The organism is Bradyrhizobium sp. NBAIM03, from assembly GCF_020194055.1.
Taxonomy (GTDB): Bacteria; Pseudomonadota; Alphaproteobacteria; order Rhizobiales; family Xanthobacteraceae; genus Bradyrhizobium; species Bradyrhizobium yuanmingense.
Genome location: NZ_JADYVS010000022.1, coordinates 1 through 57,671, shown reverse-complemented (window position 1 = coordinate 57,671; position 57,671 = coordinate 1). Strand labels below are relative to the sequence as shown.

Sequence of the window (57,671 nt, the reverse complement as noted above, 5' to 3'; positions counted from 1 at the left end):
CGTCGCGGAAGAGATCGAGGTTTGAACAAGGAACGTGTAAAGTTCGATGGAAGAGCTTAGATCGATCATTGGCAAAGTTGCCAGCGGCGCCACTCTGACGCGCGAGGAAACTGCGTCAGCCTTCGACAGCGTGATGTCGGGTTACGCGACTCCCTCGCAAATCGGTGGCTTGTTGATGGGGATGCGGGTCCGGGGCGAGACGGTCGAAGAAGTCACCGGGGCCGCCTCCGCGATGCGGAATAGAATGCTGCGCGTGGAGGCGGCTTGCGACCCCGTCGGTATCGCTGGCACGAACGACACCCCTATATATTCGGTCAACGTGTCGACGTGTGCTTCCTTCATCGTCGCCGGGGTCGGCATTCCTGTCGCCAAGCATGCCAACCGCGCTGCGTCTTCGGGTTCAAGCACCGCAGACGTGTTGGCGCGCCTCGGCGTGAAGGTCGATCTCAAGCCTGAAGCTATTGCACGTTGTGTACAGGAAGCCAACATCGGCTTCATGTTTGCCTCGGCCCATTATCCGGCGATGCAGCGCGTCGGCCAGATCCGGACAGCACTTGGAATCCACACGATCTTCAATCTAATCGAGCCTCTGTCCAATCCGGCCAGGGTCAAGCGGCAGATCGTTGGGGTATTATCTCCCGAATGGGTCCAGCCTCTGGCGTACGTCTTGAAGAACCTCGGTGCCGAGTCGGTATGGGTTGTTCATGGCTCGGACGGGCTCGACGAAATAACCCTTACCGGTCCAACCTTTGTTGCTGCGCTTGAGGCGGGTATAGTCCGCACCTTCGAAGTGACGCCGGAAGAAGCCGGGCTCCCCCGCTGCCGCGACGCGCTGGAGAGCGGCGATGCAGAGGCTAATGCCGTTGCGCTGCAAAATGTGCTTGATGGCGTACCAGGTCGATTTCGCGACGCTGCGCTTTTGAACGCGGCAGCGGCATTGGTTGTGGCCGGGCGGGCCTCGACCCTGCGGGAAGGCGTAGCACTTGGACAAGAATCACTTGATGGCGGCGCCGCAGCCGCTCGACTGAAGCGCCTGATCGCGGTTTCGAACGCGTGACAGCCGAGCTGGCCGATGTTCCAGTATTCCGACCAAGACTGTTGCTCACGAGCGCGAAAGTATTGCAGGCGTGAATGCGCGTCACTTCTGCGGGATTTCAAGGAGCGTGCGCCGCCTGCGCTCGCCCTCATCAAAGCAAGTCGCGCTGAGCACGCGGCCCGAGCGCCAACTTTTTTTCGACGAGAGTCTGTTGCAACCAGAGTTGCCGAGGTGAGGACCCACGAGGAAGCGCGCTGCGCGCCAAAGGAGAGAATCGATGATGTCCTGGCTGAAGGTTGAAGCACAAGGATCTATTGCAGTGTTAGAACATATCATTCGGAAGTTCCGAGAATTGATCGATACAGATGGCTCGATCCCGCCGGAGTTGCGGGGAGCGCTGCACGCGACGCTGGATAAGCATCTTCTCGAGGCAAAAAAACGTATTCTCCTAAAGGCGCTTTAGGTACGCCGATGCCGTCTACATGCGGAGAAACTCTGGTAGGCGCGCGCCGGTACCGAAATCGGCATCATCCCCTCCGCCCGGCGGCCCAGCGAGGTTCCAGCCCAGCTGGTCGGATCGCGACCACAACTCTGCGTGCACTGGCGCGTCGGCGGCCGCTCAGCGCGGTTCTGCTTGAGAAGGGTCCTATTGAAACTCCTGGCGGCGGCAATTCTCAGTTCTGCCGCTGCAATCGCCGATCCCGATAACAAGGTGAGATACTGCACGTCCGTCTGGTCATGACTTCAGCTAATCCAGAGGACATCGAAGTCATAGCCGAGCTCGACCTGAGCTTGCTCGTCACGTAATTCCGACACCGGATACCTTATTAGGGGCCGCCCAATACGGATAAAAGTCGGAATCGGGTACAAGTCCAGAGGCAGATCATGAGCCACCAGTTTGAAATGCCGTCTATCCGACCGACAGAGTTCCGTCAGACCATGCGCAATCTGGCCAGCGGGTGTCGCCATCGTGACGAGCGGAACGGCAGCCGGACGACGTGGACTGGCGGTGAGTTCTTTGACGTCCATCTGCATGGAGCCGCCGTGCCGTTGGCGGTCGGGAGGGGCCCAAGGGTGTTCACCGCTTCGATACAGCGCCCACCGCTATTGCCGAACGCATTTTGCGCGCTCGAATGCGTTTTGTATGACCACAAGGTGCTTGGCACACATACCATCTTTATCGGATGAATTTATCGCGACCCGACAAGGCCGTGGCAATCCATTGATCAACTTCCGGGGCGCGGAACCCTACTGCTTGACTGAGCGCGGTGGCATCGATCCCTGGCCGCTTCCAGCGACAGTCGTCGAACAATCGACCGGGCTGCAACTGTTTCACTGATTAGAGCTCGTATTGAGAGGTCCGTCCCCTCAGCTCCGGCGATTTCGGCGCTTCGCCGCTCGTACGATGCTGCCGCTGGCCGGCGACCTTCCGCGTTGAGAGGCGTGGGGGTCACCTGGTCAGGACAATGCGATTTGCGCGGATCTCGCAGGAAGGTCCTGATCAGAATAATTACAGCTCACCAGAACGACCAACTCCAGAAGGGCCTTCTTCTTAGGTCCGCATAATCCCGTCGAAAACTACCAGCTTTGGTAGCTCAAGTTAAGATCGACAGGCGCGTACATCGTTGCCGCAGCAAGATCGGATCCAGAGGCACGCCTGGGTCACAACGGCTGGCGACCCTTTAGATGTTCGGCCTCGATTCTGATGTGAGTACATGGTTGATGTCATGATCTTGCAGAACGATAACAATCGAATTCAAAGGCGTCAGACAACTATGTCCAGCAACGCGTTCGAAATCGCCCCGATTCTCGAGGGCATTCGCCGCTGGGTCATGATCGAATCTCCGACGGAGCGGCCGGATCAGATCAACAAACTGGCTGATGTCGTCGCAGCAGGCTATCGCGACCTGCCCGCCAGCGTCGAGCGCGTTGCGGGGCATGACGGCTGCGGCGATCATTTGGTTATCCGCTCTTCTTGGGGGCAGGGCGTACCGGGCCTTCTAATCTTGAGCCATCTCGACACCGTCCATCCGATGGGATCCATCGAACGGCTACCCTTCAAGATCGACGGCGACAGTGCGTTCGGCCCCGGCATCTACGACATGAAGGGCGGCGCCTACCTCGCCTATCACGCATTCCGGCAGATCTGCGCCGATGACGCACGCCCGCCGCTCGGCATCACCCAGCTCTACGTCTCGGACGAAGAGATTGGCAGCCCAACCTCGCGCGCGCTGATCGAGGCCGAGGGCCGCAAGGCCAAATACGTGCTCGTGACCGAGCCGGCGCGCGACGGCGGCAAGGTCATCACCGGGCGCAAGGGCGTTGCGCGCTTCGAGGTATTCATAAAGGGTGCGGCCGCGCATGCCGGCACGCGCCCCGAGGACGGCCGCAGCGCGATTCGGGAACTCGGCCATGTGATCCAGACGCTGGAGGCGATGAACGATCTCACGCGCGGTATCACCGTCAATGTCGGCGTCGTCCGCGGCGGCACCAGGCCAAACGTGATCGCGGAACTGGCCTACGCGCAAGTCGACATGCGCGTCCCGACCATGGCCCATGCCGACGAGCTGGTGCCAAAGATTCTGGGCATCAGCTCGCGCACCGAGGGCGTCAAGGTGAAGGTATCAGGCGAATTGAACCGTCCGCCATATGAGAAGACCAGCGCCGGCGCCGCGCTTTACGCACACGCCAAACAGCTTGCTGCCGAGCTTGGATTCGAGCTGCTCGACGCGTTCAGCGGCGGCGGCTCCGATAGCAATTTCACCGCGCCGCATACCGCGACCCTTGACGGCCTTGGCGTCGATGGCAAGGGCGCGCATACGCATTATGAGCAACTCTACATCTCGTCGATTGAACCTCGCGCGCGGCTGCTGTACCGCCTCTATCAGACACTGCGATAATCGCGAAGTCAGTGACCACGAGGTACGTTGGATGACGCCCGCCGGCACATTCGCGGGATCGTTTCTCCAACGCCGCAAGGGCTATAGGCTGGTGCCCCTATCAGGCCGACCTCATCGAAAACTATCGGTCGGCCGCATTTGGCATCGCACGGTCGGCGCCAGATAGACGTGACTGAGCTATTCAATGACGGCGCAGCGGACTTCACGCGCGCAATCGGCTGCAAGGGCAGCGAGCGCCTGGTCGAAGGGCAAGCGTTTCCGGCAATGGGCTCATCGGCAGGCGACCCTGATCTCGACGGGAGACGAACTTTCTTGGCTCACATCGCAGCGCTGAATGCTTGCGACAGCACACCGGCCGGCGGCCCTTTTCCGGCAGCCTGAGAGCTTGGCCATGTTGTCACAGGCTCCCAAAAAGGGCTTGAATCTCACGTAACGTTAAGTTGTACGGTCTTGAGGTTAGCACCTATCTCGGTCTGTCGCCGGGATTGTGAAGGATTGAGAATGTCTCAGCTGGTCAGATCCAAGCCCCCATGGTCGGTCGTGATCCTCATCCCCGATGCTGGGTCGGTCGGAAGGGCTATGCAGCGAGTGCCGGTTGCGGAGCTACTGCTCGCACGTAGCTTTGAATGGTTCGGCATTCCGGAACCGAGACTATGTGACTGTGCTGGGCCGGGCCACGAGACAGGCGTTGAGGTCAGGATTGATGGACGTAGACCTCCATCCGAAGCCCCTGCGGAGGGTCGCTGCTTCCTGAATCTGAACCAAACCCCTCCTCTGGCGCGACACCGCGCCAAAATCAGTTGGCCGAACCGGCTTTCCGCTCTGTTCAAACTGCTTTCCCATGGCTGGCAAGGCAGACGGCGGGCCTGCGCAGGTTTTCAAAGAGCCTGAGCTGCAAGTGCCGCTCCGCGCAACCACCCGGCATCGCAGATATTTGCATTCTGGAGCAGCAAGTTGAAAGCGCCCGACGACGTCAAGAAGGTCCTGTTAATCGACCATATTGAAGGCCAATGCCGTTGCATCATCGGCTTCAAAGATGGAGATGCCAGAGCGGCCTATATGTGCGGCGAGCCTGTATATCAAAGACGCGGCAAGAAACTATCTTCGTGGTGTGCCTATCACTACCGACAGATGCACACGACCGCCGCCGAGCAGAGAGTGAGTGATCAATCGCCCGAGATCCCTCAAGCAATATCCATTGTTCGCAACCCATGACATCCATCAAGAAGGCCTAGGCCGTGTGATCATAGCCTGTACAAAGGCAAACCGAAGCATGTGATCGGAGCCTCGCCAAGCAATTCCGGGTTGCGGCTGAAGCGCATCGGGACAAACGTAATTTGCGAGCCTAAGGCGCATGGATAACAAGTTGGATCTCTGCACACTGATCGAGCGAAACGCTGCGTATACTCCCGGCAAAACCGCGATCCATTTCGAAGGGCAGAGTCTCAGCTACGCCAGCCTCAATCGACGGATCAAGCGGATCGCTCGCGCCTTCAAGAGCCAGCTCGGCGTCCAAAGGGGAGACCGGATCGCGATCCTCAGCCTCAACAGGCCTGATTATCTGGCGCTGCTCTATGCGTGCGCGAGGCTCGGCGCAATCCTCGTACCATTGAATTGGCGTCTTGCGGCCGCCGAGCACGCTTTCATTTTGTCGGACTCCGGGGCAAAAGTGCTCGTTCTTGAGCAGTGCTTCGGCGCAGCTTTGCCTGTCCTGACGAAGCAAGTGCGCCATGCCTCTCTTGTCGGGTTGGACTTTACGCCTCTCGGCGGCTGCAAGTTGGACGATCTCCTGGAGGGAGACTGTGGCGACGGACGCAATCCTCGCGCGGACCCGTCTTGCCCGCTTCTGATCGTCTATACTTCGGGCACCACAGGGCGACCGAAAGGCGCCGTGCTGCGTCAGGAAGCGTTGCTGTGGAACGGCATCATGAGTCAGCACATGCATGACCTCACCTCGGCCGATCACACGCTGGCTGTTTTGCCGTTCTTCCACGTTGGTGGCTTGAACATCCAGACGACGCCGACTTTGCATCACGGCGCGACGGTGAGTATCCACACCCGCTTTGGGGCGGAGACCATGCTTGATGCGTTCGAGCGTGACCGGCCGAGCCTGGCAGCCCTGGTGCCAGCCATGATGCAAGCCCTGGCCAGCAATGGTCGATGGGAAAGCACCGACCTATCCTCGCTCAGAGCAATCTGTACCGGATCGACGATGGTGCCTCAGCACCTTGTCGAGCGCTTTGTCGCGCGCGGCGTTCCAGTCCTGCAGGTTTACGGTTCAACGGAGACCTGCCCGATCGCTGTGTATACGAAGCTCGGCGGAAATCTCGTGCCTGAGGGCTCAAGCGGCTTGGCAGGTCTCTGCTGCGAAGCGGCGATCCTGGATGATTCGGGCCGCAAGTTGCCGCCCGGTAACCCAGGCGAAATCGCAGTCCGTGGACCCAACGTTTTCTGCGGATATTGGGGCAATCAACAGGCAACGCGTGAGGCTCTGAGCAATGGTTGGTATCGCACTGGGGACATTGGCCGCTGCGACGCAGATGGATATATTTGGGTCCACGACCGCAAGAAAAACCTGATCATTTCGGGCGGAGAGAATATCTATCCGGCAGAAGTAGAGCGTGTGCTTGCGGACCATCCGGATGTCGCGGAATGCGCCGTGGTCGGTCGACCCGATGCGCGCTGGGAAGAAGTACCGGTCGCTTATGTGATCAAGCGACCGGGCGCCCGGGTCGAGGCGGAAGCGCTGACGGCACATGTCCAGTCACAGCTCGCCCGTTTTAAGGTGCCGCGCGAAATCATTTTCACACAAGAACTACCGAAAACCGCGTTGGGCAAGATCCAGCATTTTTTGCTGAAGGATCGCCACGTGATCAGCCCGAAAGGAGCTATCAATTGAGATCGGCAGATTGGAGGCGCGCCGTACTCTCCCGCTACATCGCAGGTGATATCGAGACGGCGCAAAATCAACCTTCGCTCAGTGCCTCACCACGGCGCAGCAAGTTCAACATTGTGGCCTGACGATCCCTGTCTGATCGCGTCCAGATGCCCGGAGGTCGCGGATGCCGCGGATCTTGATCATGAATGCCGGTACGGCTCAAATGTCGGGCGCCGATCTGACACCAGCTCAACTTTCGCTGGCCGCCAACTCGGCATACCGTTCAGCGTGGTTTGCCCAGCACGGCGACCTAATAGTCTCCCCGGTAGTCATCCCGGCGGATCTGCTATCCTTCATTGGCGCGACGCTCGATTTCGACGCATCGAGTCTTTTTCTCCTTGTACCTGAAGGCGGCCGCCAATCGCCGGTCCTTGATGACTGCACATTGCTGTCCAAGACTGTCGTTGAGCGGATCAACCGACATATTCGTCAGAAATCAAACTGGCGATTGCATCCCTGCTACTCTACTGAAGGCGTCGCACGCCTGGCGACCATGCTGGGCATACCGCAGACCGGCGACGACTTCGCTCTGCAGCGAGGGCCTGATCTGTTGAACCGCAAGAGCCACTTCCGTCAATTGGCGACAAGCGTCGCACTTCCGCTGCCCAATGGATCTGTCACGACGGACTCAAACGAACTATTCAGAGCGGTCACTTCCCTCAGATCCGAGACCGGCAGAGTCATTGTAAAGCTGGACAATGGAGCCGGTGGGGTCGGAAATGTCATCCTGACCGGCAAAGAAAGCGATCCACTACCTGGGGCAAGAGATACCCGGCGAATTTCATGGCCGTCGTTTGATCCTGACGCGCTTTGGTCTGAGATGACAACAGCGTCGTGTAGGACGCTGGTCGTGGAGTCGTACCACCTGGCCCGGTCTTTGTTCTATCTCGAGTATGAAATCGACGATGATGGTTCAATCGTTTTCATCAACAGTGGAAACATACGTCTGCGTAAAAGCACAGATCGATCCGAAAGAGCTCTGATCTGGACAGGACTTGAGCTTCCAAGTGACCTGACGAACGAGCAATGGTTGACCGCCCAGGCACACGCCTACCGATTTGTGGCACTTGCGCGAGACCTGGGATATCGCGGAATGATCAACATTGACGCCATTTTCGCGAATCACGGTCGGTTGCTGTTTAATGAAGCGAACGGCCGCTGGGGTGGCGGCTCGGTGTTACACAGTATTGCGGTCCGGCTGCTGGGCTTCGACTATTCCGGTTGCAAGGTTATTTTATCCGTGAGAAATGTTCGATCACGATCCCTCCAAACAGCGCATGATCGTTTCGGCAAGGAAGGATTTCTATTCGACCGCACACGCAAGGAGGGCGTGATCCCGCTTGCTGCCGACGAAGAGGCTGGCACGGTGGAGTGCCTTGTGATCGCGCGCGACAGGCCCGCGGCCCGCGATCTGCAGCACCGCCTACTGAGAATTGCTTGATTGAGACCATCGACCATATCTTGGACCGTTCAATTGATCCGAACTTGCCCCTGCTTTCGATCGCGCCTTGAAACCCGTACCTGAGGATGTGACGTGAATGTCTGCTCCGTCTCGCTCTGGCTCTGTCAGCCCTAATCGCGGCTACCCTTAAGTCGCTCGTGAAGTGCGTGCCGATCGGCGGTAAGCCTCCGAGAAGAGACGCCTTGCAGCGGACTGGCCTGATAGCTGAGAAGATCAGTGCGCTGAATCGACTTGAGGTGGTGGAAACAGGCCGGCGGCGGCGCTGGTCTGAGAGGATAAGGCTCGGATTGCTTTGGAAAGCATGTCCGAGCCACGCCTGGTTGCGGCGACAGCGCGGCGATATGGCTTGTCGCGTTCTCTGCTGGTGACTTGGCGAAGGGCCGCCGCGGCAGACCGGACCAAATCCGAGGCTGGCTTTGTCAGGGCAGTTGTGGCCGAGGGTGGGGCATCGCCCCGGTGGCGGCCTCATCGGAGAGCGCGACAGCACATTGGACGGAGCATCGGATTGAGATAGAGCTGGCTGGCGAGCGGCGCGTCATTGTCGATGCGGGGCTCGACGTTGAGGCGCTTCGTCGGACTATCGAGGCTCCGGATCCGGGATGATTCCAATCCCTACGGGAGTTCGGGTGTGGCTGGCGACGGGCCACACCGACATGCGCAAAGGCTTCGTCTCAATTTCGTTGCAGGTCCAAGAGGTGCTGCGCCGTGATCCCCTGAGCGGTCGTTTGTTCTGCTTCCGCGGGCGCCGGGGCGATCTATTGAAGGTGATCTGGCATAATGGCCAGGGAGCATGCCTGTTTACAAAGAAGTTGGAGAGAGGTCGTCTTATATGGCCGTCGCTGGCGGACGGCGTGGTGTCGATCTCGCAGGCACAGATGAGCTATCTTTTGTCCGGCATCGATTGGCGCAATCCCCAGGAGTCCTTGTGTCCAACCAGCGTGGGCTGAGAGTTTGTCGTTTGAATCTGGCGGCGAACATGATTCCATTTGGTCATGGACTCCGCCGGCGACGGACTGCCGCCCGATCTCCTGCCGCGCATGCAATGATCCTGGCCGAGCGTGCGGCCAGGCTTGCGGCGGGGGGCCAAACTTGCTGAAGCGGCCAATGCCCAAGCAAAGCAATCGAGCAGCAAGCGCTGATCTCCCACCTCAAGCTCGAGATTGAGAAGCTGCGGCGGACATTTTATGGGACGCGCTCGGAGCGGTCGGCGCGACTGCTCGATCAATTGGAGCTGGAACTTGAGGAGCTCAGGCGGCCGCAACTGAAGATCTACAAAGGAAGCGCCAATCAGATCATGGCCTTCAAGATGGACGTTTCGGTGCTGTCCAGGCCAACGAAACCGCTGACCCGCTCTACTCTCCGAACTACCTGAACCTTAAGCTTGCGGAGTGATCCGCTCAAAACGCGCGGCCCTGAGAGCGGGCCGCGAGTTAGACCACCGCACCCGTATAGCTTTCGAGCAGTCCGCACCCGTTTGTTCGGGCGGCATTCGCACACAATCAACATCCACAACAGCACGACCGCTAGGGGGTCCGTCAGGCCAATCCAAGTGGGACCGCACAGAAGTTCAACGAGAAGGGGCGGCATGGTAGCAAACGCTTTTCTCCATCGGCCTCATTCATCAATGATACTCAGCCACCCCGGGCTCCAAGCGCCCACAGGCAAGCGACCGTGATTGCGGTGAAAACGAACACAGCGCCAATTGCTAGCGCAATTTCCATCGTCGGCTTCCTTCTATTGCGCGGACCACCCACCAGACGGTGTATGTGAAGGAATTCCTCCGCCAATCGACTATCTGGGCACCATTGTCCGTCACTCTCACGGAGAAGTGGGTTGAGGTGCAATAATCAAGGCCGCTGTAGAGTCGTGGGCACTTGGGCGCCGGTAGCCAATGCGGCTCCGCACCGAAGTGATATATAGTCGGTAGCGCACCGGCCATGGGACATTCACTTTCGAAGTCGTAACCGTTTGTTATGCTCCCGGTTACGCGGACTCTGATTCTGTTGTACCTGCGGCCTTCATGTTCGTACACGCTGAGGACTTCACGACCGAACGCATGAGCGAACGCGATAGCCGCTGAAGCCGCTCGAATACGCTGCTCCATGTTGCCTCGCGAGCAATAGCGGGGCGGACCCGAAATGGCACTGAAACATGTCAGGCCCGCCCCAGCATCACAGCCCCTGCAAGACCGGTGACGCTCACTGCACCCAAGCAAGCAACGTGCCTTTTTTCAAAAGGCTGCTTTACCTCGCCTGGCTGTGTGTACTTGTCGAGTTTGTCCTATTTTGTTCTGTCCCATAGTCCATTAGGACGCAAAATGTTTGCAACCCGACATTCGCGTGTCAACATTGAACTCAAGCGCAGGTAAGCTCGCAATCGCACAGAAGGGCGATCGCATCGCTCCGGAAGTAGCGCTGACGCTTGCAATCTACACCCTGCCGATCCCAAGCAGCGATGGGAATTACTCAAGAGTCCAGGTTTTATTCTGAGTATCGCCGACAATAAGCTGTGCATCGACAACAAAATCGCGTCACGAAAGATGGCAATCCTACTTGGCTCTACCAATTCAACGGGGCAGTTGCTCAGCAGTGGAATTTTGTACCCTAATGGAGCTTAGGGTTCCAGAGTGACTGCCTCAAGGGGCGCGACGATTCGCGGCGCGCACAAACCGAATTCCGCTGATTACTCGCAAAGTGCGTCTGGTACGATCATCCTGCAGGCGCAAATCCGAGTCGTAAGGCAAGCACGAAAATGAGTTCATGGGACGGACTTAGCCCTGGCCAGTTCTTGGCGCGAGTAGCGTTTTCACTCGCTGTAACGTCCGCCGTCGTCGCCGTGACTTTCTTCGTAATCCGCTACATGGCGGGCTTTCATCGATGATCACAGCAGGCGCAGTGATCAAACATCGCGCTCTGCCGGACAAACCGATAATACGCGCAGCAAAACCGCGAAAGAAGGCGATGGAATGCCGAATTTAGGCGCCCATGCGGGATTTGTTGCATTAGTCGGTTTTCATTGAGCATTGAGCGCTACGATTTCATCGCTGAACGAGTGGCCTCACGAGGCAATCTAGGCGGCCTGGAAGGAACACAACGGGAGTCTTTTGGCTATTTGCTGCACAGGAGCAGAACATCGGTAACCATTTGTACCGTATGGGCAGGTTCGGCGGATGAGGTGCTCGATGTGCAGCGGCTTCGTCTGGCCGCTCGCCCCTCGCGACAATCGTCTAATCAGCGCTCGCTTCGCGTCTACCACAAAGTACTCCGCAATTAGGCCGTTCTGCTGCCGGGCCATGCCGGCCGCTTGCAGACGGGAGCCGAGACGTGCTGCGAGCTGCTCTGCGACGGTGTTGTTGTGAGACCCAGCGGAGTCATAGTGATAGGCAACAGGGGCGGCGGGCACGCGGCGATCAACCAGCAGCAGCGACCAGTCGGCGCCGCCGCCAGTAACACCACCATCGTTCACAGTCACGAACAGGAAGTTGGCGGTACCTTTGTCATCCTGATCATTGACAATCTGCCGGAAGGTTTGTGCGTCGTCGCTCCGGCTCCGGATTAAGCGCACCAGCTGGGCTTGCTCGGGTTGAACGAATCGGGTCTGGGCGATGAGATCCGGATCGTTCCTGTGCAACTCGTCCACGAGGGCGTGGTCGGCCGGGCGTCTGCCGACGGGGAGACCGACAAGTTCTCTTTGCTGGCCCGCGCTGCCCGACTCATGGAGCTTCCCTCGAGTTGAGGTAAAGTCCATCCGTTCTCTCTTTCGAAATGAATACTCAGGACTCGGCTAATGCAGGACGATCGAGCAAAATACCGCGCGCGATTAGGGGCTTCAGACGAGACTTCTCTTCTGATGGACCCTGCAAAGGCCCAGTCCCCGCACATCCGTCGCAAATTAGCCCGAGCATTCGGCTGTTTGCTAGGTGTGTAGCTGTCGAGAACCTGACGACAACAGGGCCTTCCCGCGCGCGGCGCGATTACACCATCACGCGCCGACACGCCTCTCGGTTCGAGGCAGCGACGATGACTTACCACAACTACCCTGAGCAAACCTTTGCTCGGATTACGCGTGGTGGCCTTTATACAGGCAGCAAAGCTAGCTGTGGCTTCTGACCTGCATTGTGGCAGCCTTTGCGAGCGACAGTCTGACCACAAGATGGCCAAGCTACCAATCTCTCCTGAGAGCTCACCCGTTACCCAACTCATTCGAAGCCATTTCAGCCACCTCATTCAAGGGCCCTTGGTAGAGCTTTCGATGATCCGGCGGTTCGCGCCGCTGCGCTTTGAACAGAAGTAGACCAGCGATCGGCGCTCGCCGGTCAGCACAGGCATCACCTCATGCCGGAGCTTACATGTGGTGACAAGTACCGTACCAAATGGCGGTTGGAACACCTGCTGTTCGTACCCGCTTGGATATACCACGAACTCACCCCCCTCAAAGTCTCTCGCCAGCTGCACAATCACCGAGTACTCGAAATCCGGGTCGCTCGCAGCATCCAGATGAATGCCAACAAAGGAGCCAGGGGGCATCCGATGCATTTGGCATCGGCGAATCACGTAATCTGACGTGGCTCCCAAAATCTTTCTTAGCGCGAAGGTGCGGTCTTTCCTTTCAAGTAGTTCCATGATCTCCCTTGGAGCTGCACCACTCGCGTCGCTAGGAGCGCGGCCGGGCGGGTCTATCCTCACGCGTTTGACGAAAACATTGTGCGAGTCGCCGGCATCTCCCTCCCTCACTTCTTCTTCGGGAATCTCAGCCTGCAGCTGATCGATCTTGGCCAAGTCATCTTGGGTGAACAATACCTGGGGGCCAATCACGACCGTACCCTTCACCAACAGCTCTATGCGGTATTTTGTCAAAGCCTCTTCTGAAAGCAGACGGGATTTATGATTCATTGCGCGCGCCATTCGAGTTCACTCCAGGGTTTTATCTTCGACGCAGGGCTCCAGGTCCTGGTGCATCGAGCGGAATGCTTGGTCCCAATGCTCGCCATCGAAGTCGCTTATTGTTATGCGTTCGATGGTCCTGTTATCCAGACATCGAATATTTACGCTGAATCCGGACGGGTTCGACCGCGGCCTATAGAATGGCTTTACGCCACAAACCCGGCAAAACGTGTGCCGAGCGATGTTCTTGTTGAACTGGTACGCCGTGAGGAATTCTTCGCCGCACTCAATGCCAAGCTTTTTGCCAGGTACGAGCAAGTGCAGAAATCCAGACATTTGACAGATTGAGCAATTGCATCGAACTGCAGAGAGCTCTCGCGGCGCTTGGACGTAGAACTTGACAGAACCACAATGACAACGGCCATGGTGTTCGATCTCCGACCGATCATCATGAAGTGAGACAATTCGGAGCAGATCGCGGCACCACTGTAAGCTGAGCCGATAGGCTCGATCGAATTCATCCAAAAAGCGATCGTTACGGTCAGCCGGGACAAGTTCGCCAATCAGCCGGCTTGTCATTTCTCCGTGATACCTCTCCGCGGGATCTTCTCCGCCGACATGGCTGCGGAAGTACTCAAGATCGTCAGGCCGCGCCTTAAAGGTTTTGACCAGAGTGGTCCATAGCGACTGGATCATATCTGCAGCGTGTAGCTCAAAAGCGACCATGTAGGCGCAACGCACCAAAGGATCTTTGGATGACAATCCGGCATAGAGAGAATGCAGGTACCGCTTCGTCGTGGCGCTGTAGTTGGGCCGTATTGCTCTGCCGAGTAGTTGCGACGCATCCTTTCTAAACAGGTTCGAGTGGAAGTTTTCAGTCACCAGAATATCGGGTAGCGCCGCCTTTCCGCCCTGGAGAATTTGGCCATAACCACCCGTCTCATCCCAACAGATGAAATTTGCGACCACGCTGGTCAGTTCAACGTCCCTCGCAAGATCTCGATTGTGATTCATTGCATCGAATATGAGATCCTTTTGCGACCCCGCCTGCAGGTACGGGAACGCCTGTGACATCGCCAGATATTCAGGCAGCAGGCTAGTGACCTGGTCCTGGGACATCTCCGCAGCGAACGGGTGCGGGCCGAACAGGGCTCGCGCTTGCTCAGTCAAATACTCGCAGCATATCCGTGGCGGAGGCTGATCGGGTGAAAATCGAGACGCTTGAGATGTCATTTGACCCCACGCGATGAGAAGAGAAAGGTCCTTGACGGAGCAACTTGGTATCGCGGCCAACCATTGGCCATCGCGATTTCCTTGGTTTCGATGGGCTTGTGATCGCGTTTACCATCCATGCGAAATTCTCGGTGGCCACCTTCGCGGTAGCAGACATCGGCATGCTCAGTCCTGCTCACGCGCTTCGAAGGGAACGCGTTCATCAACTGAGCGGCGGGGATCGAGACGGATTCCGGTCCGCGAAAAATCCGATGCCGCGAATTCCCGGCACGGCCAGCATTCGCTTGCAGAGCCAAGATGAGATTTGCGCCGCGCAGGCCCTCTCGGTTTCTGCTCCTGCCATGGTCGAACCGCTATGATCTTCGTTCAGCATTACAAGGACTATCGCATCTACCTGGCTCTTGGGGCCTTCGGCCGCAAGCTGCGCGAATGCCGGCTGCTGGCCGGCACGAGCTTCTCAAAGAGACCGCCGCTAGGTTTCACGTTTCGCGAGCACCACCCCGCCGTTTTCTTGCGTGTTTACAGCAATCACCGTGCCAACTCGTTCACTCGCCCACAGATTCTGAATACATTGACAAAACGCTAGCGACCGATTCCTCATTACAAGTGCATTGAACCTCACAGCGCTTTGCACGGCCTTCAAAACCCAAACGGGGAAGAGCCAGCCGCCACTCACAATGGGTATAGGGCTGTTGAATCGCGGAGATTGGTCCAAAGGTGCCACATAGGTGGGCTTCGCGCCCTCAACAGCGCGACAGTGCTTTGGGCGCTCGGGCGTTAGTATGGTGATCCCGGTCGCGGACGTAATCCGTCTTTGCCCGTGACAACTACGCGCGAAATAGTCGCCTCAACGCCGTCGAACGCGACCATGCAGTGGGATCTGAACGCCTGCCTGACAATCGCGTCCAACTCCGGACATCGATCGAGCCCATAACGTGCTCTACGGAACATGCGGTCCCAGGTGATCGCGAGCAATCGAGAAAGTCATGCACCGAATGCGCTGGTCGCGGGCTGAGGTGCCTAGCTATGTCTTCCGCGCTCACTTGAGCGCGGTGCCTCTTGGCGTTGGTACATCCTTGGACCGTTTCAATCTGTCGTTTGCTAGAACTCTCCAGATCACGCGTCACGGACGAGTGCCGTAAGCTCAGCTTCGAGCTTCGGTCGACGCTTGAAAATGGCGTCTATCAGCGCTTGCGCCGGTTGCTCGGCGGCCTCAACCAGCGCCGCCTTCTCGGCCCGCGCAGAGGGAGCGAACACTCGCTTGACAACGGTCGGCGATCCCTTGAGGCCACATTTGGACACGTCTTCGATACCGGCATCGTGCGCGCTCCATTTGACGATTTGGGCCCGCGCGGCGCGCAAGGCATCCGCCATCGCGCCACGCCGAATCTGATTCGTTGCCTCCAGCATGGTGATGAGACAGGGCAGCCTCGTGTGCAGCACCTGGACACCGCCTTCGGAGCGACGTTCCGCTTCGATTGTATGGTTGGCGAGATCTAAGGATCTGACCTTCGCAACGTAAGTTAGCTGCAGTACGCCCAGCCGCCTTGCGATGCCGGGCCCAACCTGCGCCGTATCGCCGTCGATGGTCTGCTTTCCCGTGAAGATGACGTTTGTCGGGCCATATTCCTTATCAATTTTTCGGATGGCTGTTGCAAGTGCATACGTTGTTGCCAGGGTATCGGAGCCCGCAAAGCAGCGATCGGTGAGTAGGACGGCGCGATCGGCACCATAAGTCAGCGCCTTTCGCAAGGAATCTTCGGCCGATGGCGGTCCCATTGTAAGCACGGTAATTTCACCGCCGAACCGATCGCGCAGCTCCAGGGCGGCCTCGAGCGCGAAGAGGTCATACGGGTTGATGATGGTCGGCACTCCCTGACGCATGATTGTGTTGGTCACGGGATGCACGCGGATCTGCGCCGAGTCCGGAACTTGTTTGATGCAGACGACATTGTGCACGGTGTTGCTCCAACAATTGCGACAGCTGCGAAGAGCAGAGCAAGTGTTGTACCATCACCCGCCTCTTTGGCATCGGCTTGCTATCACATAGGCTTGGATCGGGTGATGCGCCCCTCTAGCTCGCTCTTCCCAACGAACAATGCCAACATAAGTCAGGGCTGCGACAGCGCTGTTCCGCACGGCGCGCCAGCTGAGTGAGGCCAGCCTTTTGACAGATTACCGTCGCTAATCACCAGCGGGCGGCGGACCGATTGACGTTTATTGAGCATTGCCGCTCACTAAAGCGCGATGAGATTAAGATGAATCGTCATCGCGCTTTAGATCTTTGTTTGAGCATGATCTTTTCGGAAAACGCTTCACACTTTTCCGGGGATCGGCGGATAGGCATCATAGCTTGTTAGAGGTGAGCAACCGACGATTCGCGATTGCATGGCCCACAGGTGACGCTCGGTATGTCATGGCGCGCGAGTCCATCTCTCACCGAACCAGGTAAACCCGCCTTTCGACAGCAGTCCCGCAAGCGGGCGGGTGGTTTCGCTCGGGGCCAAGTTGCCGCCCAGGGCGGACCATTCCGTTCAGATTGCGATGAGATTGCCTATCGGAGATCGTCCTCATATAGCTATTTGGGAGTAGCAGTTCCGGCCGATGTCGTCGTTCAGAACCGCTTTATCTCGATCCCATATTTCCTCAGCGCGTAGCCAATCTGGCGCGGCGTTAGTCCGAGCAGGCGCGCTGCTTTTGCCTGCACCCAGCCAGATTTTTCCATGGCCGCAACGACCCGTTCGCGATCGGCCATCTTCGCGCCACTAACGAGAACTGTGCCGGGAGGCCCCAGTGAGGCCAGTTCGTCGCCGACAGACTGGACCGGCTGGCTCGCTTCAGCTAGCGGAATGATGGGCTTTGCCGGCACCGCTGGCATGGGCACGGGCTGCTCTTTCCTCTCGTCCGACGTGCTTTTCCACAGCATCGCGGAAAGGCACTGGCCGTGGCAGCATGCAAAGTCACTTCTCACGATCGATGATCCGGCGCACAGCGTCGCTGTTCGCTCGATGCAGTTTTCGAGTTCGCGGACATTTCCCGGAAAGCCGCAGTTCATCAGTACATCGATCGCACTCGGCTCCAAAGTCAGAGTACGGCCATTCTCGTTATTGAAATTTCTGAGGAACTCCCTGGCAAGCGGAGGAATATCACTGCGTCTTTCGCGTAGCGGTGGCAACAGTAAGGGAACTACGCTGATGCGATAGTAAAGGTCCGCCCGGAACTCGCTCTTTGCGACAGCCTCTTCGAGGTTCTTGTTGGTCGCAGCTATCACTCGAACATCGACCTTAATAGTCTGGTTGCTCCCGACGCGCTCGAACTCCTGCTCTTGCAAAACGCGCAGCAACTTCGCCTGGAACGGAGCTGAGATCTCGCCGATCTCGTCAAGAAAAAGCGTTCCCTTGTCAGCAAGTTCGAAGCGTCCCTTGCGCGAGCTAAACGCACCGGTAAAGGCGCCTTTCTCATGACCAAATAATTCGGATTCCAGGACGGTCTCAGGAAGCGCCGCGCAATTCAGCTTAACGAACGGGCGCTTGGCGCGGGACGATGATTCGTGAATGGCCTTGGCTACGAGTTCCTTTCCGGTGCCGGATTCACCACGCAGCAGAACCGTGCTGTTCGATCTGGCTACAACGGCAATCTTCTCGAGCAGCCCGCGCAGCGCCGGACTGTCGCCAATGATCCCATGGGCGTGTAGCTTCTTGCGCTCCCGAGAGGGTTGCCTGAGCTCTAATACCTCCTTTTGTAGCCGGTCTTTCTCCGCCATCAGTCGTTCGCGATCGCAGGCGAACAAGCGGTGTAACTTCACTGTTTGACCCACCAGGTTGGCGATCATGGCGAGCAGTCGCGCATCGTACTCGAGCCGGAGACTCGACCTATCGTCCCGGATGCGGTCGACCGTCAGCGTGCCCACGACCTTACGGTCAATGCGAATGGGAACCCCGATGAACGACACTGGCATACTATCGGAGGCGCCGAGCACTTCCCGGTCGGCAGCGCTGAATACCAGCTCGGCGGCCACGTTCTCGGCGACAAGAGGCCTGTCCGTCGCGATGATCTGGTCGATTGCGTTCCGCGGCAGTCGCATCCGGTAACTTTCGTCGCTGCCTTCGTTCCAGCCGGCGCCCACCGTAATATCCGGCATGCCGTCCTCGTCGAACAGTGAGACGATGCCGTGTCGCATCTGCACAAACGATTGCAAAAGACCAACAACGTTGGCCAACGTGACTTCGAGCCGACAAGGAGCGGCAAGAATTTTCGATATTTCGAAGATGCCGGTGAGCGCGCTCTCACGCAACGGCTCCCCCGGGGGCTTACCCTCCGGCTCAGGTTGCGAGGCAGATCTTTCGTGTGAGAAAGGGATATCCAGCATGAGGCGGCCTCCGTTGTCTTGATCGTCCTCCCTGGTACCTTGTCCTGGTTGGCGAGCTTCGTTTTGCATGTCACTCTCGATCTAACGCCAAGTGTTGACGAGATGACATAGAACCGTGACACCTTTTCATGGCACGACGATAAACTTACAGTGTGCCTTCATTCATTTTTGCGGATTGCGTGCGCATCGTCAGCGGAGACCATAAGCGCCGCTGCTGCAGCTCAAGTTAGCTGTGTCGCCAAGGCCGGCCGATTCACAGATGTTGCCCACCATTGACCGGCACCTCGGCCCCCGTGACATAGCTCGCCGCATCCGAGCACAGGAAGAAGATGACCTTGGCCACTTCATCCGGGGTTCCCACTCTGCGCAGCGGGATGCTTGGCACGAGACGCGCTTCTGTGTCGGGCGATAACATGTCCGTCCTGATTTCGCCGGGCGCAATTGCATTCACACGAATGCCATGCGGCGCATAATCGTGCGCCATTTCGCGTGTGAGGCTCGCAAGCGCAGCTTTCGACGTCGCATAGGCACTGCCGGCAAACGGGTGCACCCGCGAGCCCGCGATCGAAGTCACGTTCACGATCGATCCTGACGCGGCTCTTAGCTCGTCAAACAAACCCTGCGCCAGCAGGATCGGGGCCACCAAATTGAGATGGAACACCCTCATCCAGGTCTCGGTTGACGTCGTCAACGACGTCATCCGATCGCCAGCGGGCGTTTTCGGCGAGACACCAGCATTGTTCACTAGTGCGTGCAAAGGTGCACCGGCCAAGCGCTTCTTGACCTCAGTGATCGCGCGCGGCAGCATTCGATGATTACTGAGGTCGATCTGGACATGATCCTCGTCCCCTGCGTGCCAGGGACATCGCTCGCCGTCGAACGGTTGACGCGCGCAAGAAATGATGCGCCAGCCCGCCTCCGAGAACAGCTTGGCAGTGGCATGACCAATTCCGCGCGATGCTCCGGTGAGCAGCATCGCCTTCTGTTCTCCGCCATGAACGCGGGCTTTATCGGCGTGAAAGGGGCAACCCAAATGTGTTTCGGGCAGCGAGCCTGTGATCAGATCGTCATTTGGCAGATCGAGATCCACGCCCGCCTCCCCTCCTGTTGCGCGCCGCACGCGTAGCAGGATTTGGGCCACCGCGATGCAGGTAAATCCGCTTCCGTTTTGCGTCCTAATGTCGCGCACGCGGAATGCTTGGCGTATTCAAGACACGGTGCGTTTGCTTTGTGACAGCGATGGTGCATCGGCTACGTAACGTCACGAGCACACTCGCCTGCGCCAAGACCCGGCGGCAAGACGCACGTTATCTCCTGACTGCACAGGAGGAAGAGCCAGCGGAGGCCAGTGCTCTCGTCGAAGCAACGATCGATCAGGATCGCGGCCACGGCCAGTAGCCGCGTCAACTCGAAAACTGACGTCACCAGCTTCGTACGTTAGATTCTGTGGCAGCTGATGCTGACTTCATCGCGCCCTTGTTCTGCTGTGTCCAGCACCGGCACATCGCCGGGCGGATTGATTCCAGACCACGACCTGGCGTGATTGTTTCGCCAAAATAGTGGATCTCGAGAGCGCCCGACCGCCACGACGGAACTCGCCGGCTGAACGGCGAACCTTTCGATATGTTCATCCGCGATCGACCGCCGATCAGCTTCGACTTGCGGGTCCGCCCGAGGAAGACGAAGACGTGTTCCACTTGTTTAACGCGGCTGCAGCGCATTGCCGCCATTGTTGTCGACGTCGAGCTTCTGCGGAAGGCATTCGCCCGCCGCATCGTTCTGTTCTCCGCTGGAAGTTCGCGGCAGCGCATCCCTTTGGACAGACAATTGCCGCCCCGAAAAGAACTGCCAGTACTGCTGGATGCAAAGAGCGGCTATCAGATCGATCAATCGAGCTACGACTTTCATGAAGCTACGAGATCTTTCGATTCTTCTTCAATCAAGATCAATCGGCTCGGATCATTCAAATCGAATTCTATAACGCGTGGGGCAAAGAGACGCGCATAGCGCGTGAAGGCGCTCGTCGGGGGAAAACGGATCACGGTGTCGCAGCACGCAAGGAGATACATTTCGATGAGAGCGGAAAAGCCGCCCTCGGCTCCGAGCGCCGAGTTGTGCAATGGGCCAGCCTGAGGCGCCTGGAATCGTTTTGGGATCGTGAAAACATCAGGGAATATAGTCGAAACCTTCTCAAGGACGAGCGCGCTGTCCGTGCACAGGAAAGCCCTCACGGGTTTTGCGTGGGGTAACCCCATGGCCTTATCAATGGCGTTACAGACCTGTCGCAAGGCGCGCTCCGGGTCAGCCCAGTAGGGAGCATGCCCCATGATATCCTCGCCGTTGCCATGCCGGACATGGATGCCGATTACGCTGTACGATTCAAAGTTCTCGCGGTAGATAGCATCAATCCGAGCCTGAATTTCAGGTCGTGGCTTGATGCTTCGAAAGATTTCTCGTTCGGCCTCCTGATCACAGCGCCACATCAGGCAGGCGTCACACACAACCGTGTTAGCCTCACTATCTTTCTGACTTTGGAACAGTTGATCGAGTTCGTCGCGTTCCCGGAAAATCTGCTCGTCCGGGCGATAGACGCAATCGATGGATGGCTTGTTCCACCATGCCGGGAAGAATGGTCCCGGAAATGAACACTGGTTAATCTCGTCACCGCAAATCACCCGCACGCCAGCAATGTCTTGAACCGGTTCGAAGAAGACTGGAAAGGCATTGGTGAATGGCTCATCGAGATAACAAGACCCCCGCCAATCAATGGCTAGCGTCCGTCCCGTCTTCTTTGCAAAGCGCCAGGCTGCCGCCAGTGACCACAAGCAATCGCCGAACCCCGTACGTCGCCGGGAAACTACGAACCGGTCATTCCTCGAACCGCTAAGCATCTGCATTTCCTCTTCCCGGGCTCCTGGTTGGACAATAGACGTCATCGCAGACATCTCACGTATCATCTCGTCCGAGGCCATGGCCTGATTTCGCGGTGCCGGCGAGCTGCGTCGGTAGAACTTCATAGCAGCGCTATCCCTGGTGAGCCGCGTTCTTTCAACAGTTTGCGTATTTTCTTCAGCGGTGTTGCGTCGACGTACCCGATTTCAGGCGGATGCCCGATGCCACCCTCTGCGCTGGATAGCCTTGCCCCCTCACATGCAGGTATAGCCATGGCCATTGCTCATGAGTTCGGGCTATGTTTCGTTTTGCACTTTATTGTGCCCTCGAGCGCGCGGAGGATGCAGGCGAACGCCCCGCACCTCCCACACGAGCCGCAATTCCTTCACGAGATCTTCACGCTTGGCCTGGTCCAGCATGGTTGCGTCGAAAAGACAGCTGAGCGACGCCTCGCCCTCGATCCGCATCAAGATCTCGAAAAGCTCATGTGAGATACGCATACTATGGTGGGCGGAATGTCCCGTGCGGATCTCGCACACCGTTTCCTGGCGATCTGGCGCTGTGTAGGATCGAACACGATGAAGGGATGCATACGGCGGCAATGACACGCCCAGTGCACACCAATCCTGCAGTGAAGCTGGCCGCTTCCTGACGAGGAAAGGGCCAACAACAAGTCCGTCCAGGTCAGTCGTCAAGAATGTGGTGATCGCATCTGACACGGACTGCACGATCGGCTCGGCATTGTTGTTAAACGAGGTATTTAGAAGTATCGGAATGCCCGTTCGCTTCTTGAACGCACTAATTACATCCCAATAGATGGGGTTTGTCCTTCGCGATACTGTCTGCAGCCGAGCGGTCCCATCAACGTGGGTAACCGCACCGAGCACGTTACGCTTGGCTTCACGCACACGAACCACGAAATTCATGAAGGGGAGCTGCCGCGTGCCGTCCGGCAGCTCAAAGAACTCGCTCGCATCCTCTTCCAGTACAGATGGCGCAAAGGGGCGATAGCCCTCGCGCTTCTTGACCATCGCGTTGATGCGGTCCTTGTTTTCCGCAGGCCTCGGATCCGCAAGAATGCTGCGGTTACCAAGCGCACGTGGGCCGAACTCAGAGCGGCCCTGCACCCAGCCGATTACAGCACCATTTGCCATCCAGTCTGCCGCACTGGATGCTATGTCATCACTTCGTTGAATGTCGAGGTGGCCTGACCATGCGTTGAGCTCATGCTCTACGGCTTGCTCGCTCCCGAGATCAGGCCCCCAATAAACGTCCGGCAGTCGCTCGCGCGGCGCTGGCCTCCCCAGTTCGTTTGAGACCATCAATGCAGCGCCGAGCGCGCAACCGGCGTCGTGCGCCGCGGGTTGAACAAAGATGTCATCAAATAGCCCGGAATAAAGCAGCTTACCGTTCAGCGTGCAATTATGGGCTACCCCGCCAGCCAGGCACAAGCGTCTCATGCCCGTCGCTTCACGATGGTGCCGCAGGATGTGAAACACGATCCGCTCAAGCGCTTCCTGCAGCGAAGCGCTGACATCTCGATGCTGTTGGGTGAATGGCATTCCTTTTCGCCGAACATCGATGTTGCGGACCAGGGCCGGACCGATTCGATCCAGGTGAACGCGATAGCCACCGTTGTCCAACAATTCGTAGAACTGCGCGAAGAGTTCGCGATAGGGAGTGGGATCACCGTATGGGGCAAGTCCCATCACTTTGTACTCATCGAACAACCCGTAGCCGAGATATCGAATCGTCTCGAGATAGAACAGTCCCAGGGAGTTATGTTCCGGGAAGCTTGCAAGTTGCGCAATTTCAGTGCCAGACCCTGCCGCCAATAAGCCCGAGAGAAAATCGCCACCGCCGTCGATCGTAAAAACGAGACTTTGCTCGAACCCGGACATGGAAAACGCGCTCACGGCATGTGCCTCGTGGTGATTCACGAAGGAAAGCCGAGACGGATCGATCTCGGCGCCGAACTCCCGTGCCAGCAGCTGCCGCAGCAACAGTTTGGGGTCCAAGGGAACGGGCTGAGAAACAGAAAGACGCTCGAGCATGGTTTTGCAGTAGGCTTCAGTCGCGTAGAACGCGATACGGTCGATCTCGCCGAGCGAGACTCCTGCGGTAGAAAGGCAGTATCGGATCGAATTGCTCGGGAACTTGTTGGAGTGCTTGACGCGGTTGAGGCGCTCCTCTTCGACAGCAGCAATTACGCGGCCATCCTGCACAAGAACCGCAGCGCCATCGTGAAGAAATGTAGTCGGCAGCTCCGGAGAGCTCTCATAGACTTTATCAAGGCCGCCACTCACTCCCAGGCACAACATCCCGTTCTCCATTTGAACATGACAGGAAGGCTAACTGCCGCCCCACCGATCTAATCTGTACAGTCGCGCCCCGCCGGGCGCGCGTGCCAGACAGCACAACACAACTTTGCTAGGTCCATCTCGGCGCCTAGCGACAGGCGCTCAGAAGCAAGGCTGCTAGCCCCCGACACCGATCGACCGAACAGGCGGCCGTAGAACCGGCTCGATTGCGGCCTCTTAAGGCCATTGCAGAAGCTGCTCTAATAGACGAGGTCACCCCCGAGCTACCGCAGAAGCATCGTGACACTGCATCGATTTGACTTTGTCCGTTTCGCTCAACTCACGTCAACGCAGCAGGCGGCGCCGAAATAGTGCTGTCGACGCGAAAAAGGGCAAAACCGCGTAAACGCAGAGCGCACCTACGTGCAGGGCAGCACTGTCGGCACCGCGCTCAAGCATCGCTGGGCGAATAAGGTCGACCGAATGTGCGAGAGGCAATAAGCCGACGAAGTGCCGAAATGAGTCGGGCAGTTGGCTTGACGGAAAGACCACGCCGCACAGAAACACCATAGGAGTGAGGACAAGTGTCTGGTAAAACACGAAGTAATCGTAACTTGGCGCAAGGGATATGACGACCATCGCCAAGCTGGCGAAGACAAGGCCAGTAAGGGCGATTGTTGGCATCGCATAGAGAATGGATAGCCATGATGCGTAACCGAGAGCGGCGGCGACGATCGCGATCGCTGTTCCGGCCAGAACGGACTTACTGGCCGCCCACACCAGTTCACCTAGGACGATATCGCCAAGCGTTAGCTGAGTAGAGAGAATTGCTTCCCAGGTGCGCTTGGCGTCCATGCGTGCAAAGGCTGCATACATGGTTTCAAAGGTCGCCGACGTCATGGCGCTGGTCGCGACCATGCCTGCCGCCAGGAACGCGATGTACGAAGTCCCCTCAACGCGCCCCAGGATCAGTCCAAGGCCAAAGCCGAGGCCAAACAGATTGGTTAGAGGATCTGCGAGGTTGCCGAGAATCGATGCAAGTGCGACTTTCTTCCATGCGAGGAAGTTCCGACGCCATACCGCGATCCAGTTGTACGCGTTAGCGGGCATCACCGCCGCATAACTTTCACCCATCGCTCACTTCTCCATCTCGCGCCCGGTCAGCCGCAAAAACACGTCTTCGAGATTCGGGGGGCGCTGCAGAATACGAAGGCTCGCATGCCCACGCAGTTGCTCGCGCACCTGCTCCGGATATGGCGCATAACAAAAGAGCGTTTCTCCACTCACTTCGACGCGCCGCGCATACGGCCTGATCAGCTCGCGGAGGTGATGTGGATCACTCCCATAAATTTCGATCACATTGCAGCCAATATGCTCATCGATCAGGTCGTCTGGCTTGCCTTCGGCGATCTTGCGTCCACCCTCGAGGACACACAGCCGATCGCACAAGCGTTCGGCCTCTTCCATGAAGTGAGTGGTCAAGAGAATCGTCTTGCCCCGCGCAAGTAGAACTCGCAGACGTTCCCAAATCAGGTGGCGGGCGTGCGGATCCAAACCAGTCGTCGGCTCATCCATCACGAGCAAATGCGGGTCATTGATTAGCGCACGCGCCAGCGTCAGCCGCCGTTTCATGCCACCGGACAGCTGGGCAACGCGCGTGTCCGCTTTGCTCTCGAGGCGTGCGAACTCGAGCAGCGAGGGGACGACCGCCTCGATCTTGCAAGCGCTCATGCCGAAGTAGCGGCCAAACACCAGCAAATTCTCTCGTACGGTGAACTCGAGTTCAAGATTATCGAATTGCGGCACCACGCCGATACGCACACGTGCGACACGAGCGCGTGCAGGCACAGGCTCATTGAGCACCGTAATCTTTCCTCCGTCCGGCGAGATCATGCCAAGCAGCATGCGCGCGATCGTGCTCTTGCCGGCTCCATTCGGCCCGAGAAGGCCAAAGCACTCTCCGCGCGCGACCGAGAACGACAGCTCATTGACGATGACCTTGTCGCCAAATGATTTTCTCACGCCGGCAAGGTCGATTGCTATGGTGGACATGATCACTCTTAGGCTGAGAGAAGTCGTTCGTCCGACAATGGCTTCCCTACCACCGTTTTGGTCCAGAGCAGGCCGTCGCACCACACATGCTCAACGCGTCCCCAGTGGCAGGCCGCGGCAGCATCCGGGAAGAATCCACGCCCGTGGAGGTTAGCACTGGTATTGCAGAGCAGCGGAATGCCGGTAAGCTTCTCAAATTCGACGAGAAGCTCGGCGATTTTGTGCGGAGAGTTGCGGGAGATTGTCTGCAGCCGCGCCGAACCGTCGAGATGGACGACAGCGGGGACCTTGTCGCGCCATTCCGCGCGGGTCTGGTGATCGAACAGCATGTAGGAATCTGGCGTACCTGGGCTGAAAATCTCCGGCGCCCGATCCTCCAGACAGATCGGTGCCACCGGTCGGAAGTGCTCGCGACGCTTGATGTCGTTGAGATGATCCTTCATTGCCGGGGAGGTCGGGGCTGCAAGAATGCTTCTGCCGCCCAACGCCCGCGGGCCAAGTTCGGCGCGCCCGGAAAGGAAGATGACCGGCTTGTCGTCCGCGAGAATCGCCGCAAGTTCACGCAGACTGCACGGCGCCGCCTCCCAATCCCGCGGAAGCTCGCTGTCGCGCAGGGCCGGACCACTGTAGACTGACCATTCCAATGGCCCGAAGCCATTTTGCGCCGCCATCGCGCCGCAAGCAGCGCCGATCGCCGAGCCGCTGTCATTCGGAAACGGCGGCACCCAAACATCATCGAACAATCCAGTCGCACGAAGCGCGCTGTTCCACTTGATATTGAGACCGCAGCCGCCGGCGATACATAGATTTCGCGCTCCCGGAAGCGACGAGTGTTGCAGCAGAACCATCGCCATTTCCTTGACAAGAAGACGTTCCACGAACACATGAAACGACGCAAGGACGTCCTCCGCTCGCTTGGCCGTCAGGCGCAAAGCGCTTGCCTCGAAGAAGTCGTGCAGAGCTGCAAGAGACGCTTCCGGATTGTTGATCTCAGCGCGGTACCGACGTGCCTGCTCCGTGTCAGCGGCGAAGCGCTTTTCATAGAGCTCCTGAAACACTGCGACGATGCTTTCATCGACAGAGCCAAGCGCGATGTAAGCCATCAGCTTGCCGGCGATGCCCAAATCCCAACTGGAGCGGTTCGGCTGCCTGTATGGGCCGAAGTGAAGGCCCGCGGCAGCATAGGCATGTCCGATCATCGGAAACAGGCATGCAATGAGCCGTGCCCCCCGAGGTTCCACATAGTAAAGACGTGGAAAGATGCAGCCGTCCCATACCAGACAGAACGCGGGTTTTCCCGCACCTGCAAAGGGACTGGTGCTATATGCTGACGCGACGTGGCCTGTGACGTGCGGGTAGCTCTTATATGGAAACACCTTGTCTCCGAGGATCAGGCCAAAGCCGTCGACGGAATCAAGAAGGCCCTCAGCATGGCGCTCGACATATGGCGCCCCCTTCAGCGCGATCGGCACAGCTCCACTTAGGACCTGGAACTGCGACTCAATCTCCCCATCCCAGCCGTCGATGACGAACTGATCGATATCCCGCGGATCCAGGCCATGCTCCGCCAAGGCAAGCACGACTGCATCGAGATTCTCAACGGATTGGTAGCGTGGACCGTTGCCGCACTTCTCTTGCTCGGTGCAAAAGACAAGCCGCCCGTCCTCGATGACAGCAATTGCCCCGTCATGGGTTAACTTGATGCCGCAGATGCGCATACGATCCCCTGGTCTAGTGGCCGACGTTTGATTGTTCTGACGAGTGACCCGGCTTCCGGAACCGGACTATCAAGGAGTCTTCGTTGATTGACTCGGTGTGGCAGTGCAGACGTTCGACCTCCGATAGGCTCTCGTTGAAGACGGCGATCGCCGTTTCGGCACCAGCAGCAAGCCCCCACCGTTGACATGTGGCATCACGTGCGGACCCGAATATCAGAGCCCCATTTGGTGCTAGGATCCTCACCAGGTTGCGGATAGCCGCTTGCATCTCGACAATGTCCTTGAGGTAGTAAAGAACCTCGGCCACGACGATCAAATCGAACTGTTCAGTGGTCGAGAACCGCTGAATGTCGCAGGTCACCCACGTGATATGTGACCACTTCCTGGTCCGTAGTCGCGCTCGCTCGATCGCCTGCGGCATGACATCGACCACGGTGAGTCGTTCGCATAGCGGAGCCAGCATGTCCGTGAATGCACCGGCTGCACATCCTACTTCGAGGCCACACGAAACATCTCCGTTGCAACCCGACATCCGGAGCATTTGAGCGTATCGCTCCTGCTCGAAGGCACTACTGTCGAGACGCCATGGATCGTCGGCAGCCAGCTCTCGCTCTAATTGCTGATGGTTTGCGTCCAGGGTCATGAGCCAATTACCTACTTGCAGGCAGTCGAACGATCGCTACCGCAAACACTCTTTGTTGCCGTCAGGCTCGATGGGCTCTGGGAAACCCTCGCCTTACGACTTATACTAGACATTCCCCATTTACTTGCAGCACTTCGTCCAGCGTTCGGGTGCAGAGTGACAGATTGCTTTTCCCCGTCGGCCGGCACGTTGGCGACCTTGCGCGAGAGCCAATCGCTGTTGCTCAATGTACAAAGCGCATAAGCCTTCAAAGGAAGTAAGAGAAAGATATTGATCGGTGTGTGGAGCGAGAAGCCGAGAAACCGCAGTTCGCGAGCACGAATGGCTGCCACACTGCACCGGACCATTGTCATTGCTGCAATCGTCAATACCGTCCACCAGGGTACAGAGCCTGCCATTAGGAGCTGCGCGAGCGCAGCGAGTGATGAAAGGGCGAGAAGCAACGGGCCGAGATTTTGCCCGATAACGTCTAGCGTCAGATAGCCATCGAGCTCTGGCAGCAGGCGCAATGCGAGGAACGTGTCCCGGAAGGTACTGCGGGCCCAGCGGAGTTGCTGAAGTAGATATGGCCCAAGGCGGTCCGGGACGACTGTTGCTGCGATCGCGTCCGAGACGTATTCGGTTCGAAAGCCCGCCTTGAGCATGAGGATCGTTAGATGGCGATCCTCGCCGAAATCGCTCGGCTTCCCTCGAAAGAATTGCGCTTCATATTGATCAAGAAGCAAGGCGAGCGCGGAGCGACGATACATGGCACATGGGCCGCAGCAGCACATGACGGCACCGAAACGCGCCTGCGCCGCGCGCTCTTCGTTGCATGCCAACCAGTATTCCATATCGATCAGCCTGGTCAGCCAGGTTTGGCTGCGATTGCTCGCTATCAACTGACCCATGGCCGCACCGATTTGCGGGTCATGCATCTTCAATACCAGCTTCGTGACAACGTCAGCGGCAAGTATCGTATCCGAGTCGACGTTGAGGACCAGGTCACCGGATGAGCTGCGTATCGCAGCGATCTGCGCCTTGCGTTTTCCAACGTTGTTTGCCAGCAAGATGATGCTGAACCTCGGATCGTTCGCATAGATTTTGTGCACAGGCGCGACAAGGTCGCGATTTGCAGATCCGTCGTCGACCACATAGACCTGTAGCTTTCCGGTGTAGTCTTGACTCGCAAGCGACTCCAGACATTCGGCGAGCGTGATTGGATCCTCGTTGAAGCACGGCACGATGACGTCTACACTGGGAAGGACCACCTCCGATCGTCCCAGGTTGTCCTGCAGCGATGAGTTAATCGCCGGTTGAGCATAAAGCGCTTGCGCGCTCTTGTAGATCGTCGAGAGCAGCGCATAAGACGAAACAGCGACAGCACTGGTTGTAGCGAGCAGGTCCATAGGGTGTCAGTTTTTGCTCAGTGAAGTTGAGGGAGTGGATGGATTACAAACCCGCGCCGTTGTAGTGCCGGGATCAGATGTGACAGGGCCATCGTGGTCTGATCGCGCAGCGTGGCATCAGTGCACGGTCGCTCCTCATCAGGAGGATATCCGTCGTGCAGGAGCACAATTGCACCCGGGCGAACGCTCGCGAGTACTGAATTCACAATTCTATCGACCCCGGGGCGGGACCAATCTCTCGGATCGACCGACCAGTGCACAGCTGTGAGACCGGCGCTCGCTGACACAGCGAGCACCTCTTGCGTCCACATGCCGTAAGGTGCTCGCATGTGCCTAGGTGAGGCCTGCGGGCACGCCGAACGGATCGCCTCGCTCGCCGTGAGAACTTCATCGCGTACCTCCGCTGGTCCGCATCTGGAAAGATCCGGATGGGTCATCGTGTGGTTCGCAACCTCGTGCCCTTCCGCGATCATTCGTCGAATGAGTTCAGGTTGTTCGGCCGCGTACGTGCCGATCACAAAGAACGTCGCCGGAATCCCATGTTGCGCCAGCACATCGAGCACCTCTGGCGTGCAAAATGGATTTGGCCCGTCATCGAACGTCAAATAGACGGGGCGACTTCCGGCCACGTCAGCATAGTCGCAACGGACAGCAGATAGGGGGAGATGCTCTTTCACAACTCAGGCCCATTCCGATCGATGATCGTCCCGGCCGGCCACTCGCCTATCGAGCGTCCAACCGGGAAAACCACCACGATCACGTCTTCGATGCGGGTCGGCGACAAATTGGGATAGACATCCGGATGCGTGGAGCGGACGCGAATGCCGGACATGAGGGTGGCGAGCCCCTGCCTTCCGACCAGTCGGGTCATGTGTTTCTCAAGCGCAGGCCGAACCGTGCCAAAGCCGAATGGAATCCCGAGCTCCTGCAGTGTGGGATACATCACGCGCATTGCGTGGCTGATTCCCAGCCCTTCGAGATCCGGACGCACCGCATACAACCCCAGTTCGGCCACGAGGAGATCGACCCCACCAATCTTGATGAAGCGGCGTAGTAGCCCGAGGTGAGCAGCTATCCCGCGCGCGTCGTAACCAATTACGCGGAGCTCAGGTCTTGCCCCGGCCCAACTTCGGTTGCCCTCAAATGGCTGCGCATTGAACGCACCGGTCGGCCCGTAGCTCTTGCGGAAGAACTCGGCGAGTTCGGCATGATCGGTGAGCCGCAGTTCGTTTTCCCAGCGACGGCTCCACTGCACTTGAGTGCGTGTAGAAGGAGCTTCCGCAGTCCGGGATACGGCAATGTTCATGGCGAGCTTCCTTGTGCCCCAGTGGAATGAAGAGCGGAGATGGTCACTTGAACTCGCTAGTCGCCGAAGCGCTGGTCAACAGTGAAATGCGCTGCTATGACCCGCCGGAGCGCGGCACTCCTCGCCTGCACCGCGCCGTGCGCCTTCGCTCGCGATGAAGATATCGCATGGTTCGCGCTCGTGATCCGGCCAAAGCCCTGCGCGAGATATGCCGAAAGATGCCGACGAGGCGATTGGACTGGCGAGAGCCTGTCTGCACCACGAAGCTTTGCCGCCTCGTCTAGCATCGCTGTCGACGCTTTGACGTCTGAGGGCAGGTCTTCGATGCGCGGGGCCTCATCGATGGCGCATCGAAACGCCATCAAATCACACTGGTTCTTATCCATCTTCGACACGCCCTGAATGCGGTGGATAGGCGAGCCATTTGCAGAGTCGCCTGAATTACTTGGCATCCGCAATCTGCGCCTGCCGTTATGTCGCGACACTAGAATGCGGCTGAACGCGCTCTCAAGTGTACGCGGGTAAACCTGCAATATGGAAAGGGATGGAACACGCATACCAAGGTTTATCGAGGTCCGCCTGACGTCTCGATCGAGCGAGCTTCGCACAGAGAAGAAGCGACGCGGCTCGCGCGGCGCGCCCATAGCCGCTCTCGAAACACATGCGGCGCCAGCTCGCACGTCCAGGAGTTGTTCTCTGAGTCCGCGTGAACGAGCAGCAGCCATGGTGATATACTCGATTATTTTTTCCAAACTGATGTTTGCTATCCAACATCCCGCTATTTGGTAAAATCGATAGTTCCGATGGAACACATCCACACGATGGATAGACTTACAAGATGCGGTTCAAGGGACTTGATCTAAACCTTCTCGTTGCGCTCGATGCTCTGATGACGGAGCGCAACCTCACAGCGGCGGCGCGCAAAATTAACCTGAGCCAGCCCGCTATGAGCGCTGCCATCGCTCGGCTGCGTACCTATTTCCGCGATGAACTATTTACCATGAGAGGTCGAGAGCTCGTCCCGACACCTGGCGCGGAGGCGCTTGCAGGCCCGGTTCGCGAGGCGCTGCTGCACATCCAACTCTCGATCATATCACGGGACGCGTTCGACCCGACTCAGTCGAGCCGATGCTTCAGGATCATTCTCTCCGATTTCATGACGATCGTCTTTTTGCGCAAGATTGTGGACCGTCTTGCACAGGAAGCTCCCGCGGTGCGCTTCGAATTGCTGCCATTTTCCGATGAACCCGATGAGCTGCTCCGCCGGGGCGAGGTCGACTTTCTCATTCTGCCGGAACTGTTCATGTCGAGCGCGCATCCTAAGGCGACGCTGTTCGACGAGACCCTCGTATGCGTGGGATGCCGCACGAACAAGCAGCTATCGCGGCAACTTACATTCGAGAAATACATTTCGATGGGCCACGTTACGGCGAAATTCGGACGGGCGCTCAGACCAAACCTCGAAGAATGGTTCTTGCTCGAGCACGGCGTCAAGAGACGCATTGAGATCGTTGTGCAGGGCTTTAGCCTGATTCCGCCCATATTGTTAGATACGCGCCGTATCGGCACAATGCCCTTACGACTCGCCAAACACTTCGAACAGCGGATGCCAGTGCGGATCGTCGAACCACCGCTCCCTCTGCCCACATTCACCGAGGCTGTGCAGTGGCCTGCGTTCCACAATACCGACCCGGCAAGCATTTGGATGCGGCGGATATTGCTGGAGGAAGCATCCAACATGGCATCTGGGCCTCAGGAGCCTCCAACTCGCAGGCGCTGCTAGAATCATAAGCCGCTCTCGGCAAGTTCCAAATACGCTCCGAACCCTTGGACATGCTCGGCCGCTTTCGTCACTCCAACGTTTCTGGCGCGAAGCGGCCAGAGATGGCGATCGGTTGCGAAGAATTGCCGAGTGGCGAGCGGTGATCTCGCTGGTGAGGTTTGGTGCGCTTGCACCTCAAACGGGCGAAGCCCGGCACTATCGCGTCAGAACTCGCCTCCACCGGTGCGACAATGTTTGGCTTGCCCGATAAAATCGCTTGAATCGCACCTCGCGTCAGGTTGTAGGTTGGCCGCCGTGCTAACGCTGCGCTACGCGACCGTCGACTGGGCGGTTTGGTGAACTGACGGCGCTGGCCGGACACTGGGTTGAACTGCCATTAACCAACTGACCGGGTCCTGTTGCGTGGCTCGCTGGAAACGGCGAGACCGATCAGCTTCGGGACTCCTGACGGTTTCTGGCCGCCGCTGGGTGGCCTGCCGCCTTGCTCTCCATTGTTGCGGTCATTTTACGAGCGTCTTCTCGCGATCGCAGGATGGAAACGATGTCCATTCGGGCGAGCCAATAGGACCTCTCCAGACGCAGCCGTCACCGCTCGTTGTATGCGCCGCAGTTACGTTCCTGCCGGATAAGAAGACATGCGTTTCAAAGGTCTAGATCTAAATCTTCTCGTCGCGCTGGATGCTCTCATGACTGAGCGCAACCTCAGCGCGGCGGCACGCAAGATTAACCTTAGTCAGCCGGCCATGAGCGCAGCCGTTGCCCGCCTGCGCTCCTATTTCGATGACGAGCTGTTTGGGATGAGGGGGCGGGAACTTGTCCCCACCTCACGCGCGGAAGGACTCGCAGCTCCTGTGCGCGAAGCTCTAACGCGCATTGAGCTCTCAATAATCGCGCGGGACGCGTTCGACCCAGCTCGATCGAACCGGCGATTCAGGATCGGCTTTTCTGATTTTATAACAGTCGTATTCTTTCGAAATATCGTGGAGCGCGTCGCGCGAGAAGCGCCTGCCGTCAGCTTCGAACTCGTGACGCTCACCGATGAGCACGATGAGCTTCTCCGCCGCGGCGAAGTCGATTTTGTTATCTTGCCGGAATTATTCATGTCCAGCGTGCACCCCAGGGCGGCCCTATTCGAGGAGAGACTCGTTTGTGTAGGTTGCTGCACGAACAGCCAACTACTACGGCGGCTTACATTTGATCGGTATATGTCGATGGGCCATGTTGCGGTTAAGCTCGGAGGTGCGCGCAAGACGCTGGTCGAGGAATCCTTTCTACTCGATCTCTGTCTCAATCGGCGGATCGACATTCTCGTGCAGAGCTTCAGCATGATCCCGCCCCTGCTGGTAGGCACGAACCGCATAGGGACGATGCCATTAGGGATTGTAAAGCATTTCCAAAGAACGATCCCCCTTCGGATTGCCGAGCTTCCGCAGCCATTCCCCGCCTTCACTGAGGCGGTCCAATGGCCCGTGCTTCACAATAGCGATCCGGAAAGCCAGTGGATGCGAGAGATATTGTTGCAGGAGGCTACCCACATGGCAACTGGACAAGAGCCCTCCATCATCTGCACTTCGGAACGACCGGATACTGCCGGAGATTTCGCACGACCCGTCTCGCCGTTGTCGTAAGGACGATCTCAAGATCGTGCGAACCTCACATCCCAACGAATGTCTCAACGCACAATTTAGGCTCGCCTCTCTCGAATTCGTGGTCGCTCTATAAAGATCGTCGCAGGGGACGGCTATGATGACGACGTTGTGTAGGTCTTTCGCACGTTGGCATTAGGCTCGACGTGCGAGCGGCGGCTGGACCGTTGGCCTGCTTTTGGAGACAGGGACGCACGTTGCACCTGGCCGTCGGGCGCACCTGCCTCGATACAGCAGAATCGGCGCCGGGTTGTCGTCGTCAACTCTCCGAATCGGTAGTGGCTCCCGACGAGCGGAGACGGTTCTTTGCGGTTACCGAGTCGTACCACCACGCACAGTGAGCGTGGTGGTCATCGATCATGCACATGACCACGATCTCTTGCGCTGTCGAAGCAAGCATCGCGCACGCGTGTTGCCCTATCGCATCAGCCTGGAGTACATCGCATCTTCGTCGCTCCGTGCCGCGAGTCTGACTTCTTTTGGCCCTATCGCCGCCAAACGTCTTGACGACGTGCGCTGCCATTACGCAATGACAAACAAGGAGCTGACGTTGGAGCAATGCAGCGGCGTGTTCGATCCGGAAGAGCTTTCCGTCCTGGGAAGCCTTTATGATAGTGCGGTCACCGCGCTACCCCCATCGATGCGAAATCCGGAAAATCGCAAAGCAATCGCCAAACTCATCTTGGAGCGTACAGCGGCCGGCGATGCTCAACTGGCATGCCTGACGAGCTTGTTGATCGCCATTTCCCCTCAGGGTTGATCCCCCGCCATTCTGAGGATAGTCACCACTCTCGCGCTGGAATGGAAGACGATCCAGCTAGAGCTTTGAAATAACTTGAATCACACGTGACGTAAGGTTGTAGGCTTTGAAATTGAACAACATGAGCAAAGCTACACCACGAAGGCGTCGATGGCGCATTGGCGAACTTGCAGAGGCGACCGGAGTAACGGTACGCACGCTGCATCATTATGAACATACGGGACTCCTAGCAGCCTCAGAGCGTACTGACGGCGGCCACCGGATGTACGACCGCGAAAGTGTTCAACGGGTTCACCAGATTCGGGCGCTACGTGAGCTTGGCTTCTCCCTTGTCGAGATCCGCAAAGCTATGGAGGGCACGACCTCACTCACCGACCTGCTGCGCAAGCATCTAGAGCGCATAGAACTTCAGGTAGCTCGGGCAACTCTGTTGCGAGATCGCCTGCGCAACATGACCATCGACAGTGAGATCCAGGTAAGTGTGGATGACCTGCCAGCTACCTTGAATGCCATGTCGCGGGTCGAGACGCGTAGTCAGAAATCCCGATGCACCTGCAAGCTAGCTGCAGATCGCGAGGAGCGGTGGCGGCAGATCCGCGACGACCTGCGTGATTGTATGGATCGGGGCGAGCCCCCTTGCGGCGATCGAGCAAAAGCTGTCGCAGTTGCAGCCCGCCTGCTGATCAGCGAAATCGCCGGCGCCGATTCACGCGTTTCGATGATCCTGAAGGTACTTGCACGATTAAGCGCCCCCCGCAGTCTGGCTGGTTGGGATCCCTGCCTCATGCAATATCTCGATCTCGCCCTTGGCGGGTTGGAGGATCAGCCGTACTTTGGCTGATCGGCGGCTCTGATGCTGGCCGACAGTTTTACGGGTTCGAGCGGACAGATCGTCATGGCCTCGCCGATCCGGGGCTCCCTGACGCCTTGATCGAGACTCCCTTCAAACGGGGCTTGAACCGCACGTAACGTCAAATTGTAGGCTCTTACGTGGTCGCAATCTGGCCGACCTGACGCACGCTTCGCTTGGCTGGCGGCCTCGACCTGCAGGCACGTCTGATCACAGCTGTTGGCGGTTCACTTTAGGTGAGCATTGGGAGCTCTACAATGTTAAATGGGCATTACGCTTCTGCTGCGAGTGCAGCGCTTCTCTTCTGCGCCCTCGCCTCGGCTGCGCGCGGCTCCGAAGTCAAGATTGCCGTGGCTGGCCCAATGAGCGGAAGCAGCGCTGCGTTCGGCTTGCAAATGCGCGATGGTGCGGCTGCGGCGGTCGAGGCGCTGAACGCTTCGGGCCTACTTCCCGATACCAGGGTGGTTATGAGTGTCGCCGACGACGCCTGCGACCCGAAGCAAGCCGTCGCAGTCGCGAATAAGCTCACAACAGAGCGGGTACGGTTGGTCATTGGTCATTTTTGTTCCTCTTCGTCGATCCCGGCCTCCGACATCTATGCCGAAGCAGGCATCGTTCAGGTCTCCCCTGGCTCGACAAATCCTCAGCTAACAGAACGAGGCCTTCAGACCGTCTTTCGGATCTGCGGCCGCGACGACCAACAGGGCACCGCTGCCGCTGAGTACATTCACAGGAACTACCCTAACGCCAAGATCGCAGTGCTCGACGACAAGAGCACCGCAGGCAAGGGTATTGCCGACGTGGTTGAGGCACAGCTTCAGAGGTTCGGTGAACAAGTCATTCGGCAAAGCTACGTAGCCGGCGAAAAGGATTACAGGGCCCTGGTCTCAAGAATGAAGAAGGATGGGGTGCGCGTCGTCTATATCGGCGGCTATCATACCGAAATCGGCTTGTTTGTACGCCAGGCATCAGAGGCAGGAGCGGGCCTCGTCGTCATGGCGAACGATCCGTTGATGACCTCTGAATTCTGGGCCATTACCAGCACCGCTGGAAATGGCACGTTGTTTACCTTCATGCCGGATCCCGCCAGGAATGCCAATGCGGCCGGCGTGGTAGCCGGACTCAAAGCTTCCAACCTGTCCGCTGAAGGCTACACGCTTTACGCCTATGCTGCCGTGCAAGCATGGGCAGAGGTGGTGAACCGGACCGGCTCGCTCAATGCTGCGCGCGTCGCCAGCGCACTTCGTTCACGGGCGATCGATACCGTGATTGGGCCAGTGCGGTTCGATACAAAGGGAGATAATGCGGTTCCTGGTTTTCTGGTTTACCGCTGGCGCGACGGCCGTGTTGAAACTGTCGAGCAGAACTGATTGGCGTCAACGCCGCCTCCCCAAACCCAAAGTGACACGGATGATGAGACGCCCTCAGGACGTTGGAGCAGCGATACTCGCAAGCTCTCTTATTATTGCAGCTTTCGTAGCGTTCGTCGCGTTCGCTGCAGCCCTCGCAGAGCTACCTGATGTCGACCTGAACGAGACGCTGCGTCCGACCATAGACAAATAGTAGCCTGTCGCGCTGATCCGGCTCGCGGGCACATGACCTCTGAAGCGGCCATCTACAATGGTGCTAGGTTAGGTGGCATGGACATTTCTGCGGCCAAGCGTTGGGGCAGGCGAAGAAGAGGAGAACGCGAAGCTAACGGTGCTTCTGGTCGAGCACATGCTCGGTGAGGAGGCGCTTCGCCACCTCTTTTCAAAGTAACTGCCGGACCGCCATCTACGCATTCTCGTGACCCAATCACACGTGCAACCTCAGATCCACGCACCCAAAGAGAAACGCCCTAAGCCGTCAAATGAGGAACAACACCTCTTTGAGCGCGACGGCATGAAGCAACCAGGGCTCGCCGTCCCGGCCCATAATCGGAGATTGATCGAGTGAAGAGTGGCCTTCCTTCAAGACTAAGGTGCGGCATTTTCGACCATTTGGATGACGACGGTCGAGATGCCGCACGACAATATGAAGATCGTCTCAAGCTGGCGGAGACCTGTGATTCTCTGGGCTTCTACGCTTATCACCTGGCCGAACACCATTGCACACCTCATGGCAGAGGGCCCTCGCCGAACCTGTTTCTATCAAGCCTGGCGCAGCGCACCCGGCAATTGCGCTTTGGTCCGCTCGTCCTGTTGCTCAACCTTTATCACCCATTGCGCGCATTCGAAGAGATCTGCATGCTTGACCAGTTGAGCGGCGGCAGGCTCGAGCTCGGGATCGGCCGCGGCTCCCAGCCGATTGAATGGGGCTATTTCGGCATCAGTGCAGAAACCGCACCAGGCCGTTATACTGAAGCCAGCGAAATCCTGAATATTGCACTGAAGGGACATACGCTATCCTATCAGGGACACCACTTTGAGCTGAGCGAAATACCCTTAACCTTGAGGACTCATCAACGTCCGTATCCGCCGACCTGGATCGCCAGCAATCGGGCCGAGTCGGCGCAGTGGGCCGCTGCAAATGGCGCCAATCTGGCGTGCATAGGCCCCGCCTCTGTTGTCCGGAAAGTTACGGAGGCCTACCGCTCCCAACGCGGCCACAATACAACCGCACATGGCCGCGAGCCATTTCTCGGCCTCGCCCGCATGGTCGTAATTGCTAAGTCTGACCAGGACGCTCATGCGGCGGCCAAAACTGCGTATGGACGATGGCTGGAGAGCTTCAAGTTTCTTTACGACCTGAACGCCATTCCGACGCCGCCCGCCCTTCCGCTGACCTTCGATGCAGCACTTGAGAGCGAATTGTGTGTCGTTGGAACGCCAGCTTCCGTCCGGCAGCTTCTTCTTCAGCAGATGGAAGAGGCAGGTGCCAACTACTTGCTTTGCCAGCTTGCATTTGGAAACCTTCCGCTGGAGGTCTCCCTGTACACGGCAACCGCAATCAAAGCTGAAATTCTCGATAGCTTTGGTGGCTAATGTCTACATTGGGGAATCATATGCTTGGCAAAGGAGACCGGCGCACTGAGGTTGTTCGAATCTGGTTGCGATTTTGGTTGTCGTTTGCCCTTTGCGCGAAGGCGATCGTCAGCCTCAATGGCAACGATCAAGCATTCACTTTTTCTGACTGCGCTTCTTCTTACTTCGGCACATGAAACTCTGCTTTCGAAGAGAATTCTTCGTTGTGAGCGCGCTTTACGCAATGGACTGTCTGCATGGGCGAACTGGCGGCGGTGCCGTCTACGTCGGCAACGGCAAGATTGTCGGGGTCGATGTTGGAAACCTTCGCTATAGTGGTACCTACATCGAGCAGGCGGCCGCATAAAGGGGACTGTCACTTATATGCGCCAACCGGCGGCACGCATGTAATTGGCGCTCAAGTACCGGCAGACAACAGATGGAGCCTGACGCTCGATTGGCCTGCCAACTTCTCAGATGGGAAGCCACAGGCGCTCATGGTTGAGGTAGTCCGGTACACGTTATACTGGAGAAAATCGGCGATATCTGACCCGCCTGGCGCTTCTATTTGGGAGCGAGCTTTGGCTAGGGAGTGTTTGCGAGCCTTTATCAACTCATCCGCAGGCGGGCGCTCTTCGTCCGCTTCGATCTCGCGGGCCTTTTCAATGAAGGCCAGCGATTGCTCGGGGTCATCCTGCATCTGCGGGAGGCCGGAGCTGGTGGATAGTCGCCGTCGAGATTGCACGGCCTTCTCTTCTTACGCGCATCGGTGGAGTTTTTGTGGAACCCTCGTGACATCTGGAGTCCAATCTAGCCGTATTCGCTGCGATTTTTTGTCTTCTCTATCATGGCCGGTCATCAACGAATCAGCAGGCTCGCCTAAAGGCCCTCAAACTCACTGAACCAAGACTGCGGGAAAACACTAAATAACCCATTTTCGATGTACGCGATGAGATTACTCGTGTACGCGATCCACGAACTGGATGCGTCCCATCAACACTTTCGATTTTACCAATTTCAGCCAAATACCCCATAAGTCGATCGCCGGTTTCCGGAAAGCACATTTCACGAATGTCGTGTGACCATGGATCCCTCTTGCTTTCAGCATAATCGCAGGCCGATTCAAGCTTCTCGTGGCTGCATCCCTAACGACACCCATCAATCTTTGGAATCGAGACGCGTGCGGCGCAAATCCAGTCGGATGGCCAATCGCAACGTCTGGCGCGCAACGTATCGCGCTGTCGCCTCCCCCTTTGCAATCTTACTAAGGCGCTCCAAGAAGATCGGCTCTCGCGCACACTGCTTGGCCAAAGTAAATGCGTGCGCTGCATAGAATTCGGGCAGTCGAACTGCCCTCTACACCGGTGCGGGCGGGACTTTCCGCCCTGACCAGGCGGGCAGCGTCGACAATCCGCCGCTGTCGCGGCCTTCAGGCAAAGCAGTGCGATCAGCTATCTGACCAGGCTAAGTGCAAGCGACATATCCTCCGGCCAGGACGATGCACTGATGTCGATCGGCGTGATGAGACCAGTCTGGCGATCTTGCTGCCCACGCCCATACGTCGTGTGATCGCGGATTCTCACTCCGCTCGCATGCACAGTACTCGTCGGCGGGCCGCCCCCACATCCACTGCTTACAGACTGACGCCACCCTATCTCATTCTATGCGCCGGCGCTCTTCGACCATATCCCGACGCGGTTATCCCTCGTCTGGCGAGGCCTCCGGTTACGTCTAGATCGCTATGTCAGGCGGCAAGCAATCCCGCAGCAGTTCGGGCCTCGCTTCTCGACTTGCCGTCATCAGCGGTGTCCCCGCTAGCTGGAGTCACTGCCACGGCCCAACGCGCTGGACCGGCTCGACGATCCAATCAAATGACGGGCCATCTACAAGCAGTTCGCAGCGCTCTGTACCGTCGATTCCGCCTTTGCGGTCGTTTCGCGGCACATGCCTGCCATCCCCTGCCTTCGGCGACCGTGCGTGCGCACCTTGCCTTGTGCAGCAGCCATTCGTTCTATCGCCGTCTGCCACAACCGTTAATCAGCCTGCTGCCTGCATTTAACCACTTTGGAGCAACACCGTGGAACTTGACCCTTCCAATTCACGCGCAGAGGACCTTGAGGAACGCATCGACCTGCAACTCGACATCGTGGCCGCCCTCATAGGCGAAGAAGGCAACGAGCTCGAAGCGATCCGACTGCTGAACGCACTCACAAACCAAATGATTACGGCGGAAGTGGAGCTCGGCCAGCTAGGCGATACCAGTACCGGGGGCCGCGCCAGCGACCAGCGAACGACGCGACTGTCGCGAGACCGTGGCGTTTACTACCCAGAAGACCTTCAGGTTTTGGGACGCCTTCTCGATCAGGCCGTGGCAGCATTACCGGCAGTGCTTCGAACTCCCGCCAATCAACTGAAGATCGCGAAACTAATACTGTCACGTTCAGCAGCAGCCGACTGAGATTTCATTTGCCTTTTTCTGCGGTTGATGGCGCGCTTATCGAACGTCCCTGGGCTGACTGCTGCGGCCGTACGTACCGGGGATCGACGACTTGGCGTCTATGCGCACACCGTCCCGTAAGCGCGCCGGTTCCGCTGGCTTTTCCATATCGCAACTGTTCGCCACCATGCTCGAAAGCTGGAGCCTGCACCGAGAGCAGGAGACCACGCGCAGGGCGGAGCAAAGGACGACGGGCCCCGGACACGTATCAGAAAGCAAACAAGCAGTGTTCGGAAAACGCCACACGCTTCCAGAAACGCTTCTTAGCTTGAGACTGCGAATGGAGCGGAACGATCCATTTTCATTGTGGCTTTAGTCGTGATTGGCATGGCGCCGATTTTCCGATTGCAGGAAGAGCCGCAGTTATTGACCGATGCCGAGCAACAAGAGCACTGCGGTAACGAAGTCGCGCGACGCGTGCTCGTTTCAGCCGCTTCAGAATTATTCGAATTGCGCCTGGCAATACGACTGCGGGGTCATCGGAACTTCAACAAACATCTATAGATTCATTGAAGCACCGAGAGCAGCTCGATGTCCGAGCGTCCTGCTGCTCTGATGTCTTACTTGCTGGGACAAGCCACAGGCTCTCGGTTAGTTTTTGCCAAAGTACCTCCTTGTATCAGGACGTCGTGGAGTGTTGAGATGGATCAGTTCTTACCGGAGCAAGTGCAGATGACAGATGCTATCGTGAGCGTCGCATTTGATAAGGCCTGGCGCTTTGTTGAGAAGGATCCGTTGCTGGCGCATAATCTCAAGACGGTCCTCCACAGCCGGTTGCGCACTTTCCTTGAGTCTTCGATAAGGAAAGGCGAACGGAATACTTTAAATCTGGCAAACGAGGCGATACGCAGCTTGCGGGCTGAACTGGCGCCGTCGACGGAGCAATAAGGCGCTTGAACCTCTACTGCCATATAAGTTCGCCTTCGTTAAGGCTCTTGGGGACCTTATGCGGCGGGAAAACAACCGGGGCAGAGCGTGCTCGAGCTGACCTTCCTCCACTCACGTTCAGCCCCGCTGAAGACGAGCACGTTCGCGACGACTGTTGCCTATGCAGCTCTTCTAGTGACCCCAGACCAGTAACCTGGAACCCAGAGCAAGTCGGCGACGGGACGGAACAGCCGCGCTAATATTCGCTCGCGCCAGGAAACGCCCTAGCGTTTTCTCTCCTGACCTTGGCTCGGCACGAGCTTGCTCAACTTCAAGCGAGAGCCTCGTCAGGCACAGCCGCATCGGCTTCTTGGCATCGTCGATCGAGGTCTTAGCAGAGGAAAATCGTGCTGCACTTATGATAGGTCGGGAGCCAAAGCGATCCAGGCCTGTGATCGATCATCGCCGCATCGCCCATGACTGCAAGCGGCAGCACGGCCCTCCTGCCGGAAGAATGAGCTTTTGCGCGCCCGAGACGTCTTCGATCAGCGGTCTTCATTTGCCGAACTCTCTGAACAGCGAGCATGCACGGGACGTGTTGGCGCAGACTGGCCTTGTCGCTAGTTAGCGAGAGGGAACGAAACACCTCGCAGCATTGCGTCCCATCACAAGCCATCACGAACGGCTCGTATTCAAAGAAGCATCTGCGCGAAGCGACCACTGTCAGGCCGCAGCATTTCGGCCGAGGCAGTGCATGGCAAGTTGCGCGCGCCACAATCTGACGCGGCGTGCGATTTGACCCTTTTCTTTCGAGGACATGTTGTGCGGCAGTTACAGCAATTCGCGATCATGTTGTTAAACGCACGGCGCTGGGGGCACCGAAAGGAACGACACTCGAATGAAGAATTTTCTGATTCTGACCGCAAGCATCGGCGCACTCAGTGCGGCCGCTCCCGCATTCGGCACGGACCTCGCCGGGCAGCCCGTCCAGGTCAAGGCGCCACCGCTCCGGGTCGCAGCCCCGATTATCGATTGGTCCGGCTACTATATCGGTGTCAATGGCGGCTGGGGAACGAGCCGCAACTGCTGGGATTTCAATGGAGTCACTCCCGAGGGTTGCCATAATTCGACTGGCGGTACCGTTGGCGGCCAGATTGGTTATCGTTGGCACATCTTCAACATGGTCTACGGGATCGAAGGCCAGGGCAATTGGGCCGACTTCAGCGGCTCCAATGTCAGCGCCGCCTTCCCAGCAAACACCATTGGCACCAAGACAGATGCGTTCGGTCTGCTCACCGGCCATATTGGCTACACGTTCAATGCCGTGCTGCTGTACGCCAAGGGCGGTGCTGCGGTGACCAGCAACACCTATCACTTGAACTCGGTGGCTACTGGCACCGAGATTGTAGACAATGATGTGCGTTGGGGTGGCGCGCTGGGCGCCGGTGCCGAAGTCAGCCTCGCGCCCAGCTGGTCAGCTGGCGTCGAGTATACCCACTTGTTCATGCAGCGCAGCAACGTAAGCTTCCCAGCGGCCGTTGCGGCCGATCGCGTCCACCAGGACGTCGATCTCATCACGGCACGGCTCAATTACAAGTTTGGCCCTGGGCTTGCCAAATAGTGATCTCGACGCGGTTGCGTGAATCGGGAGCCCCGACCGCGGTCGGGGTTCTTTCTTCACACGCTCCTTCCCCTTCCGAAGCACCAGGTCCGAGTTCGTCTAAGCAGGGATCACCGGCTGGGTGGAACGACGCCGCCTGACCTCAACACTGGCGGACGAGGTCCGTCGATTCAACATCTGATGGCACTTTCGGCGAAGCCGCAAATACAACACTCCTTGAGGCAAGTCCGAAACCTCTCGCCGCGTGAGGTTGCGGAGCTCCATAAGCATCGATTAACCTGCCAGAAGCTGAAGCAAGATTTAGCACTTGGTGCTCGTTCCATTCGACTGATGAATTCGAAGAAGATTGAGGCGAATTGCTATAGTGACCGCCTGAATCCGGCTGGTCGCACCGAGCTTTCGCATCGCATTTTTGATATGAAAATTGACTGTATTCTCGCTGATGTTCATGATCTTCCCCATTTCCCAAGACAATTTCCCCCTTGCGAGCCACCTCAAGCAACTGATTTCCCGCTGCGATAGTGCAACGTTTCTTTCGCAATCATTATCGCGGGGCATCGATTAACCTGCCAGAAGCTGAAGCAAGATTAGCGCTTGGTGCTCGTTCCATTCGACTGATGAATTCAAAGAAGATTGAGGCGAACCGCCATAAGGACCGCTTGAATCCGGCTGGTCGCGCCCAGCTTTCGCATCGCATTTTTGATATGAAAATTGACTGTATTCTCGCTGATATTCAGGATCTTCCCAATTTCCCATGACGATTTCCCCTCTCCCACCCACCGCAAGCAATTGATCTCCCGCTGCGATAGTGCAATTTTTCTTTCGCAATCATTATCGCAGGGACGAGCGATGTCGCCATAGGCGGTGTGAAACTGCGACGCCAGCGCGTTGAGATGACCGATGTGATCCTGAGGATCAGCATCGTCGGACGCAGATGCAAACGACACCACGGATACCCGACCCAACGGGCCAAACAATGGCACGCTCATGCCATGCTTCAGGCCCGCCTCTCTCGCCTCGTCCAATACGCGTCTCTCGTCCGGTTGAAGTTGATAGCGGTCGGCGAGTTGGTCCCACAAAAACGGCCGCGATTGCATCGGCGTCCTCCGGATCACCGGATCGATAGTATGGTACTTGTGTTTGAAGTATCGGTCGCACCAGTCCGGCGGCCACTTCACAGCCACAGCCGGAGGTGGATACTCCGCCAGCCGAAGTGGCTCGACGAAGTTGAGAGCGCCGAAAGCGACTTCACTGAACCCTTCCTTGGTAGAACAGCTTACAAGAAGCTCGAACAACGCTCTGAGCGAATGCGTCTGTTTCGCGCATTCGGTGAAGCTAAAGAGATCCGTGATGGGCGCCTCAGAACCTCGATCAAGCTCCCTGTCATTGTGTTCGATTGCGCTTGTTTCAGGCGGAGCCAAATTCAAATCCATGACCTGAACCCTTTGGTTTGTTCTTCGTGAAGTCTGAGCGCCACACCCTGCGTCAGATGCCATTCCCGGATTCGTGCCCTGCCGCTGGCTGCGCCGGCATGATCGTCCCGTCAAACAGCCGAGATACCGCCATCATCCCTGGTCCGAGGCTGAACGGCACGGCGCAATCGAAGCGCCGTTGCACAGGCAAAGTGATTGGTCGAGCTCGCCGATAGCGTACTGGCGAAATCGGAGATCACCGGGCGGTCGTCCGTGTTGATGGCCTGGCGGTGATAGAAAGCCCGATGGCCCTGACGACTCAGCTGGCGAGACGAACCAAACAGCACGAGCGGTCACAGGCCCAGCTCTGTTTAGATTGGATGGCGAGAAACCATGGTCCTGTCCGAAAGACGTTTCGCTTTGTCTCGAGGCCAAGCACGAGGACATGCTGGGCACTAAACTCCGCGATACAGGTAAGGTAGAGCACGCCCATGCGGTTGGCGGTGCCGGACTCGACTTGCGCGTTGTAGGTATCGATTCTCTGCTTGCCGACGAAGACAACAGGAGCGTCATTTTTCTTCCCAATCTTGCGAATTGCCATCGCTAACCGTTGGCTGATGCTCCGCCCTATGACGGCGTCGGGGACGCGATCGATGAGCAACACGGAACAGCCGAAGCCATACTCCTCGCATCATCTCCCGGCGTCTCAGCGGGTCCGTCCGGCAGGTCCGGCGCAAATGAGTCGAAGGGGCAGAAAATGGCCACGTCAAAGACGCAATGGGAGATACTCGCAGTCGCGAGACCCGCTTGATGCAGAGGACACTTTGCATGCGCATCTCCAGAAGGGAGAGGACCCCGGATCGGATCGCACCAGTCCAGCAAGTGTCATACCAACTGCTGATTTCGCGAAAATCACCGCCGGGACAAGGGCTTGAAAGGCGGCCGGTTGGTCGCAAGGTAAGTGCATTGAAGCAATCATGACATTGGGAGGCAAAGGCGACAGCGCCATTTGCGCGAGCCGCAGCACGAGTAGGGGCCAGGAGATCTTTATCAGTATTCTGAAAAGCTGCGCCAATCTCGTTATCGGCTCGCGCATCGACTTAAGTTTGCAAGCCATCTTAGTCCAAGTTCGGAGAAAGTTGGGTTAAGTCCGTCCTTGCAGCGCGCTGCTAATGGAGATTGTCAGGGAAGATGTGCTGAGCGCCAGAAAGTTGCAGTCAATTCGAAATGGGCAAGGATGCGGAGGCGCGGCAATGCGCCCCCTCCGCCACGAAGCTGCCACCATCGCGCCGCCCCTATGAAATCAAGCACGCCGAGAGAGTCATCCTTCACCGGTTCTCCGATGAGTTCGACGCCGTTTTACAACAGGAATGGCGCTCGCTGCCGCAATGGTGAGTCGACGCGGTCGTTCTTCGATCCCATCTCCATCTGAAACACGCCGAGACCCTCTCACGCGGTCTCGCTAAAGGCTGCTGATAGAGTCAGGCGGTTTGGGGGCGTGAAGTATTGACACTTGCCGCAAACGTTTCAACAGCGAACTGAAGGCGATGATCGCCACAGATCATATACTGACGTACGTAGCCGTCGCTGTGCTTGATTGTTGCTGCCAACCGTCTTGCGGGGAGTCGTCATCAGCTCTCATTCGCGGAAGATGAGCTTCAGACCCGATCGGCATATGAAGCGTAAACTTTCTCGATCCAGTGTGAATGGGCTGGAATGCCAGGGTGCGATCCCGCCGTCTAATGATCCCGTGCAAGATCTCCGAGCTGGCTTCTGCCTAGATGGCCTCCAGGCCGCCGCGCGAGAACGATTCCTTGTGACGGGATGATCGACGCTTCACCAGGCGGGCTATGTGAAACAGTGAGAGCTGCTGCTGGTGCACCGGATTGATCGCGAGGCCAATGAGGGGCAACTGCAATTGTGCGCGCTCTGCCGGTTCCGCTAGCCGCAAAGGCGATATCAAAAAACAAAAGACATCAAGCGCTGAAGTAATATTGCAGATAGTGTCACGTGTGAGGTTTCTGGCCGGGCTCGCGTTCGCTATAAGCAGGACCTGCAAGTTATTGTGAGTTGGCGAGCTGCATTGGAGCCGGAACGAGACGCCGCCGAACCAAGGCGCACCCGACGCACTTTGCCGGGTGTGAAAGTGCGCCGGGCTCGCCCCAACATCATCAGTACATCCGTGATGATGCTCGCGGCAATGAGACAAGTAGCGTGGCGGAATTGAGGCTCATTGCGTTTTGTACTTGAACTTCGACAATGTTTTTCGTGAGCTGATCCAAAGGACTTGAATCGCACGCAGCGTCACATTGTACGATCGCGAACTTGGCGCTCTTCATCCAGCAAGCAACGTATTTTCCGTGACACGCCGGCCTTGGACGGGAGGCACCGGTCGAATGCTGCGAGCATGCACATCGATTTTTCCACGAAAAGCCAGTTTGAACGTCTCGGGACAGCCTGCCCGCTCTTGATGATGCCTTTAGATCCCTGTCTTCGTCGCAAAACGGCTGCATGTCAGGGAGTACAGAAGCGACGCGCCCTCGGATGAATGATTGACACTGCACACAGCCTAGTCGGAGGACGTCTAGCCGCTTGGGCCGTACTCGTAGGACACGTTCATTCTACCCACAAGACTCCAGATAATCGCCAAGGAGCGACGCTCACTCCCACTGCCGGCCCTAAGGTGGGTTGGCAGTGACATCGAGAGCGGGATCAATCTCAAGAACAGTTAGGCGCGTTTGACATAACGCAAAGACACAAGAGAGGGCACCGGTCAGTTTCACGCTGTTTGCGCATGGGAAAGTTAAGCCTTGCAGACCTCCCTCATAAACAAATATTGCGATGCTCGCCTGCCTTGGTACACCATCTACCCAACCGTACCGGATTTCTCCGCGATGGTCGGTCCCAAGATTTGTGAGACATGGTTGAGGCGGCTGCCGCCGAACGAACCCGTATCGCTCTACCTCCACGTTCCGTTCTGTCGCTCGATCTGCTGGTATTGCGGCTTCCCTACAGGCCTCACTCGCAGCGAGCGTCCGATCCGCAATTATTTGGCGGCGGTGCGGGATGAAATACGCTTGGTCGCAGAGCAAGCGCCGCCCGCTCTGCCGGTGAGCGACGTGCATTTCGGCGGCGGGACGCCGACCATCATTGCGCCGACTGATTTCCTGGGCTTGATGGAACTCCTGCGTCGCTGCTTCGCGTTCAGCAAATCAGCTACCATCGCCATAGAAATCGACCCGCGTGCGTTCACGGCCGAGATGGTCGAAACGTTAGAAGCGGCGGGGATCAGTCGCGCGAGCATAGGCGTGCAAAGCTTCGACCCCGTGGTTCAAAGGGCGGTCAACCGCGTCCAGAGTGAGGTGCAGACGGCTTCTGTCGTCGAAAGCCTTCGCCAGCATGGGATAAGGCGCATCAATTTCGACCTTCTCTTCGGACTGCCACATCAGACGGTGCGGTCCTGCGTGGACTCCGCGCGGACGGCCCTGGCCATGCGGCCAGACCGGCTTGCGGTTTTCGGCTATGCTCACGTCCCCTCCTATATGAAACGTCAGCGCCAGATCGATGAGACGGCGCTGCCGGATAATGTCGCCCGCGCCGAGCAAGCCGCGGCTATTGCAGATACGCTGGTCTCGGCCGGCTACCGCCTGATCGGGCTCGACCATTTCGCCCTGCCCAACGACGAGCTGGCGCTGGCGCAGAAAGTCGGTCAGCTGCGCCGCAACTCCCTGGGTTATTCAGCTGATACCTGCAAAACCGTAATCGGCTTAGGTCCGTCAGCCATCGGCCGTCTGCGTGACGGTTACGTCCAGAACGAGAGCGCAACCGCTTCCTATGGCCAACACATTCAGGCTGGTCGTCTGGCAACCTCAAAAGGCTACTGTCTCTCCCCCGAAGATCGGCTCCGCGCCGCAATTATCGAGCGTCTGATGTGCGATTTGCAGGCCGACGTACCAGCGATCTGTGCTGCTCACGGATTTGATCCGATTCCTCTTCTCAATTCGGCCGACCGGCTGGGAATGCTTGCCGAAGACGGGATAGTGGACATTGAAGAGGGATTCATTCGGGTCAAGCAGGAACACCGGTTTGTCATTCGTGCTGTTGCTGCCGCATTCGACACTTATCTCGACCGTACCCCCTATTAACTAAGCCGCGCATGTGAGCAGATCCCAAAGATCTAAGCTTTTCTCGACCGAATGATCTGAAGAGGCACCTCCGGCAGACAGGCCAGATTTCGAGGATGCAGCGGCGGTGTGATATGGCCTCGAACCGGGAGGGCTGACTAAAAGGAAGCTGATTTGAAGGAGAAGCGCAGCGGATTCCGCCGTTCAGGGCCACGGCTCGATCATGCCGAAAGGGCTCTGCCCCACCTCTCCTTGAGTGCTCTTGATAATGGTGACTGCCTCAGCGCGACGTGCCGTTGGAGACGCCGGCGTCCGCACCAGCTTCGGGAATTTTACGGCTGGAGGCAGCTTTGCGAAGCTATGGTCCACCTCCTCGAGCACAGTTGGACACTCGACCACGCCCGCAGCGTCTCAGACTCAAGGCTCGGCTGTCTTCGGTCCGGCGATCACTGGCGCGCTTCCGACCGAAACAGGTCCATGTGGTTTGGACCGCCCGAAGCGTTTCCTGGCGACGCTCGAAACAGCCCGGGGTGGCGACAAAGGAGGCTCGGAAGCAGCAGAAGGGACAGGTGTTGAACTCTGCAGCGCATCGATCCGCGAAGTCAGCATGGTGATCTGATCCAGGATCCCTTTGAGGACATCCCGCTGGGCATCGATCTGGCGGTTGAGTTCTGCGATCTCATCGCCAGCTTTCTGCTGTGCCCAATTTATCTCGAATAGGGATGCCCTGTCCTCCAGTGACAGGCTCATTGTTGAAGCGACATCCCTGCTTTCCGGCGTCTCGACAGGCTCTTCAAGGTTAGCCCAAAGCCAGGCGCCAGCAGCACACGAGCCGACGAGGACAAGCGGGAGCACCAAGACCGGGAGAATCCGTCTTGACGACCCGTGCAAGAGCGGGCGCAAGTCTGAAGCGGCCGCATGTTCAATCAAGTCCATTGTTCCTCGCTCAAGATCCCATTCCAGCAGGCTTATTTTGTCGACGCGATCGCCCGCGATGCTCCCGCGCTCCAGGAGCTGCCAGCGTCGACAATAATCAATCTTGGCGAGCTTCCCGATCGGCTGCGCCTGCTCCTATGAAACGCTCCTTCTTGAGCAACGCAACGCGACAATTTGCGCGCGTTCTCCATGATAGCGCCACCAGCGAGCAATGGTTCTCGTCTTCGTCGGCGATGGCGCAGCATTTTCTCATCATTCAGAAGAACCTTGCAGATCGTCTTTTCTTGCCCCGGCACGAATGCAAACCGTCCACTGATCCGGCAGTGTGTTCGATGGACTCCCGCCTCACGCCTTGCCTGACCAGCAACTTCATCTGGGACGGGCCACGTAAGCGCAACGGCTGATCGGCCGAGCCGCAATGGCCGATTGGACTGGCAACCATTGCACCTGATCAACTACCAGTTCCGGCAGGTTGTTCGAGATGACGGGCACGTGCCAAGCGTGACCAACGAACGCCGCGCACATCAAGGATTCGGATGCAAGACAAGTTTTGCCGCGCTGACGGCAACCAGCAACTGCTCGCCGATATCCGCCAGAGCTGCTCGATGGCTGATTCGTCCGGTCTCCTGGGCCATCACGTTGGATGTTGTGGTGTGGTTGCCGCGCGCGCAAATTCAAAGGCTCTTCGGCCTTCAAGCCCGCCGATTGTCTCGTGTTTCGCTGACAACGATACCAATGAAGCGCTTCGTGAAGCCACGCCTCTTGCACGGCGAGCCTTGCTTTCGGGTAGCTGCCGTTTGGCTCAGAAAGCCGCCTTCGATGCAGATGCGCGCCACCGCCTGACTCACAGTGAGCAAGGTGGACGTTCGCAATATTCTGGTGGCCAGGACAGCAAGCCCCGCGCGCTCGTCGTCAGCATATGCCGAGCCAGCGCTCTCCGCTGGCTCTCGGCGCACCGACGTCATGCACAAGCAAAGTTTCGGACCAGATCATCATCGCGCCGCGAGCTGAGAGGTTCAGGAAGCCTGAGTGGCTCTGTTCGGATAGATCGCGTTCTGGCTCGTCCCCCTCGCCCTCGGACGCGAAAGGACGCCGGCGATGCCGCTTGCTGAGGAGCGCTGGCGACGAAGCGATCCAGACTGCCGCCGCGGAGGGATTCTGGATTGCTTCGCTGCGCTCGCAATGACGATGTGGAAGCAGGCGCGTGGCACACTCCGCCGGGAGCTCACTCTGGGCCAATCAGGCCGCAGTTCAATCTATTCATGTCCGGCAGACATGGACCCGAACTACGCCATGCGTGATTGCCTTCTTGCGACGACCTCGCCTCGAACATACTCGGCTAGGTCAGCACTTTCTTTCAATTTCAGACCAAGGCGAAAGCAATCTGGGCTTGCTATCGCACTTTCGCTAGCGGCTTGTCTGGTCGGCAATTCCGTACGGGCACAAACCGCCAGCGGACTTGATCCTAGTAACCACCCTGTGGATGAGACCCGCAAAAGAGGAAAGACTTCCGACCGGGCCGCAAAGCTCCCGATCGACCTGGTCCGTCAGGCAATCCGCCCTCCTGCCCCGGCGCCAGCAGCAGGTCCCGGAGTGCCTTTGGAGAAGCGCGGCAATGCGGACAGGGCTGCTCAGACGAGACCGCAAAAAACGATCGATCCCTTCCAAAGGTACGACAATCTGCGTGAAAAAGGGTTGTGGTTCCCCATCCCTGGTCCTGCAGATACGATTGATCAGGACAAGGGGGGCGTTAGATCTGCGCTGGCGGACGTCGGCATCGGCTATATCGGGTGGACACATAACTCCTTTGCAAGCAACCAGCTACCGCATGCAGCCAGAAGCACTATCGCAAACCAGCTCTATATGGGCCAGAATCCGACTTTCGCGTCGGCGAACCTCATGATCGTCACCTACGATCTGAGCCGGTTCGGCATTGCCGACGGACAGATTGTCGTAGGAGCCGAGCAGCAATACTGGACGTGGGATCGCCCAGGGCCAGATCGAGTGGGACTCAATACGCTCGCCTACTACCAGACTTTCTTCGACAGGACACTAGAGCTCAAAATTGGCTACCTCAGAAACCAGAATGAATTCACCGGTACATTGTTCGGAGGGATTACAGGATCGAACATGTCTGCCTTGTTCCAGGCAGGGATGAGCACCAATGCCGCGCCCACGCCGGCCGTCAACTTGAAGTACAATTTCGACGATCGCTTGTATAACAAGGTCTCCGTCCAGCGCTCAATCAGTCCCGATGGTCCCTATGCCCACATAACGGAGAATCCCACCGGCTTGAACTGGAGCACGGCCAATGCAGGCATCCTTTTCGTCGAAGAAGCCGGCTACAAGAGCAAGGCTGCTCCCGGCTTACCCGACACGTGGCTGCGGGCGGGCATTGGCTTCAACACTAGCCGCTACACGGATTTGGCGGATCCCAAGCAACAAAGGGAGAGCGGAAATAATTTTCACTACATCGCTGCGGACAGGCAGCTCTGGCAGAGTGACGCCCTTGGGTCGCCGTCTCGCGGCATCTACGGCGGCTTTTCCGTCATGGGAGCTCCACCTGAACGCAACAGGATCAGCCGGTATTACGAGCTTCGTCTTTATGCGAAGGGACCTTTTGATAACCGGCCCAGTGATCTGATTGCCCTCGTTGCGACCAACACGGCCTGGAGTAAGCTTGCAGTGGATGCTGCTCTGGCTAAAGGCCAGCTTGCGCACCGCGATAGCACAGCAGTCACGGGAACATACATCGCGCATCTCGCTCCGGGGATATATGCAAGCGTCGGACTGTCATACGTTCATTATCCGACAAGCATCACACACACGCCCCAAACGGAACACGCGCTCAATCTGTTGGTATCTACGTTGATATTCTTCTGATCATCGCAAGCGCCGTTCTGCTCCGACGTTATCCGTGACGCATGGGACCGGACCTTCGCGATCCCCTTGAAGGGATCGGCCGCATCTGCGCTAGACGTTCGAGGGAAGCAAACTACGTGGAGCAACGACCCAATTTCCGAGGACATTTTTCCAGATTGTCTCGCCTTGCGTAGACAGCAGGTTCACGAGGCACGCAACCTACGATGATTTGCGAGAGCCTCCTGATCACATCTCGGTTACAGCTACTTATCGAATTGAGCGGGGTGGCACTCCGAGCATGAGCTGGGACAGATAAGGAATGTCGCGCACGGTCCAGCGAACCGCTAGCGCGACGGCAACAATCGTTGTCCCCAGAAATGCAGCCGCGGCAGACCTCATTGTGGGGTCCCAAAGTTCTCCATACTGTATGGAATCCATGAGACGGAATACGGTACCCTGAATCAAGTACAGCACGAGCGTGCTCGGTCCCAGTTTTTCGGCGATAAAGCGGACCACCCGATTTGAGCGACCAATATTCCAGCATCGAAGCAGGACCTCAATCATTATCACTGAGGCAGCTGCGGAGCCAAGAAACATCAGAAGCACATTTTTTGCCGACTGCAAATCCTGGACCAAAGCGAGATTGTTGTAGACATAAGTGTCGTTGCGCCAGGCCAGAAAGCACATCATAGCCGCTATTGAGGCAGACATAATCAAGAACACCCTGTGAGAGCGCATTATGCTCGTCCACCGTTCTCTCGACTGCGCAAATAAGAATCCCAGGCAAAAAAACGGGTACATATACTTTATAAGAGGGAATATGGAAAAAGTCAGAGGCGCAAGCACGACCAGAATGACGGATACGAACAAGGCCCAGGGCAACCAACGATTGAAGATCGAAATAGTTTTAGTGAGGATGAAACAAATGAACGCGGCCCATACGAACCAGTATGTGCCGACGAACTCATTCAGGAACTGCAAAACGGTGTCTGGTGCGCCCGCCGATCGGGGAAACACGGCAAACTTTAATGACTCCAGAAGAGAGCACCAAAACAGCATCGGCACCAGGAGCTGCGTCGCACGACTGCCGATAGCTTGCGTGAACGACTTTGCCAGTAGCGCTCGGCAAGAAAGATAACCGCTTATCGCCATAAAGAGGGGCATGTGGAACATGTAGATCCATTTGAAGCATGCCGAATCCCAAAATCCTTCATTTTGGTAGAGGATATATTGGATCAGGTGACCGGCGATCACTAAAATGATGAGCACTCCTTTGGTGAAGTCCAAAGCGAGATCGCGATCGTGCGCTGTCTCAGGCACAACCTTTCCTGTTACATGATCTATCAACATCTCGGCACACTTTATCCAACCAGCCGAATACATGCTGGGGTTGGCCAACACCTATTGTTAATGGCACGTCGCTGTTGCGTAGTCTGTTTGCATGGAAATCGAGATATCCGATGACAGCGGAGACAATTGTCACCGAGGGTCTACGCTCCAATAGCTGACTGTGCGATAAAGACCGAAAGGAAGGGGGAAACGAGCTATACGATGGTTTATCGATTTTTGTCGCACCAGCTCGCTTTCATCGGCTTCCCGGGTCCAGCGGACACTTGCACTCTGCTCCCGAGCGGACCCGGTGTTTGCGGCGCGAGGAGACTTTGCATAGCGGCGCAATAACTGAACTGCGCATGAAGGCTTAAGCTATGCAGGTTGCGAACTACCGCGCCCGCCGAGGAATTTGGGCACTTGTCCATCGCCAGCACGCGGCGCGGTGCTCCGTCGATCACGAATGCGTTCAATCCGTAGTAGCTGCGGTTTTCAAGACAAGAATTGGTGGACTATGTGAAAGGATCAGGGATGCAGAAAGCAGGTCCGGGCATGCACCAAATTCGTAGAATCCGTTGAGCTTGGCAGATTCTGCAAAGAGAAGGCAGGACGGCGGGACGGTTCAGGCCGTGCCCCTGCAACCGATCCATCGCCTGCCAATAGCCTCGCCAACATAGAACGCCTTACGCGAGCTGCCCCGCCGAAAGTCCGATTGCAGCCCTGCTGCCTCTTCAGCCACGTTCAGGATAGATGCGTACGCGCTGGCGGCCGCCTTCGCTTTCCACCAATTCGCCCTTGTAAGGCACTCCGCGGATCTCGAAATAAGTCGGGCGCCCAACTTCGGGCATGATGCCCTGGCCTTCAAGGACGCGGATAAGGTAATCCGGCAGGAATCGCTCTCGGTGCTCCCATCCCCCGCGGATCAGATACCCAAGATCAACAGGCCCCTCACCGGATTGCGCGGCTGACACGATCGGCCGGGGACGATGGAGCGACTGAGACGGGCCAGGTTCATCCGGCTGGCTCACGCGGGGATGATGGATCAGGCGAACATCCCTGCGGCCTCCCGGTCCAAGCGTCGCCGAATAGCGCTCCCCATTGATCACAAACTGACTTGGCCCGAACTGGTTTGGCAGCAGATGGATATTGCCCAATACATCGATCAACACGTCTGAAGCTGCCTGGGAGCCGTGGCGCCAGCCGGTGCCAACGATCGCGCCAATATCCCGCACCTCCGGAGCCGCCCCCGGCGGTCCCGCGAACGACGAGGCGTCTGCAAATTCAGATACTGGCGCAGAGCGCGCATCGTCGCGCAAGTTGTGAGGTGTGGGTGGATCCAGATCAACGAAGGAGTCCAGACCGCCGTAGATGTTTGACGATCGAGGCCTGACGGACGACGGCGATGCGGGGTCTTGCATCTGTTGCCCAAGCCAGGCCCAGGCTCCCTGGCCGAGGGTGGCCGGTGTAGCAGGAAGCTCGAGTGGCGGATGCGCATGCGCGGCCCAGTGCGGCGCTGGCTCTGGTGAGCTGGGTCCGTGGATCTGCTCGCCAAGCCAGTTCCAGGCTCCGGCGCTCGGCGTCGCCGGGGTTGCGGGAAGCTGCTGCGACGAGCCGGCCTGCCAATGGCTGGGCGGCGGCGGCATCAATATGTTGGGCCCGGGGACCTGCTCGCCACGCCAATCCCAGGTTCCCGCGCTCGGGCTACCTGGCGTTGCGGGAGTATCCTGCACTGCATGCGGCTGTCGAGCAGCTTCCCGAGAAGTCTGGCCCGGATCCTCAGGAGGCCTCAATCCAAGCGCCCTGTTCGCCTCCAGGATCTGCTGGTATCGGCCAAGTTTAACCAGATCAGCGTTGATCTTCTTATCGTTGGTTTCGAGCCTGTACTCCTCGAGATCCCGGACAAACGCGGGGGTGGAAAGTCGGCCGGCCATTGGTGGCCTGTCATGGGTCTGCAGCCACTCACTCAGCTTAGACATGCGGCGAGCTTGCCTGTCGATCGTCGCCGGCTCGATCCTCTGTGTCGCCTTTTCCGCCGCCACCCACATGCCGATGAGGGTTGCGTCCGCTCCGTGAGGAGCCAGTCGGCGGAGATCAGGCGCCAGGGCGTTTCCGGCACCGACCTCACGGAGCTTCTTCAAGGCCGCCTTGATGCGCGTGACGCGGTCCTTTGCATAGGTGTCGACGTCCTCATCGAGCTCAGCTTCCAGCTGGTGGTTTTCCACCTCGGGATTGTCCTGCTGCGCGTTATCCAATTCCCGGCTAATTCGTTCCGCAATTGAGGGCCTGCCGGCCGTGCTCAAGCGCGCGCTCAAATGGCGCAAATCGGTTGCTGCATTCTTGATCGTGCCGTCGGTGAGTTTACCCGCCGCCTTGTTTCGGAAATCTCTAATGAGCTCCTCATCGGCCGCAGAGACCCCGCGCGTCCGGCCCGGCTGCCTCGCATAATCAATTCGTAAATTCGTCGAAAAGAGGTCAGATTGCCCCGCCTCGCGCGACGACTTTTCGCTGCCACTCCGGCCAAGCGCCTTGCCGATTCCCGACTTGAAGCGTGACCATAATCCGCGGCTTTTTCCGCTCTTGGCCGACGCGGCAGACTCTGGGTCCGGAAAGCTGTAGCGTGCGCTGCTGAACAGATCATCTCGCAAACCAGACTGCGGCACTTGCGTCGAAGCGGGAAGCTGAAAGCTGAGAATGTCTACGTTCCGGCGCGTGTCGCCGAGCGCACCCTCCCTAAAAGCGGAGTGCGGCGGCGCCCGCATCGAACCGCCGAAATCGTCCCGCCGGACTGCTCGACCACCTCCTGCGGGAGGCCGATCAGGCGAAGGTGACTTGCTTTGATCAGACGGACCGAGATGCAAATCCTCCATCCGCTGCTCAAAGTCGCCTTGCTCGCTTGACTCGCCCGATCGCTGCCCCGCC

General features: G+C 57.8%; 49 protein-coding genes and 1 pseudogene. 25 read left to right on the top strand and 25 right to left on the bottom strand.

The window, feature by feature from the left end:
- The first annotated feature begins 46 nt into the window (after nt 1-46).
- Nucleotides 47-1,057, top strand: coding sequence for an anthranilate phosphoribosyltransferase (gene trpD / locus I6F21_RS27545; RefSeq protein ID WP_225130979.1), 1,011 nt, complete (start codon nt 47-49; stop codon nt 1,055-1,057).
- A 256-nt stretch (nt 1,058-1,313) separates the two neighbouring features.
- Entirely contained in the window at nt 1,314-1,499 is a 186-nt protein-coding gene (locus tag I6F21_RS27540) for a hypothetical protein (protein WP_225130980.1), read from the top strand.
- Nucleotides 1,500-1,780: 281 nt separating this feature from the next.
- Here the strand turns inward: I6F21_RS27540 and I6F21_RS27535 are convergent, their stop codons facing one another.
- Nucleotides 1,781-2,071, bottom strand: a complete 291-nt coding sequence (locus tag I6F21_RS27535; RefSeq protein ID WP_225130982.1) for a hypothetical protein — start codon at nt 2,069-2,071, stop codon at nt 1,781-1,783.
- 740 nt (nt 2,072-2,811) lie between these two features.
- Here I6F21_RS27535 and I6F21_RS27530 point away from each other — a divergent pair.
- From I6F21_RS27530 to I6F21_RS27505, 6 genes and pseudogenes are all read left to right on the top strand, one after another.
- Entirely contained in the window at nt 2,812-3,936 is a 1,125-nt protein-coding gene (locus I6F21_RS27530) for a M20 family metallopeptidase (protein WP_225130984.1), read from the top strand.
- A gap of 954 nt (nt 3,937-4,890) precedes the next feature.
- Entirely contained in the window at nt 4,891-5,151 is a 261-nt protein-coding gene (locus tag I6F21_RS27525; RefSeq protein WP_225142049.1) for a hypothetical protein, read from the top strand.
- Between the two features lie 151 nt (nt 5,152-5,302).
- Entirely contained in the window at nt 5,303-6,835 is a 1,533-nt protein-coding gene (locus I6F21_RS27520; protein WP_225183820.1) for a long-chain fatty acid--CoA ligase, read from the top strand.
- A gap of 163 nt (nt 6,836-6,998) precedes the next feature.
- Entirely contained in the window at nt 6,999-8,315 is a 1,317-nt protein-coding gene (locus tag I6F21_RS27515; protein ID WP_225183806.1) for a peptide ligase PGM1-related protein, read from the top strand.
- A gap of 647 nt (nt 8,316-8,962) precedes the next feature.
- Nucleotides 8,963-9,283: an IS66 family insertion sequence element accessory protein TnpB gene (gene tnpB / locus I6F21_RS27510; RefSeq protein ID WP_346656750.1), complete on the top strand. Its 321-nt coding sequence runs from the start codon at nt 8,963-8,965 to the stop codon at nt 9,281-9,283.
- Between the two features lie 95 nt (nt 9,284-9,378).
- Nucleotides 9,379-9,585, top strand: a pseudogene (locus tag I6F21_RS27505) (IS66 family transposase); the annotation flags it as partial.
- Nucleotides 9,586-11,405: 1,820 nt separating this feature from the next.
- Here the strand turns inward: I6F21_RS27505 and I6F21_RS27500 are convergent.
- The 3 genes from I6F21_RS27500 to I6F21_RS27490 form a co-directional block, all read right to left on the bottom strand.
- Nucleotides 11,406-12,083, bottom strand: a complete 678-nt coding sequence (locus tag I6F21_RS27500) for a hypothetical protein (RefSeq protein ID WP_225129661.1) — start codon at nt 12,081-12,083, stop codon at nt 11,406-11,408.
- Between the two features lie 479 nt (nt 12,084-12,562).
- Nucleotides 12,563-13,240: a 2OG-Fe(II) oxygenase gene (locus tag I6F21_RS27495; RefSeq protein ID WP_225129664.1), complete on the bottom strand. Its 678-nt coding sequence runs from the start codon at nt 13,238-13,240 to the stop codon at nt 12,563-12,565.
- 6 nt (nt 13,241-13,246) lie between these two features.
- Nucleotides 13,247-14,389 carry a GFA family protein gene (locus tag I6F21_RS27490; RefSeq protein ID WP_225183805.1) on the bottom strand — a complete coding sequence of 381 codons (1,143 nt, stop codon included), beginning with the start codon at nt 14,387-14,389 and terminating at the stop codon, nt 13,247-13,249.
- A gap of 107 nt (nt 14,390-14,496) precedes the next feature.
- On the opposite strand from I6F21_RS27490, the gene I6F21_RS27485 reads away from it, so the two are divergent.
- Nucleotides 14,497-14,811 carry a hypothetical protein gene (locus I6F21_RS27485; protein ID WP_225183804.1) on the top strand — a complete coding sequence of 105 codons (315 nt, stop codon included), beginning with the start codon at nt 14,497-14,499 and terminating at the stop codon, nt 14,809-14,811.
- Nucleotides 14,808-15,038 (top strand): hypothetical protein, encoded by a 231-nt coding sequence (locus tag I6F21_RS27480; protein WP_225183803.1) that lies wholly within the window; start codon nt 14,808-14,810, stop codon nt 15,036-15,038. Before I6F21_RS27485 ends, I6F21_RS27480 begins: the two co-directional genes overlap by 4 nt.
- Before the next feature lie 530 nt (nt 15,039-15,568).
- On the opposite strand, the gene I6F21_RS27475 is transcribed toward I6F21_RS27480, so the two are convergent.
- The 14 genes from I6F21_RS27475 to I6F21_RS27410 form a co-directional block, all read right to left on the bottom strand.
- Entirely contained in the window at nt 15,569-16,411 is an 843-nt protein-coding gene (locus I6F21_RS27475) for an electron transfer flavoprotein subunit beta/FixA family protein (protein ID WP_225183802.1), read from the bottom strand.
- 655 nt (nt 16,412-17,066) lie between these two features.
- A complete protein-coding gene (gene nifA / locus I6F21_RS27470; RefSeq protein ID WP_225145084.1) occupies nt 17,067-18,890 on the bottom strand; it encodes a nif-specific transcriptional activator NifA in 1,824 nt (607 codons plus the stop codon).
- Between the two features lie 184 nt (nt 18,891-19,074).
- Nucleotides 19,075-19,911, bottom strand: coding sequence for an SDR family oxidoreductase (locus tag I6F21_RS27465; RefSeq protein ID WP_225129673.1), 837 nt, complete (start codon nt 19,909-19,911; stop codon nt 19,075-19,077).
- 611 nt (nt 19,912-20,522) lie between these two features.
- Nucleotides 20,523-20,711 carry a hypothetical protein gene (locus I6F21_RS27460; RefSeq protein WP_225129675.1) on the bottom strand — a complete coding sequence of 63 codons (189 nt, stop codon included), beginning with the start codon at nt 20,709-20,711 and terminating at the stop codon, nt 20,523-20,525.
- Between the two features lie 14 nt (nt 20,712-20,725).
- A complete protein-coding gene (locus I6F21_RS27455) occupies nt 20,726-21,838 on the bottom strand; it encodes a nodulation protein NodZ (RefSeq protein WP_276573624.1) in 1,113 nt (370 codons plus the stop codon).
- Between the two features lie 171 nt (nt 21,839-22,009).
- Complete coding sequence (locus I6F21_RS27450) at nt 22,010-24,034, bottom strand: carbamoyltransferase (RefSeq protein WP_225183801.1); 2,025 nt, start codon at nt 24,032-24,034, stop codon at nt 22,010-22,012.
- Between the two features lie 324 nt (nt 24,035-24,358).
- Entirely contained in the window at nt 24,359-25,147 is a 789-nt protein-coding gene (locus I6F21_RS27445; RefSeq protein WP_225142032.1) for an ABC transporter permease, read from the bottom strand.
- A gap of 3 nt (nt 25,148-25,150) precedes the next feature.
- Nucleotides 25,151-26,065, bottom strand: coding sequence for a nodulation factor ABC transporter ATP-binding protein NodI (gene nodI, locus I6F21_RS27440; protein ID WP_225183800.1), 915 nt, complete (start codon nt 26,063-26,065; stop codon nt 25,151-25,153).
- An 8-nt stretch (nt 26,066-26,073) separates the two neighbouring features.
- A complete protein-coding gene (gene nodU, locus I6F21_RS27435) occupies nt 26,074-27,783 on the bottom strand; it encodes a nodulation protein NodU (protein ID WP_225183799.1) in 1,710 nt (569 codons plus the stop codon).
- A gap of 13 nt (nt 27,784-27,796) precedes the next feature.
- On the bottom strand, nt 27,797-28,426 hold the full coding sequence (nodS, locus tag I6F21_RS27430; RefSeq protein WP_225183798.1) for a nodulation methyltransferase NodS: 630 nt from the start codon (nt 28,424-28,426) through the stop codon (nt 27,797-27,799).
- An 11-nt stretch (nt 28,427-28,437) separates the two neighbouring features.
- On the bottom strand, nt 28,438-29,814 hold the full coding sequence (gene nodC / locus I6F21_RS27425) for a chitooligosaccharide synthase NodC (RefSeq protein ID WP_225183797.1): 1,377 nt from the start codon (nt 29,812-29,814) through the stop codon (nt 28,438-28,440).
- Nucleotides 29,815-29,831: 17 nt separating this feature from the next.
- Nucleotides 29,832-30,443: a chitooligosaccharide deacetylase NodB gene (gene nodB / locus I6F21_RS27420; protein ID WP_225145114.1), complete on the bottom strand. Its 612-nt coding sequence runs from the start codon at nt 30,441-30,443 to the stop codon at nt 29,832-29,834.
- 44 nt (nt 30,444-30,487) lie between these two features.
- Nucleotides 30,488-31,120 carry a NodA family N-acyltransferase gene (locus I6F21_RS27415; protein ID WP_225183796.1) on the bottom strand — a complete coding sequence of 211 codons (633 nt, stop codon included), beginning with the start codon at nt 31,118-31,120 and terminating at the stop codon, nt 30,488-30,490.
- Between the two features lie 56 nt (nt 31,121-31,176).
- Nucleotides 31,177-31,506 carry a hypothetical protein gene (locus tag I6F21_RS27410; protein ID WP_225183795.1) on the bottom strand — a complete coding sequence of 110 codons (330 nt, stop codon included), beginning with the start codon at nt 31,504-31,506 and terminating at the stop codon, nt 31,177-31,179.
- Nucleotides 31,507-31,958: 452 nt separating this feature from the next.
- On the opposite strand from I6F21_RS27410, the gene nodD1 reads away from it, so the two are divergent.
- The 6 genes from nodD1 to I6F21_RS27380 all read left to right on the top strand — a co-directional run bounded on the left by nodD1 (nt 31,959) and on the right by I6F21_RS27380 (nt 39,125).
- A complete protein-coding gene (nodD1, locus tag I6F21_RS27405) occupies nt 31,959-32,903 on the top strand; it encodes a transcriptional regulator NodD1 (protein ID WP_225183794.1) in 945 nt (314 codons plus the stop codon).
- 635 nt (nt 32,904-33,538) lie between these two features.
- Complete coding sequence (locus I6F21_RS27400) at nt 33,539-34,531, top strand: LysR family transcriptional regulator (protein ID WP_225183793.1); 993 nt, start codon at nt 33,539-33,541, stop codon at nt 34,529-34,531.
- Nucleotides 34,532-34,892: 361 nt separating this feature from the next.
- On the top strand, nt 34,893-35,309 hold the full coding sequence (locus tag I6F21_RS27395; RefSeq protein ID WP_225183792.1) for a hypothetical protein: 417 nt from the start codon (nt 34,893-34,895) through the stop codon (nt 35,307-35,309).
- A gap of 121 nt (nt 35,310-35,430) precedes the next feature.
- Nucleotides 35,431-36,150, top strand: a complete 720-nt coding sequence (locus tag I6F21_RS27390) for a MerR family transcriptional regulator (protein WP_225129819.1) — start codon at nt 35,431-35,433, stop codon at nt 36,148-36,150.
- A 266-nt stretch (nt 36,151-36,416) separates the two neighbouring features.
- Nucleotides 36,417-37,529 carry a branched-chain amino acid ABC transporter substrate-binding protein gene (locus I6F21_RS27385; RefSeq protein WP_225183791.1) on the top strand — a complete coding sequence of 371 codons (1,113 nt, stop codon included), beginning with the start codon at nt 36,417-36,419 and terminating at the stop codon, nt 37,527-37,529.
- Nucleotides 37,530-38,093: 564 nt separating this feature from the next.
- Nucleotides 38,094-39,125 (top strand): LLM class flavin-dependent oxidoreductase, encoded by a 1,032-nt coding sequence (locus I6F21_RS27380; protein WP_225129702.1) that lies wholly within the window; start codon nt 38,094-38,096, stop codon nt 39,123-39,125.
- Between the two features lie 397 nt (nt 39,126-39,522).
- Here the strand turns inward: I6F21_RS27380 and I6F21_RS27375 are convergent, their stop codons facing one another.
- Nucleotides 39,523-39,804: a hypothetical protein gene (locus I6F21_RS27375; RefSeq protein WP_225129704.1), complete on the bottom strand. Its 282-nt coding sequence runs from the start codon at nt 39,802-39,804 to the stop codon at nt 39,523-39,525.
- Between the two features lie 1,377 nt (nt 39,805-41,181).
- Between I6F21_RS27375 and I6F21_RS27370 the strand changes: the two genes are divergently transcribed.
- The 3 genes from I6F21_RS27370 (at nt 41,182) to I6F21_RS27360 (ending at nt 44,089) form a co-directional block, all read left to right on the top strand.
- Nucleotides 41,182-41,562, top strand: coding sequence for a NolY (locus I6F21_RS27370; RefSeq protein WP_225129706.1), 381 nt, complete (start codon nt 41,182-41,184; stop codon nt 41,560-41,562).
- A 681-nt stretch (nt 41,563-42,243) separates the two neighbouring features.
- Nucleotides 42,244-42,489 (top strand): hypothetical protein, encoded by a 246-nt coding sequence (locus I6F21_RS27365; protein WP_225129708.1) that lies wholly within the window; start codon nt 42,244-42,246, stop codon nt 42,487-42,489.
- A gap of 877 nt (nt 42,490-43,366) precedes the next feature.
- Nucleotides 43,367-44,089, top strand: coding sequence for an outer membrane beta-barrel protein (locus tag I6F21_RS27360; RefSeq protein WP_225183790.1), 723 nt, complete (start codon nt 43,367-43,369; stop codon nt 44,087-44,089).
- 300 nt (nt 44,090-44,389) lie between these two features.
- Here I6F21_RS27360 and I6F21_RS27355 read toward each other — a convergent pair whose 3' ends face one another.
- From I6F21_RS27355 to I6F21_RS27345, 3 genes are all read right to left on the bottom strand, one after another.
- A complete protein-coding gene (locus I6F21_RS27355; RefSeq protein ID WP_225129711.1) occupies nt 44,390-44,647 on the bottom strand; it encodes a helix-turn-helix transcriptional regulator in 258 nt (85 codons plus the stop codon).
- Nucleotides 44,648-44,712: 65 nt separating this feature from the next.
- Entirely contained in the window at nt 44,713-45,522 is an 810-nt protein-coding gene (locus tag I6F21_RS27350; RefSeq protein WP_225129713.1) for a LuxR family transcriptional regulator, read from the bottom strand.
- Nucleotides 45,523-45,820: 298 nt separating this feature from the next.
- Entirely contained in the window at nt 45,821-46,165 is a 345-nt protein-coding gene (locus I6F21_RS27345) for a hypothetical protein (protein WP_225183789.1), read from the bottom strand.
- Between the two features lie 563 nt (nt 46,166-46,728).
- Here I6F21_RS27345 and I6F21_RS27340 point away from each other — a divergent pair.
- Both I6F21_RS27340 and hemN read left to right on the top strand, forming a co-directional pair.
- Nucleotides 46,729-46,896 (top strand): hypothetical protein, encoded by a 168-nt coding sequence (locus I6F21_RS27340; protein WP_225183788.1) that lies wholly within the window; start codon nt 46,729-46,731, stop codon nt 46,894-46,896.
- Nucleotides 46,897-48,311: 1,415 nt separating this feature from the next.
- The gene (gene hemN / locus I6F21_RS27335) at nt 48,312-49,646 is read left to right on the top strand and encodes an oxygen-independent coproporphyrinogen III oxidase (RefSeq protein ID WP_225183787.1); all 1,335 of its coding nucleotides are present in this window, start codon (nt 48,312-48,314) and stop codon (nt 49,644-49,646) included.
- A gap of 396 nt (nt 49,647-50,042) precedes the next feature.
- On the opposite strand, the gene I6F21_RS27330 is transcribed toward hemN, so the two are convergent.
- A complete protein-coding gene (locus tag I6F21_RS27330) occupies nt 50,043-50,375 on the bottom strand; it encodes a hypothetical protein (protein WP_225183786.1) in 333 nt (110 codons plus the stop codon).
- Between the two features lie 168 nt (nt 50,376-50,543).
- On the opposite strand from I6F21_RS27330, the gene I6F21_RS27325 reads away from it, so the two are divergent.
- From I6F21_RS27325 to I6F21_RS27310, 4 genes are all read left to right on the top strand, one after another.
- Nucleotides 50,544-50,702, top strand: coding sequence for a hypothetical protein (locus tag I6F21_RS27325; protein WP_225183785.1), 159 nt, complete (start codon nt 50,544-50,546; stop codon nt 50,700-50,702).
- A gap of 11 nt (nt 50,703-50,713) precedes the next feature.
- Nucleotides 50,714-50,965 (top strand): hypothetical protein, encoded by a 252-nt coding sequence (locus tag I6F21_RS27320; protein WP_225183784.1) that lies wholly within the window; start codon nt 50,714-50,716, stop codon nt 50,963-50,965.
- Nucleotides 50,966-51,002: 37 nt separating this feature from the next.
- Nucleotides 51,003-51,404 carry a hypothetical protein gene (locus I6F21_RS27315; RefSeq protein WP_225183783.1) on the top strand — a complete coding sequence of 134 codons (402 nt, stop codon included), beginning with the start codon at nt 51,003-51,005 and terminating at the stop codon, nt 51,402-51,404.
- A 750-nt stretch (nt 51,405-52,154) separates the two neighbouring features.
- Nucleotides 52,155-53,444 carry a carbohydrate porin gene (locus I6F21_RS27310; protein WP_225183818.1) on the top strand — a complete coding sequence of 430 codons (1,290 nt, stop codon included), beginning with the start codon at nt 52,155-52,157 and terminating at the stop codon, nt 53,442-53,444.
- 246 nt (nt 53,445-53,690) lie between these two features.
- On the opposite strand, the gene nolL is transcribed toward I6F21_RS27310, so the two are convergent.
- Nucleotides 53,691-54,773 (bottom strand): nodulation factor fucose acetyltransferase NolL, encoded by a 1,083-nt coding sequence (nolL, locus tag I6F21_RS27305; protein WP_225183782.1) that lies wholly within the window; start codon nt 54,771-54,773, stop codon nt 53,691-53,693.
- Nucleotides 54,774-55,483: 710 nt separating this feature from the next.
- Nucleotides 55,484-57,671 (bottom strand): hypothetical protein (locus tag I6F21_RS27300; RefSeq protein ID WP_225183781.1); only part of this gene is annotated, 2,188 nt, incomplete at its 5' end.

Bases quoted from the DNA above. Each gene is read 5' to 3' on its own strand.
- trpD (WP_225130979.1), top strand. From the start codon at position 47: ATGGAAGAGCTTAGATCGATCATTGGCAAAGTTGCCAGCGGCGCCACT.
- I6F21_RS27540 (WP_225130980.1), top strand. From the start codon at position 1,314: ATGATGTCCTGGCTGAAGGTTGAAGCACAAGGATCTATTGCAGTGTTA.
- I6F21_RS27535 (WP_225130982.1), bottom strand. From the start codon at position 2,071: ATGCAGATGGACGTCAAAGAACTCACCGCCAGTCCACGTCGTCCGGCT.
- I6F21_RS27530 (WP_225130984.1), top strand. From the start codon at position 2,812: ATGTCCAGCAACGCGTTCGAAATCGCCCCGATTCTCGAGGGCATTCGC.
- I6F21_RS27515 (WP_225183806.1), top strand. From the start codon at position 6,999: ATGCCGCGGATCTTGATCATGAATGCCGGTACGGCTCAAATGTCGGGC.
- I6F21_RS27500 (WP_225129661.1), bottom strand. From the start codon at position 12,083: ATGGACTTTACCTCAACTCGAGGGAAGCTCCATGAGTCGGGCAGCGCG.
- I6F21_RS27495 (WP_225129664.1), bottom strand. From the start codon at position 13,240: ATGGCGCGCGCAATGAATCATAAATCCCGTCTGCTTTCAGAAGAGGCT.
- I6F21_RS27480 (WP_225183803.1), top strand. From the start codon at position 14,808: ATGATCTTCGTTCAGCATTACAAGGACTATCGCATCTACCTGGCTCTT.
- nifA (WP_225145084.1), bottom strand. From the start codon at position 18,890: ATGCAAAACGAAGCTCGCCAACCAGGACAAGGTACCAGGGAGGACGAT.
- I6F21_RS27455 (WP_276573624.1), bottom strand. From the start codon at position 21,838: ATGAAGTTCTACCGACGCAGCTCGCCGGCACCGCGAAATCAGGCCATG.
- I6F21_RS27450 (WP_225183801.1), bottom strand. From the start codon at position 24,034: ATGTTGTGCCTGGGAGTGAGTGGCGGCCTTGATAAAGTCTATGAGAGC.
- I6F21_RS27445 (WP_225142032.1), bottom strand. From the start codon at position 25,147: ATGGGTGAAAGTTATGCGGCGGTGATGCCCGCTAACGCGTACAACTGG.
- nodI (WP_225183800.1), bottom strand. From the start codon at position 26,065: ATGTCCACCATAGCAATCGACCTTGCCGGCGTGAGAAAATCATTTGGC.
- nodU (WP_225183799.1), bottom strand. From the start codon at position 27,783: ATGCGCATCTGCGGCATCAAGTTAACCCATGACGGGGCAATTGCTGTC.
- nodS (WP_225183798.1), bottom strand. From the start codon at position 28,426: ATGACCCTGGACGCAAACCATCAGCAATTAGAGCGAGAGCTGGCTGCC.
- nodC (WP_225183797.1), bottom strand. From the start codon at position 29,814: ATGGACCTGCTCGCTACAACCAGTGCTGTCGCTGTTTCGTCTTATGCG.
- I6F21_RS27415 (WP_225183796.1), bottom strand. From the start codon at position 31,120: ATGAACATTGCCGTATCCCGGACTGCGGAAGCTCCTTCTACACGCACT.
- I6F21_RS27410 (WP_225183795.1), bottom strand. From the start codon at position 31,506: ATGGATAAGAACCAGTGTGATTTGATGGCGTTTCGATGCGCCATCGAT.
- nodD1 (WP_225183794.1), top strand. From the start codon at position 31,959: ATGCGGTTCAAGGGACTTGATCTAAACCTTCTCGTTGCGCTCGATGCT.
- I6F21_RS27400 (WP_225183793.1), top strand. From the start codon at position 33,539: ATGCGTTTCAAAGGTCTAGATCTAAATCTTCTCGTCGCGCTGGATGCT.
- I6F21_RS27390 (WP_225129819.1), top strand. From the start codon at position 35,431: ATGAGCAAAGCTACACCACGAAGGCGTCGATGGCGCATTGGCGAACTT.
- I6F21_RS27385 (WP_225183791.1), top strand. From the start codon at position 36,417: ATGTTAAATGGGCATTACGCTTCTGCTGCGAGTGCAGCGCTTCTCTTC.
- I6F21_RS27375 (WP_225129704.1), bottom strand. From the start codon at position 39,804: ATGCAGGATGACCCCGAGCAATCGCTGGCCTTCATTGAAAAGGCCCGC.
- I6F21_RS27365 (WP_225129708.1), top strand. From the start codon at position 42,244: ATGGATCAGTTCTTACCGGAGCAAGTGCAGATGACAGATGCTATCGTG.
- I6F21_RS27360 (WP_225183790.1), top strand. From the start codon at position 43,367: ATGAAGAATTTTCTGATTCTGACCGCAAGCATCGGCGCACTCAGTGCG.
- I6F21_RS27355 (WP_225129711.1), bottom strand. From the start codon at position 44,647: ATGCCCCGCGATAATGATTGCGAAAGAAACGTTGCACTATCGCAGCGG.
- I6F21_RS27350 (WP_225129713.1), bottom strand. From the start codon at position 45,522: ATGGATTTGAATTTGGCTCCGCCTGAAACAAGCGCAATCGAACACAAT.
- I6F21_RS27340 (WP_225183788.1), top strand. From the start codon at position 46,729: ATGGGCAAGGATGCGGAGGCGCGGCAATGCGCCCCCTCCGCCACGAAG.
- I6F21_RS27330 (WP_225183786.1), bottom strand. From the start codon at position 50,375: ATGAGCCTGTCACTGGAGGACAGGGCATCCCTATTCGAGATAAATTGG.
- I6F21_RS27325 (WP_225183785.1), top strand. From the start codon at position 50,544: ATGTTCAATCAAGTCCATTGTTCCTCGCTCAAGATCCCATTCCAGCAG.
- nolL (WP_225183782.1), bottom strand. From the start codon at position 54,773: ATGTTGATAGATCATGTAACAGGAAAGGTTGTGCCTGAGACAGCGCAC.